Source organism: Alcaligenes faecalis, assembly GCF_002443155.1.
Classification (GTDB): Bacteria; Pseudomonadota; Gammaproteobacteria; order Burkholderiales; family Burkholderiaceae_B; genus Alcaligenes; species Alcaligenes faecalis.
Genome location: NZ_CP023667.1, coordinates 171703 through 228730, shown reverse-complemented (window position 1 = coordinate 228730; position 57028 = coordinate 171703). Strand labels below are relative to the sequence as shown.

Annotated in this window: 51 protein-coding genes, 1 tRNA gene and 1 riboswitch (1 of these 53 cut by a window edge); of the genes, 21 read left to right on the top strand and 31 right to left on the bottom strand. The window is 56.5% G+C overall.

All coding sequences use genetic code 11. From position 1 onward, the window contains the following. Positions 1-1125 carry the 3' portion of a sulfatase-like hydrolase/transferase gene (locus CPY64_RS01060; protein ID WP_042482658.1) on the top strand. 438 nt of this gene lie to the left of the window's left edge, so 1125 of the gene's 1563 nt are visible here — the last part of the coding sequence; its start codon lies beyond the left edge, outside the window; the stop codon is at positions 1123-1125. Between the two features lie 50 nt (positions 1126-1175). Here the strand turns inward: CPY64_RS01060 and CPY64_RS01055 are convergent, their stop codons facing one another. From CPY64_RS01055 to CPY64_RS01040, 4 genes are all read right to left on the bottom strand, one after another. Beyond that, positions 1176-1460, bottom strand: coding sequence for a hypothetical protein (locus tag CPY64_RS01055; protein ID WP_042482655.1), 285 nt, complete (start codon positions 1458-1460; stop codon positions 1176-1178). Between the two features lie 131 nt (positions 1461-1591). Next, positions 1592-2113: a ferritin-like domain-containing protein gene (locus CPY64_RS01050; RefSeq protein ID WP_042482654.1), complete on the bottom strand. Its 522-nt coding sequence runs from the start codon at positions 2111-2113 to the stop codon at positions 1592-1594. Between the two features lie 196 nt (positions 2114-2309). Then, positions 2310-3515, bottom strand: a complete 1206-nt coding sequence (gene chrA / locus CPY64_RS01045) for a chromate efflux transporter (RefSeq protein ID WP_042482652.1) — start codon at positions 3513-3515, stop codon at positions 2310-2312. Between the two features lie 256 nt (positions 3516-3771). Beyond that, positions 3772-4677, bottom strand: coding sequence for a LysR family transcriptional regulator (locus CPY64_RS01040; RefSeq protein ID WP_042482649.1), 906 nt, complete (start codon positions 4675-4677; stop codon positions 3772-3774). Positions 4678-4781: 104 nt separating this feature from the next. Here CPY64_RS01040 and CPY64_RS01035 point away from each other — a divergent pair, with 104 nt between their 5' ends. The 3 genes from CPY64_RS01035 (at position 4782) to CPY64_RS01025 (ending at position 9418) form a co-directional block, all read left to right on the top strand. After that, the gene (locus CPY64_RS01035; protein WP_042482645.1) at positions 4782-5987 is read left to right on the top strand and encodes an MFS transporter; all 1206 of its coding nucleotides are present in this window, start codon (positions 4782-4784) and stop codon (positions 5985-5987) included. A gap of 150 nt (positions 5988-6137) precedes the next feature. Further along, on the top strand, positions 6138-6941 hold the full coding sequence (gene dkgB, locus CPY64_RS01030) for a 2,5-didehydrogluconate reductase DkgB (RefSeq protein ID WP_042482641.1): 804 nt from the start codon (positions 6138-6140) through the stop codon (positions 6939-6941). A gap of 290 nt (positions 6942-7231) precedes the next feature. Continuing rightward, positions 7232-9418 (top strand): DNA/RNA helicase domain-containing protein, encoded by a 2187-nt coding sequence (locus CPY64_RS01025; RefSeq protein WP_042482638.1) that lies wholly within the window; start codon positions 7232-7234, stop codon positions 9416-9418. A gap of 45 nt (positions 9419-9463) precedes the next feature. Here CPY64_RS01025 and CPY64_RS01020 read toward each other — a convergent pair whose 3' ends face one another. The 7 genes from CPY64_RS01020 to CPY64_RS00990 form a co-directional block, all read right to left on the bottom strand. Further along, the gene (locus CPY64_RS01020; RefSeq protein WP_042482637.1) at positions 9464-10825 is read right to left on the bottom strand and encodes an MFS transporter; all 1362 of its coding nucleotides are present in this window, start codon (positions 10823-10825) and stop codon (positions 9464-9466) included. 11 nt (positions 10826-10836) lie between these two features. Next, entirely contained in the window at positions 10837-11973 is a 1137-nt protein-coding gene (locus CPY64_RS01015) for an FAD-dependent monooxygenase (RefSeq protein ID WP_042482635.1), read from the bottom strand. After that, positions 11970-12455 (bottom strand): acyl-CoA thioesterase, encoded by a 486-nt coding sequence (locus tag CPY64_RS01010; protein WP_171902907.1) that lies wholly within the window; start codon positions 12453-12455, stop codon positions 11970-11972. The genes CPY64_RS01015 and CPY64_RS01010 overlap by 4 nt, the downstream gene beginning before the upstream one ends. An 8-nt stretch (positions 12456-12463) precedes the next feature. Further along, positions 12464-14131, bottom strand: a complete 1668-nt coding sequence (locus CPY64_RS01005) for an AMP-binding protein (protein WP_042482629.1) — start codon at positions 14129-14131, stop codon at positions 12464-12466. Between the two features lie 19 nt (positions 14132-14150). Continuing rightward, a complete protein-coding gene (locus CPY64_RS01000; RefSeq protein ID WP_042482626.1) occupies positions 14151-15032 on the bottom strand; it encodes a VOC family protein in 882 nt (293 codons plus the stop codon). Positions 15033-15117: 85 nt separating this feature from the next. After that, entirely contained in the window at positions 15118-16383 is a 1266-nt protein-coding gene (locus tag CPY64_RS00995; protein ID WP_042482624.1) for an alpha/beta fold hydrolase, read from the bottom strand. Positions 16384-16528: 145 nt separating this feature from the next. Continuing rightward, on the bottom strand, positions 16529-17458 hold the full coding sequence (locus CPY64_RS00990) for a TetR/AcrR family transcriptional regulator (protein WP_226791461.1): 930 nt from the start codon (positions 17456-17458) through the stop codon (positions 16529-16531). Between CPY64_RS00990 and CPY64_RS00985 the strand changes: the two genes are divergently transcribed. After that, entirely contained in the window at positions 17457-18455 is a 999-nt protein-coding gene (locus CPY64_RS00985; protein ID WP_042482618.1) for an AraC family transcriptional regulator, read from the top strand. The two genes, CPY64_RS00990 and CPY64_RS00985, sit on opposite strands and share 2 nt — an antisense overlap. A 14-nt stretch (positions 18456-18469) precedes the next feature. On the opposite strand, the gene CPY64_RS00980 is transcribed toward CPY64_RS00985, so the two are convergent. The 4 genes from CPY64_RS00980 to CPY64_RS00965 all read right to left on the bottom strand — a co-directional run bounded on the left by CPY64_RS00980 (position 18470) and on the right by CPY64_RS00965 (position 22947). Further along, positions 18470-19207 (bottom strand): SDR family NAD(P)-dependent oxidoreductase, encoded by a 738-nt coding sequence (locus tag CPY64_RS00980; RefSeq protein ID WP_096917371.1) that lies wholly within the window; start codon positions 19205-19207, stop codon positions 18470-18472. Between the two features lie 44 nt (positions 19208-19251). Further along, positions 19252-20157 (bottom strand): SphA family protein, encoded by a 906-nt coding sequence (locus CPY64_RS00975; protein WP_042482611.1) that lies wholly within the window; start codon positions 20155-20157, stop codon positions 19252-19254. Positions 20158-20179: 22 nt separating this feature from the next. Beyond that, positions 20180-21709 carry an aldehyde dehydrogenase family protein gene (locus tag CPY64_RS00970; RefSeq protein ID WP_042482609.1) on the bottom strand — a complete coding sequence of 510 codons (1530 nt, stop codon included), beginning with the start codon at positions 21707-21709 and terminating at the stop codon, positions 20180-20182. Positions 21710-21900: 191 nt separating this feature from the next. Beyond that, positions 21901-22947, bottom strand: a complete 1047-nt coding sequence (locus CPY64_RS00965) for a porin (RefSeq protein ID WP_042482606.1) — start codon at positions 22945-22947, stop codon at positions 21901-21903. Positions 22948-23361: 414 nt separating this feature from the next. On the opposite strand from CPY64_RS00965, the gene CPY64_RS00960 reads away from it, so the two are divergent. Further along, complete coding sequence (locus CPY64_RS00960; RefSeq protein WP_317905975.1) at positions 23362-24558, top strand: ISL3 family transposase; 1197 nt, start codon at positions 23362-23364, stop codon at positions 24556-24558. Between the two features lie 180 nt (positions 24559-24738). Here CPY64_RS00960 and CPY64_RS00955 read toward each other — a convergent pair. Then, positions 24739-24823: transfer RNA gene (locus CPY64_RS00955), tRNA-Leu, on the bottom strand. 312 nt (positions 24824-25135) lie between these two features. Beyond that, positions 25136-26200 carry an AI-2E family transporter gene (locus CPY64_RS00950; RefSeq protein WP_035275006.1) on the bottom strand — a complete coding sequence of 355 codons (1065 nt, stop codon included), beginning with the start codon at positions 26198-26200 and terminating at the stop codon, positions 25136-25138. A gap of 548 nt (positions 26201-26748) precedes the next feature. Between CPY64_RS00950 and CPY64_RS00945 the strand changes: the two genes are divergently transcribed. The 4 genes from CPY64_RS00945 to CPY64_RS00930 are packed head-to-tail and all read left to right on the top strand — an operon-like array spanning position 26749 to position 30596. Beyond that, entirely contained in the window at positions 26749-27129 is a 381-nt protein-coding gene (locus CPY64_RS00945; protein ID WP_026484142.1) for a cupin domain-containing protein, read from the top strand. Between the two features lie 58 nt (positions 27130-27187). Continuing rightward, positions 27188-28186, top strand: a complete 999-nt coding sequence (locus CPY64_RS00940; RefSeq protein ID WP_042488057.1) for a Bug family tripartite tricarboxylate transporter substrate binding protein — start codon at positions 27188-27190, stop codon at positions 28184-28186. A gap of 17 nt (positions 28187-28203) precedes the next feature. Continuing rightward, the gene (locus tag CPY64_RS00935) at positions 28204-29433 is read left to right on the top strand and encodes a CaiB/BaiF CoA transferase family protein (protein WP_042488060.1); all 1230 of its coding nucleotides are present in this window, start codon (positions 28204-28206) and stop codon (positions 29431-29433) included. Further along, positions 29430-30596 (top strand): acyl-CoA dehydrogenase family protein, encoded by a 1167-nt coding sequence (locus tag CPY64_RS00930; RefSeq protein ID WP_042488062.1) that lies wholly within the window; start codon positions 29430-29432, stop codon positions 30594-30596. Before CPY64_RS00935 ends, CPY64_RS00930 begins: the two co-directional genes overlap by 4 nt. 8 nt (positions 30597-30604) lie before the next feature. Here the strand turns inward: CPY64_RS00930 and CPY64_RS00925 are convergent, their stop codons facing one another. The 3 genes from CPY64_RS00925 to ilvD all read right to left on the bottom strand — a co-directional run bounded on the left by CPY64_RS00925 (position 30605) and on the right by ilvD (position 34351). Then, positions 30605-31360 (bottom strand): IclR family transcriptional regulator, encoded by a 756-nt coding sequence (locus CPY64_RS00925; RefSeq protein WP_042488065.1) that lies wholly within the window; start codon positions 31358-31360, stop codon positions 30605-30607. Between the two features lie 2 nt (positions 31361-31362). Continuing rightward, positions 31363-32190 carry an ammonia-dependent NAD(+) synthetase gene (gene nadE, locus CPY64_RS00920; RefSeq protein WP_042488067.1) on the bottom strand — a complete coding sequence of 276 codons (828 nt, stop codon included), beginning with the start codon at positions 32188-32190 and terminating at the stop codon, positions 31363-31365. Positions 32191-32491: 301 nt separating this feature from the next. Next, positions 32492-34351, bottom strand: coding sequence for a dihydroxy-acid dehydratase (gene ilvD / locus CPY64_RS00915; RefSeq protein ID WP_042488070.1), 1860 nt, complete (start codon positions 34349-34351; stop codon positions 32492-32494). Between the two features lie 163 nt (positions 34352-34514). On the opposite strand from ilvD, the gene ppc reads away from it, so the two are divergent. Together ppc and CPY64_RS00905 are read left to right on the top strand one after the other, a co-directional pair. Then, complete coding sequence (gene ppc, locus CPY64_RS00910; protein WP_042488073.1) at positions 34515-37349, top strand: phosphoenolpyruvate carboxylase; 2835 nt, start codon at positions 34515-34517, stop codon at positions 37347-37349. 138 nt (positions 37350-37487) lie between these two features. Next, positions 37488-38270 carry a sulfite exporter TauE/SafE family protein gene (locus tag CPY64_RS00905; protein WP_042488074.1) on the top strand — a complete coding sequence of 261 codons (783 nt, stop codon included), beginning with the start codon at positions 37488-37490 and terminating at the stop codon, positions 38268-38270. Between the two features lie 85 nt (positions 38271-38355). Here CPY64_RS00905 and CPY64_RS00900 read toward each other — a convergent pair whose 3' ends face one another. Further along, on the bottom strand, positions 38356-38925 hold the full coding sequence (locus CPY64_RS00900) for a class I SAM-dependent methyltransferase (RefSeq protein WP_042488076.1): 570 nt from the start codon (positions 38923-38925) through the stop codon (positions 38356-38358). A 119-nt stretch (positions 38926-39044) separates the two neighbouring features. Here CPY64_RS00900 and CPY64_RS00895 point away from each other — a divergent pair, with 119 nt between their 5' ends. Both CPY64_RS00895 and CPY64_RS00890 read left to right on the top strand, forming a co-directional pair. Next, a complete protein-coding gene (locus tag CPY64_RS00895) occupies positions 39045-39266 on the top strand; it encodes a hypothetical protein (RefSeq protein ID WP_042488077.1) in 222 nt (73 codons plus the stop codon). Between the two features lie 4 nt (positions 39267-39270). Beyond that, the gene (locus tag CPY64_RS00890) at positions 39271-40485 is read left to right on the top strand and encodes a class I SAM-dependent methyltransferase (protein WP_052363018.1); all 1215 of its coding nucleotides are present in this window, start codon (positions 39271-39273) and stop codon (positions 40483-40485) included. A gap of 221 nt (positions 40486-40706) precedes the next feature. On the opposite strand, the gene CPY64_RS00885 is transcribed toward CPY64_RS00890, so the two are convergent. Continuing rightward, on the bottom strand, positions 40707-41849 hold the full coding sequence (locus CPY64_RS00885) for a tRNA nucleotidyltransferase/poly(A) polymerase-related protein (protein WP_226791459.1): 1143 nt from the start codon (positions 41847-41849) through the stop codon (positions 40707-40709). Positions 41850-41860: 11 nt separating this feature from the next. Beyond that, positions 41861-43936, bottom strand: a complete 2076-nt coding sequence (locus CPY64_RS00880; RefSeq protein WP_080723835.1) for a lytic transglycosylase domain-containing protein — start codon at positions 43934-43936, stop codon at positions 41861-41863. A gap of 25 nt (positions 43937-43961) precedes the next feature. Between CPY64_RS00880 and CPY64_RS00875 the strand changes: the two genes are divergently transcribed. Further along, complete coding sequence (locus CPY64_RS00875; protein ID WP_042488080.1) at positions 43962-44591, top strand: 5-formyltetrahydrofolate cyclo-ligase; 630 nt, start codon at positions 43962-43964, stop codon at positions 44589-44591. A gap of 143 nt (positions 44592-44734) precedes the next feature. On the opposite strand, the gene metF is transcribed toward CPY64_RS00875, so the two are convergent. From metF to metK, 4 genes are all read right to left on the bottom strand, one after another. Continuing rightward, positions 44735-45574, bottom strand: a complete 840-nt coding sequence (gene metF, locus CPY64_RS00870; protein ID WP_042488083.1) for a methylenetetrahydrofolate reductase [NAD(P)H] — start codon at positions 45572-45574, stop codon at positions 44735-44737. Continuing rightward, positions 45571-45909 carry a phage holin family protein gene (locus tag CPY64_RS00865; protein ID WP_009462594.1) on the bottom strand — a complete coding sequence of 113 codons (339 nt, stop codon included), beginning with the start codon at positions 45907-45909 and terminating at the stop codon, positions 45571-45573. The genes metF and CPY64_RS00865 overlap by 4 nt, the downstream gene beginning before the upstream one ends. Positions 45910-45951: 42 nt before the next feature. Continuing rightward, positions 45952-47349, bottom strand: a complete 1398-nt coding sequence (ahcY, locus tag CPY64_RS00860) for an adenosylhomocysteinase (protein WP_042488087.1) — start codon at positions 47347-47349, stop codon at positions 45952-45954. Positions 47350-47423: 74 nt separating this feature from the next. Continuing rightward, a riboswitch (S-adenosyl-L-homocysteine riboswitch) is annotated at positions 47424-47515 on the bottom strand. Positions 47516-47710: 195 nt separating this feature from the next. Continuing rightward, positions 47711-48874 carry a methionine adenosyltransferase gene (metK, locus tag CPY64_RS00855; protein ID WP_026484120.1) on the bottom strand — a complete coding sequence of 388 codons (1164 nt, stop codon included), beginning with the start codon at positions 48872-48874 and terminating at the stop codon, positions 47711-47713. A 237-nt stretch (positions 48875-49111) separates the two neighbouring features. On the opposite strand from metK, the gene CPY64_RS00850 reads away from it, so the two are divergent. Genes CPY64_RS00850 through CPY64_RS00830 form a run of 5 tightly spaced genes read left to right on the top strand, consistent with a single transcriptional unit; the run spans position 49112 to position 53492 of the window. Beyond that, positions 49112-49966 (top strand): lysophospholipid acyltransferase family protein, encoded by an 855-nt coding sequence (locus tag CPY64_RS00850; protein ID WP_042488088.1) that lies wholly within the window; start codon positions 49112-49114, stop codon positions 49964-49966. Then, positions 49963-50853: a lysophospholipid acyltransferase family protein gene (locus CPY64_RS00845; RefSeq protein WP_042488091.1), complete on the top strand. Its 891-nt coding sequence runs from the start codon at positions 49963-49965 to the stop codon at positions 50851-50853. The genes CPY64_RS00850 and CPY64_RS00845 overlap by 4 nt, the downstream gene beginning before the upstream one ends. Before the next feature lie 7 nt (positions 50854-50860). Next, on the top strand, positions 50861-51784 hold the full coding sequence (gene dapF / locus CPY64_RS00840; RefSeq protein WP_042488095.1) for a diaminopimelate epimerase: 924 nt from the start codon (positions 50861-50863) through the stop codon (positions 51782-51784). A gap of 2 nt (positions 51785-51786) precedes the next feature. Beyond that, positions 51787-52464, top strand: a complete 678-nt coding sequence (locus CPY64_RS00835; RefSeq protein ID WP_042488098.1) for a DUF484 family protein — start codon at positions 51787-51789, stop codon at positions 52462-52464. Then, positions 52452-53492 (top strand): tyrosine recombinase XerC, encoded by a 1041-nt coding sequence (locus CPY64_RS00830; protein ID WP_096917369.1) that lies wholly within the window; start codon positions 52452-52454, stop codon positions 53490-53492. The genes CPY64_RS00835 and CPY64_RS00830 overlap by 13 nt, the downstream gene beginning before the upstream one ends. Before the next feature lies 1 nt (position 53493). Here the strand turns inward: CPY64_RS00830 and CPY64_RS00825 are convergent, their stop codons facing one another. The 4 genes from CPY64_RS00825 to CPY64_RS19080 are packed head-to-tail and all read right to left on the bottom strand — an operon-like array spanning position 53494 to position 56291. Beyond that, positions 53494-54516, bottom strand: coding sequence for a metal ABC transporter substrate-binding protein (locus CPY64_RS00825; protein ID WP_042488101.1), 1023 nt, complete (start codon positions 54514-54516; stop codon positions 53494-53496). Further along, positions 54516-55415, bottom strand: a complete 900-nt coding sequence (locus CPY64_RS00820; RefSeq protein WP_042488239.1) for a metal ABC transporter permease — start codon at positions 55413-55415, stop codon at positions 54516-54518. The genes CPY64_RS00825 and CPY64_RS00820 overlap by 1 nt, the downstream gene beginning before the upstream one ends. Then, complete coding sequence (locus CPY64_RS00815; protein WP_035273564.1) at positions 55415-56137, bottom strand: metal ABC transporter ATP-binding protein; 723 nt, start codon at positions 56135-56137, stop codon at positions 55415-55417. Before CPY64_RS00815 ends, CPY64_RS00820 begins: the two co-directional genes overlap by 1 nt. Before the next feature lie 4 nt (positions 56138-56141). Next, positions 56142-56291, bottom strand: a complete 150-nt coding sequence (locus CPY64_RS19080; RefSeq protein ID WP_165589481.1) for a hypothetical protein — start codon at positions 56289-56291, stop codon at positions 56142-56144. An 82-nt stretch (positions 56292-56373) separates the two neighbouring features. Here CPY64_RS19080 and CPY64_RS00810 point away from each other — a divergent pair, with 82 nt between their 5' ends. After that, positions 56374-56865, top strand: coding sequence for a Fur family transcriptional regulator (locus CPY64_RS00810; RefSeq protein WP_009462608.1), 492 nt, complete (start codon positions 56374-56376; stop codon positions 56863-56865). The last annotated feature ends 163 nt before the right edge of the window (positions 56866-57028 follow it).

Genomic DNA, 57028 nt, shown 5'->3' with positions numbered 1-57028 from the left:
AGTGGCTACCCGGCGTACCTGCGACGCCACGGCTATCAGTCCGATGACCCGTGGACAGACTTTGTGATCTCCGCACGCGGCCCGGATGGAGAAGCCGTCAGTGGCTGGCATATGCGCAATGCCCGCTATCCCTCTCTGGTGGAAGAAAAGCATTCAGAAACCGCCTACATGACGGATCAGGCCCTGTCCTTCATGGAGCGCATGGGAGATGAGCCTTGGGTGCTGCATCTGAGCTACGTCAAACCACACTGGCCCTACATCGCCCCTGCGCCCTACCACGACATGTACAGCGCAGATCAATGCTTGCCCGTAGTACGCAACGAGGCCGAATTAAGCAACGCGCATCCGGTCGTAGATGCTTACCGCCAGCAGGAAGAATGCGTCAGCTTCTCCAGCGACACCTGCGTGGAGACGGTCCGGCCAGCCTACCAGGGGCTGATCACTCAATTGGACGACCACCTGGGCCGCTTGTTCGATTTCATGTCCCGCAACGGCCTGATGGACAACACCCTGATCATCTTCACCGCCGACCATGGGGATTTTCTGGGCGACCATTGGCTGGGCGAGAAAGAACTGTTCTACGACACCGTGCAGCGCGTGCCTTTCATCGTCTACGACCCGTCACCGGAGGCGAACGCCACGCGTGGAACAGTGGATGACAGAATGGTCGAAGCCGTGGATGTGCTGCCCACCATGCTGTCCTGGCTGGGCCTGCCACTGGCCTCGCACCGTCTTGAGGGGCGAAACCTTCTCCCCCTGCTGCACGGCGCCCAGCCCCCGTGGCGCGACTGCGTGTTTTCCGAACTGGACTACAGCTATCGCCTGGCACGCGTGATACGTGACAAATCATCGTCCAATGCCAGAGCCTGGTCACTGCGCAGCGACCGCTGGCGCTACGTGTATTGGCTGGACGAGCCCGAGCAGCTTTACGATTTGCATGCAGACCCAGAACAGTTCAACGATCTGGGCCGTTCTGCAGACCATGAGCATATACGTGAGGAATGTCGGGAACGCTTGCTGCAATGGTTCACGAGCCTGAAACGCCGCACCACTGTCACAGAAGAAGAGGTTGAACGCGGTACGAATGCGTATAAAAAGGCAGGAGTGTTTTTCGGTCAGTGGTAAGCCCAGGCGCAGAGGCGACAGGAAGGTGGCACCCAACGTTTGCCAGCGTTCTAGTCCGGGTTCTTTGGACCGCGGCGCTTGGGCAAGATGGCGGGCGTATCGTCATGTGGCTTGAACCAATACGGACTCTTGTCGGGCTCCGGATTAGGTGAACCATCAAACTGCGTCGCTTTATGGTCTACCGGCCGCCTTCGCTCCTTGTCCTTGCCGCGTTCATTAACTTCTTTCAGGTCTTCCTGCACCCGCCCGGCAATATCCACTTGAGATTCGCTGCTGGGCTCCGGTGCTTTAACTGGTTTCGGACGTTCGGTGCTGTCTTTGCGTGTGGGACTCATGCTGACTCTCCAAAGATCAGGTTTCGCAGACAGGCTCCAGCAAACAGTGTGCCTGGTAGCCTTCATGGCTGCCCCCAAGCTGAAAACCTGCCAAGCAAGGCCGTCAACCAACAGCCTTGGACGGATGTGGACTACGGCTTGGCCTGACTGTGACCTTCATTGGCGCGTGCCAGAAAGATTCGTATCAATTCGGGTGAATGCTCTTCTAACCAACGGGCCATGGCGCGCTCCTGCTCCAGGATTTGATGGCACACCATTGCCGTCTCCGTATCACCCACAAAGTCAGCGGCTTCCTTGAGCTGGCTATAAGCCGCAATTTCCAGGTTTTCGAAGGCAAAGCTGAACATCGTGCCTTTTACCACCTCATCAGAGGCAAATATCCCCGAAAACCCCTGAAACGCTGCCATGACCTTTCCACCCAGGTCTTTGAGCAAGGAAGTATCTCCACCGCGGCGCTCTATGCATTCGCGCACCAGCCCCTGCTGTGTCTGAGTTTCCTTGATATGTTGCTGAATACGCTGATGCAGCTCCGGGTAGTTCTCGACCCGCGAGAGCATGCTGTTCAGCATCGTCTCAGCCTGTTCTTCCATCGCGTGCGCGTCTCGAAGCCAGTCCATCAAGTGTTTGTCCGCGCGTGATTTATGGGTATCCATGACATTCTCCAGTCGGTTTGCCTTGCCGCAACTGCAACAAGCAACTGATATCCAGCATATGGCGTTCCCAAGGCGCCCGCGCCCTGCGCGCACCTTGAGAAATACTAGGCGGCTACCTGCTCCTTATTGAATCAGCCCCCACGCATTCCGGACTGAAAAAGTGACGCCGGGCAATCTCGCACGGCAAACAAGACACTTAAATAATCGACATTAACAAGGCGCCCAGCCCCGCCAAAAGCACAACCAAAGCCGGTGGCACACGTCCCACGGTCAACAAGCCAAACAAGAGCAAGGCCAAGCCGAAATCCGCCTTGTCATGGATAGCGCTGGTCCATACCGGGTCATACAGCGCGGCCCCCAGGATACCAACCACCCCTGCATTAATCCCTGCCATCGCCGTGCGCACACCCGCCCGATGTCGCAGCCCCTCCCAAAAAGGCAAGACGCCAATCAGAATCAAGAACGCCGGGATAAAAACCAGTGCTAACAGCGCCACGCCCCCCAGCCAGCCTTGCAAAGGCCATTGAGCCATCGCCCCGATATAAGCCGCGAAGGTAAACAGGGGGCCCGGCACCGCTTGCGCCGCTCCGTAACCCGCCATCAACTCCGCATTACTGACCATTCCTGTCGGTACGACAGAGGCCTGCAACAGCGGCAACACGACATGTCCCCCACCAAAGACCAGCGCCCCGGAGCGGTACACCCCTTCCAGTAGCTGAATAATCGTTGAGCCTGTAGCCGCGGCCCACACCGGCAAAGCAAGCAAAAGCCCGGCAAAAGCCAGCAGGGCAGCCATCCCTACTTTGCGAGATACCGGATACGAATGAGCCTGAGCCACCCCTGCTTGAGCAAAGTCCAATTTCCACCAGGCGATCAAACCTGTTACCGCGATGGCCAGAACCTGCCCAAAGGCCGAGGGCAAGGCCAGACTCAACAAAGCAGCCACTATCGCCAATGCAGCACGAGATCGATCAGGACATAGAGACCGGGCCATTCCCAACACCGCCTGGGCCACAATTGCTACCGCCACAATCTTGAGCCCATGTACCCACGCAGACTCTGCAATCCCCTGCTGCCCCGCCAATCCCATGGCAAACAAAATCAATGCAATGGCCGATGGCAAGGTAAAGCCGGTCCAGGCTGCCAGCAAACCCATCCACCCGGCACGCCCCAGCCCCAGCGCCATCCCGACCTGGCTGCTGGCCGGGCCCGGCAAGAACTGACACAAGGCGAGCAGATCGGAGTAGCTGCGATCATCCAACCAGCGGCGGCGCTCTACGAACTCGGTACGAAAATAACCCAGGTGCGCGATAGGGCCGCCAAACGAAGTCAGCCCAAGTTTCAGGAATGCCCAGAAGACCTCCAGCGGGCTACCTGGCCTATCTGCCGCCTGCATCTGCATTTCTGCCTGTGCTGATGCGGGTGTCTGTGTCTGTGTCTGTGTCTGTGTCTGTGTCTGTGTCTGCATAGTTTCGTTCGAATTATTCATTGCTGCCTGCTCTCCCCCTTGATCAACGTCCGCCGCACGTCATCTGCACCACCTGTTTTTACTGCTGATGTGTTTTCTGCTTACCGCCCGCTAGACAAGCTACAGGCTCCTTAGCTTCGCAACATATGAATACTGTGATGTAGAGCGTCAGAACCGTCCTCATCACGCGCTATTTCGTTCCACCCAGCCCTGCCTCCCAGCACTCACTCAAATAGCTTACAAACGTGGAAATCCGCGCTGACAAGGCCGTGTTACGGTAGTACACCGCATTGATAGGCTGACCCATCTCCAGCGTGCGTTTCGGGAACAACTGCACCAAACGTCCTGCATCGCGGTCCCGGTGCGTCATGAAGTCCGACAACGACACAATCCCCACGCCATCCAGCGCCAGTTGCCGCAAAGTTTCCCCACTGGAAGCGGCAATACTTGGCTTGATATGCACCGGCATCCCGTCTTGCGCAGGCAGGGGCCATTCATTCAGGGATAGCGGCTGGGTAAAGCCCAGCAACACATGATTATCCAGGTCGGCCACGTCATGCGGATGACCGTGCTTTTCCAGGTAGGCAGGCGAAGCCATCACACGCAAACGGGTGCTGCCAATAGGTCGCGCATGCAAGGTCGAGTCCTTGAGCCGACCAATCCGAATGGCCACATCCGTGCGATGTTCCAGCAGATCAATCCACCCTTCATTACTGGTCAGCTCCAGGCTGACCTGCGGATAGCGCTCCTTATAGCCGCGCACGATCGGCACCACGCAATGCAGAATAAAAGGCGAGGCAGCATCCACCCGCAAGCGCCCCACTGGCTGCTGCCGGCGTATGGCCAGATCCTCCTCCGCCTCTTCCACATGGGCCACAATGGATCGGGCCCGCTCCAGAAAAACCGCCCCTTCCTCCGTCAGTTCCAAGCGCCGCGTGGTACGCCGTAGCAAGGTGGTGTTGAGCTTCTCTTCCAGCCTGTTCAATGTACGGCTGACCGCCGACACCGTCAGCCCCAGATGCTCGGCCGCCCGCGAAATGGCACCAGCATCCACCACGGCTATAAATGCCTGCATTTCATCCAGAGTTGTTTTCATTATTGACTTTAAATCAAATGTATTTCGACCAATATGGACTTTTTTGACTAAATCATCAAGAACACAATGGCATCTTCTGCAATGCTCCACGCAAGGATGCCATCATGCCTATCGCTCTACTGGCGCTGACCATCAGTGCCTTTGCCATCGGAACGACAGAGTTCGTGATCGTTGGCCTTCTCCCCACCATCGCGGCAGACCTGGCCGTCAGCCTGCCCTCCGCCGGCCTGCTGGTCAGCTTGTACGCCCTGGGCGTTGCCATAGGTGCCCCAGTCCTGACCGCCCTGACCGGCAAGGTCCCCCGCAAAGCCTTGATGCTGGGCTTGATGGCCCTGTTCACCCTCGGCAACCTGGTGGCCTGGCAAGCACCGGGTTATGAATCCCTGATCGTGGCCCGTATTCTGACCGGCCTGGCTCATGGCGTGTTCTTTTCCATTGGCTCCACCATTGCGGCCAGCCTGGTTCCCAAAGAAAAAGCCGCCAGCGCCATTGCCATCATGTTCACCGGCCTGACCGTTGCCCTGGTAACCGGCGTACCGCTGGGCACCTTTATCGGCCAGCAGTTCGGCTGGCGCACCACCTTCCTGGCCGTCTCGGCCCTGGGTGTGATCGCCTTTCTGGGCAGTCTGCTCTTTGTGCCCAAGAATGTAATACACAGCAAACCTGCCACACTGCGTCAACAAATCCGCGTCTTCGCCCAACCGCGACTGTTACTGGTTTACGCAATGACGGCGGTGGGGTACGGCGGCTCTTTCATTGCCTTCACCTTCCTGGCGCCCATGCTGGAGCAGATTACGGGCTTTTCCATTCACGCCGTGGGCGGGGTCCTGCTGGCATACGGGGTGTCGGTTGCTGTCGGTAATCTGTGGGGTGGCAAGCTGGCCGATCAACGCGGCCCCATCCCCGCCCTGAAACAGATTTTCCTGCTGCTGGCTATCGTCCTGCTGGCGCTGACCTTTACCGCCCACAACCCTTGGTTGATGCTGGCAACCGTACTGGCCTGGGGTGGTGTGGCATTTGGCAACGTACCCGGACTGCAGATCTATGTTGTTAACCAGGCCCAACGCTTTGTCCCTGAAGCAGTCGATGTGGCCTCCGGCCTGAACATCGCCGCCTTCAATATCGGAATTGCAATCGGAGCCTGGGGGGGTGGCCTGATCGTCGCCAACATCGGCCTGATTCACACCGCCTGGATCGGTGCCATCGTCGTCCTGCTGGCCCTGGGCCTGACCGTCTGGGCAGGCAAACTGGATCAGCGAGATCAAGAAGATCAACTGGAAGTGAAGGCAAGGCCCTTGGCAGCTTGCTAAGCATCAAGCGTCAACATCGCAACAACCCAACACTACAGCTGAACCAAAGCAACAAAAACGCCCCCGCAATCAGCACTGGACACGCTCCCCAATACCCATCAACGGGTGATCTTGTCACCCGTACAGATTTACTCAAATGGAGTTACCACTATGTCTATCCCACAAATCGGCGCCGGCACCTTCCGCCTGAAAGAGCAAGCGGCCATTGATTCGGTACGCAACGCCCTGGAAGTCGGCTACCGCGCCGTTGATACCGCCCAGATCTACGAAAACGAAGCCGAAGTTGGCCAGGCCATTGCCGAGTCCGGCGTCCCTCGCGACCAACTGTTCGTCACCACCAAAATCTGGATCGACAAGCTGTCTGCCGACCAATTGATCCCCAGCCTGAAAGCCAGCCTGGAGAAACTGCGCACCGACCATGTAGACCTGACCTTGATCCACTGGCCTTCGCCACAAGGCGCTGTGCCTTTAAAAGAATCGCTCCAAGCCTTGCTGCAAGCACGCGAGCAAGGTCTGACCCGTCAGATCGGCGTGTCCAACTTCAACATCGCCCTGCTGGACGAAGCCATCAACGCCATTGGCGCAGAAAACATCGCCACCAACCAGGTAGAAATCAGCCCCTACCTGCAAAATGCCAAGTTAGCAGCCTTCGCTCGGGAGAAAGGCGTGCATCTGACATCCTACATGACCTTGGCTTACGGCAAAGCGGTGCAGGACTCGGTATTGCAGGAGATCGCAGCTAAACATGGAGCGACTGCGGCCCAAGTGGCACTGGCCTGGGCGATACATCAAGGTTTTTCGGTGATACCTTCGTCAACTAAACGAGCGAATCTGGAAAGCAACCTGAAGGCTAACGAGCTGAAGCTGGATGCGGAGGATTTGCAGAAGATTGCAGAGCTGGATCGTGGGGAGCGTTTGGTTGATCCGGAAGGGTTGGCGCCGGTTTGGGATTGAGGTCAACACAAATGGACGGCTAGACCCGCTGAAAAAAGCGGGCCAAGCCTGATTCGAAAAATATCTGCATAGAACGCTAGAAACATGCCCCTTTTTGGGGCATTTTCTTTTCCATCCCTCAGAAAACACACCACATTTCTCGCCAAGCCTTTGCTGTTAGCCCCTGCCTGAGTCAAGACAAACAGATACTAAGGCCTCTTCCACCCAATAGGCTATGATTTACAAACCATGCCAAACGGATAAGAACTGAGCAAAACCTACCAGAGAATAAAGATCATTACTCCAGAGCCATGAGTCAGCCACATCTTGTAGAAATAAACCAATATTCGTTTTCACCAGCGGCTTTGGCGGACATAAGAAATAACGCTTATGCCGTCGGTAACTGGCCTTTGGTTTATATCCTCAGTGACGGAGCCAAACGCCGAGCCTATGTAGGTGAAACAAGCAGTGCGCTGACCCGTCTGAATACGCATCTGCAGCATGAGCATAAGAAAATGCTCACTACCGCCCATTTGATCAGCAGCTCACGCTTTAACAAGTCCGCTACGCTAGATATTGAATCAGCGTTGATCAAATACATGGCAGCAGATGGTTGCTTCGAATTGCTCAATGGCAATTTGGGCCTGTCCGATCACAACTATTACCAAAGAGATGAGGTCTACACTCAGATCTTTCGTGAGACGTGGGACAAACTCCGTGGCCAAGGCATCGCCAGGCATTCGTTAGAGTCGATTGATAACTCCGACGTTTTTAAATATTCCCCATACAAAGCGCTATCTTTCGACCAGCGTCAAAGCCTGGTGGAAATGATGCGCGCTCTGCTCAATGACAATCTGCGCCATCTGGTCGTTCAAGGCGGGGCGGGTACCGGAAAATCAGTTCTCGCTATTTTCCTGTTCAAGCTGATCCATACCGATGAAGCGGAACTGAATCTTCAGGAGTTTTCCGAAGAGGAAAACGAGCTACGTGAACTTCTCAGCCAGCTAAAACAGCGTTTCCCTACCCCCCGGATGGCCTTGGTAGTGCCTATGGCTTCATTCCGAGCCACCTTGAAGCGGGCATTCAAAAATGTAGCTGGTCTGCGTCCTGACATGGTGATCAGTCCGTCAAAACTGGCTCAGGAAACTTACGATATCGTTCTGGTGGACGAGTCCCATCGACTACGCAAACGAGTCAATCTGGGTTCGTACTACGGAATATTCGACAAGGTCTGCACCGATTTGGGTTTGGATAAAGACAGCTGCAGCGAAGTGGATTGGGTGACCCAACAGGCTAAAAAGGCCATTTTTTTCTACGACCCCGATCAGTCCATCAAACCATCGGATGCCAACGCGGCAGACTTTCAAAAGATCAAGCAATCACCTGACTCTAGAGTCATGACACTGACTTCTCAGTTTCGTGTCCAAGCAGGCCAGGACTATGTCGACTTCATCGACAGGCTTCTGAACATCCAGCTTGCAGCCCAAGAGCAATATCATTCAAAAAAATATGACTTTTTGCTCTTTGAAAACATCGCTGATCTTGTTCAAGTCATTGAACAGAAAAACCAAACCTACGGTTTGGCACGCCTGGTTGCCGGATATGCCTGGCCATGGCATTCGAAAAAAGACTCCAAGCTTCACGATATTGAAATAGACAATGTAAAACTGCGTTGGAATCGAACCAATACGGACTGGATTAACACAACCGGGGCAGAAGGTGAGGTTGGTTGTATTCACACCACCCAGGGATACGACCTGAATTACACCGGCATCATTTTCGGAACAGAAATTGGCTACGACGCCGCCACGGATCAGATCACGATCAACGAGAAAAACTATCTGGACCGAAACGGCAAGCAAACCATTAAAAGCACCGAGGAACTGAAGCAATACATCCTCAATATCTACAAAACCATCATGCTTCGGGGCATCAAAGGTACTTACGTCTATGCCTGCGACCCGGCGCTGCGGGCTTATCTAAAGCAACATATCCCCCGCTACCAAGCTCCCCCAACCCAGGAGTTCTTACCAGCACCAACGTTGGTGCCCTGGGTCAATGCCGTTCCCTTCTATGACCTGCAAGCCGCAGCTGGCAGCTTCAGTGAATTGCAACACGTAGAAGACAAGGAATGGATAGGCCTGCCCCAAGGGATGGAGGCGAAGCAGGATATGTTCGCTTGCCGGGTCGTGGGCGAATCCATGAACAAGATCATACCGAGCGACTCGCTCTGCCTTTTCCGTCAGGATCCAGGCGGAAGCCGAAATGGCAAGATTGTTCTGGTGGAGTGCTTGTCAGCTCAAGATAGCAACGATGGCTCAAGATTCACCGTCAAAGAGTATGAAAGCATCAAAACCCAGACGGCAGAGGGCTGGGAGCATAAAAAGATTTTATTGAAACCCCGCTCTACCCAACTTACGTTTGAAGCGATTGAAATCCATGAAGACGCCGACTATCGCTATCGGGTAGTGGGCGAATTTATAAGGGTTTTGAGCTAAACAATGCCTGTGTTTTGCCAAACACAGGCATTGATCCACGCAAGCTCAGGACGCACTAGGTTTCAAGCTGGCCACTGACCTTGCCGTGGCAGGCAGGCTGCCCAGTCGCCAAAATGCCAACACAGCAAACAGTGCGATCACGGCAGGCACTGCAGCGGCAATGAAAAGGTTGGATGTACTCCAGTTGAAACGCATCAGCTCCCCTCCAATCACCGGGCCAAAAATAGAACCGAACCGCCCTATGCCCATCGCCCACCCCATGCCTGTGGAACGTACTGAGGTCGGGTAATACACCGCTGCCAACGCATTCAAAGCGGTCTGCCCACCCAGGACACAAAAACCGGCGGCAGCAATCACCAGCCCTGCCATCGACATGGATGCCGCAACCTGGCCGATCACGGCGATCGTCAATGCAGCGCCGATAAACGTCAGCGTCAACGTGGGACCAAAACCTCGGCGATCTACACACCAGCCCAGCAAGAGATTCCCGACCATCCCCCCCAACCAGAAAAACGTCCCGGCGAGCACGGCTTGTGAGGTGGAATGCCCAGCTTCACTCATGATGACCGGCAGCCAATTTGCCAGGAAGTAGGCAGCCAGCAGATTCATGAAGTTCACGACCCAAAGCAGGATTGTTCCGGTTCCCAGGCCGTCACGAAACAAGTGCATGAAGGGCACACCCGACTGCTTTTTCTCCGGTATGGAAAAGGTACTATCCGCGGGCATGTCCAGCTGCGGATCAATGCGTGCAAGGGTCCGGCGGATTTGCTGTACCCGATTGCGCTGCATGGCCAGAAACTGCAGGGATTCCGGCATGGAAACCAACATCACAATCGCCAGCAGCAAAGGTGCTACCGCACCCGCAATAAATACAAATGACCAGCCATAAACTGGGATGACAGCCGCAGCAATGGCTCCCCCTACTGCCCCTCCCACAATAAAACCCGATGAGGTGATCATCATCAGGGTGACCCGTACCCGAGCTGGGCTGAACTCCCCAGCCAAGGCCACTGCATTGGGAATGATGGTACCCATGCTAAGTCCGGTCAGAAAACGCAGTACCAGCAACTCATTGATTGAGCTGGCATACGCTGTGGCCAACATGCACACGGATAGGCAAAACATGGAGCCGATCAGCACGGGGCGGCGACCGATCCGGTCTGCTACTGGCCCCAGGGTCAAGGCACCAATCGCCATTCCCATCAAACCCGCCCCAAACACCGGACCAAGATCTGCTTTGGCAATCCCCCATTGTTTGATGATCGCCGGTGCGACATAGCCCATTGCCTGAACATCAAAGCCATCAATAATCAAGCTGAGCATACATAGGCCAAGCACGAAATACTGCAGTCTGCCCAAGCGGCTGCGATCAATCGTGTCCACCACGTTGATAATTTTCGTAGTCATGAGAGAAGTCCTTATTGCGTCAAATGCAATGCTTCATAGGCGGCGGTGAACAAGGGGTCGCGCTGCTGCAAGTCCTCGTGGCTAACTTTGCCGGTGCGGCGCATGTAGTCATAGGCAAAAGCGACGGGATCCAGATGCATTTTGTCGGCCACGTTCTCGTACCAATCCAGGCTCAAGCTGGCCGACTGCTGGAAGCTGCTCGATGAGGTGTCCCGCGCAGCACGGAAAGCGGCAAATGCAGCCTGAATATCCCCTGGATGAGCCACCAGGCCTTGGTGCAAGGCAATCGCATCCTGCATGGCCATGCGTGTTCCAGACCCCAGCGAGAAATGCACGGTACGCAGGGCATCACCCAGCAACACCACATTGTCGTGATACCAGTTCTCGTTACTGACAATATTGGCCTCGAACCACAAGGATCGATTGCTCAGCAGCTCATTGCTGCCCAGCTCCGTGCGAAACACCTCGACGCAGAAGCGGCGGCTTTCCTCTTCACTGGCCTCGTGTAAACCTGCACGTTCCCAGGTTTCAGGATCAACCTCGACCAGGAAAGTCGACAATTCCGGGCTGTATTGGTAGCTATGGGCAATGAATACGCCATAAGGAGTGTCACGGAAAATCAGCGTGACAGGATGAAAACGCTGATGCGTGCCATACCAGGCAAACTTGTTACGGCGGCGGGTAAAACTGGGGCGAAAGTGCTCGGCCATTTGCGTGCGCACGGCACTGTTGCCACCATCCGCAGCGATCAGCACATCACACTCGGCAGCGAGCTTGCGAACATCCTCAATACGCTGTTCGTAGTGAATCTGAATGCCCTCCCGCTGACAGGCTTGCTGCAATACACGCAGCATGTCGATACGCGATGTGCGCGAAAAATGATTGCCATGCACTTGCACATGACAAGACTGATGCACGATTTCCATATAGTCGCAGCGCTCATGATGGGCGATGAACTCTTGATAGAAATCCGGGTCAGCCTTTTGCAGAAACGACAGGCCGATGTCAGAGAATACGACTCCCCAACCATAGGTCGCGCCTTCTGGGTTTTGCTCGAATACCTGGATTTCATGCGAGGGCATGTGCTTTTTGGCAAGCAAAGCGAAGTACAGGCCTGCTGGGCCAGCGCCAATAATCGTAATTTTCATGATGCGGCCTTATTCAGTGGGCGAGAGAAGGAGTCATTGCACTCACGCTGATAAGTCAGCAATGCCTCGCGAAAACTCTCTGGAACAGGAATGGATTGACGTTCAGGGCGTTGCACACAGACAGGCGTCAGCTGTGCTGTAAAGACGGGTTCCCCTTGCGTAGTGGTAGCGACGATCTGCAGAACATAGGTTCGGGTTCTGACCTCCAGCACATGAACGGCCATGTCAAACTCTTCATCCGGACGCAGCGAACGCAGGAAGTCGAATGACAAGGCGCGGGTGGGTGTCCCGAACCCCTGCTCGCTCTTGCCCTGTTGTGGCGTGGTGCCGAACAACTCGCCATAAAACAGCTCGGCCGCTGCAATGACATAGTCGGAGAACGTAGCGGTATAGACCACGCCTGCGGGGTCACACTCCCCCCAACGCACCCGGCGGCGCACTACAAGAGGACGTTGGTGAAGCACGTATTCCAATGGAGTCATAGTGGCACTCATGATTCAGGCGCCTCCCGCTCCAGCATCTGGGCAATACGTCGCTTCATGGCCGGTTTATCTACCTTGCCGACACGTGTCAGGGGGAACTCCTCCAAACTCTCTACACGCTCCGGGCACTTGTATTTCGCCAACCCTCGACCAATCAGGAATTGCGCCAACTCCTTGACGTCCGGTGCCTGATGGCCAGGACGAGGAATAATAAATACGCAGGCCTTTTCACCATAAAAAGGATCCGGCATGGCGACCAGTTTTGCATCGGACACGGCGGGATGCTGACTGACATGGGCTTCCACCTCTTCACAGCCAATTTTTTCTCCGCCCCGATTCACGTTATCGTGCAGGCGGCCTTCAAAGGAGTAGTACAAGACACCATCGATACGATGGGCTTTGACCATGTCCCCGGTGCGATAAAAGCCATCACGGGTAAAGGAGCGTTCATTAGCCTCTGGATTCGCGAAGTAGCCCGTAAGGCTGGACGGCCCACGAAAACACAGCTCGCCTACCTCACCCTCCGGTGATAACTCATCCAAAGTCGGCTTGAACAAACGGATCTCATCATCAGCACAGCCTGAACTACCCTGGGTTGCGTGGCGCACAGTATCCGGAGCATCCGCCGGAGAGCCCAGGAGCAGCCCCTCCGTAATGCCGTACAAGTTGGAACAAGGCAGGCCCAGATGCTTTTCCAGGGAGTCAGCGCGACTCATCGTGGAAAACAGCTTCAAGGACGACAGGTCATGGCTGGCGATATCTGGATAAGCCATCAGTTGTGGAGCAATCGGCCCAATCGACAAGGCATGGGTAACACGATGCTCGGCAATCAGATCCAGCATGCGCTTGATATCCACCCTGGGCATCAAGACCACCGTGGTCCCCAGTAAAACGGGCGGGATCAAGGCATAGAGCGAGCCGGCATTGTGAATTAAAGGCAGCGACCAGATAATCCGGCTATCAGCATCAATCTGATAGCGGCGACACCAGCCTGCAGAATGCCCCAAATATTCAGCATGAAAGCGCGGAATAATTTTGGGCACGCCTGTTGTTCCACCCGAGAGCTGGAAACTTAAGACGTCGGACAGCCCCAATTTGACCTGCGCCAGTTTCTGTTTGGCTTCCTCAAAAGAGACACTGGCTATCAGTTGCTGCATGTCAGGCGTGCCGGTACTCTGGCCTCGCACCAGAATCAGATGCTGTAGTGATGCGTGACGCTCCACCATGCTTTTAGCAAAAGACAACAAGTCAAAATTGGGCGAGAAATCAGCCTGCACAAAGTAGCCGCGCGCCTGGGATTGTTCCGCTAACTGACCTATCTCGATTTCCCGATGCTGAGGCAAGGAACACACCGGGACAATGCCTGCCTTGAAACACGCCAACAAGACAATCACCGTCTCTACCGTGGTACCAAGCTGAAAGATGGCACGATCACCCGGATTCAGACCCAGCTTCAGCAAAGCCGCAGCCAGTCGCTCACTGTCCTGATCCAGATCCGCAAAGCTCACGCTGCGCTCATCACTGATGAAGGCCATTCGTTCCGGGTACTGACGGGCCGTATGGCGCAAGGCATCGCCCACCGTGCTGGCAATCCATGAGCCACTGGCCAAGGCGGCCTGTGCACGTTCAGCACTGGGGTAAACAACGCCGTCGATGGGATAATTGATATTGTTCATTTGTCTCCTCCTGCCCTGACTAGCCCTGCAACGGCACCAGGCGCACGATGTCTCGGTCAAAGCGCTCGATACGGCCATGCAAACCGCCGGTGAACATGCCATACCAAAGCGCCGGTTTCAGTCCCAGGGCTTTGCGCTCAAACTCAATCGGGCCGCTGGCCTGGATAATGTCGTAATCCTTGCCCGCCAGGACCTTGCAATCTGGATGCTGCTCAGCAGAACGGATCAAGGAAGAAAACTCGTCGACTCGAGGTACAAACACACGTACCGCTGCGTTTTCTGCTTGCTCATGCTGGCCAACCAGTTGGGCTTTTTGATTCCAGACCACATCAATATCAGTCAGTAACCGCCCCTTGGCGAAGGCCTGATCCTCCAAGGCCATGGCCGCCTCCAGCGTAATCTGCGCATCCAGAGCATCCAACTGCGTCAATGGGCGCAACTTATGCGTGAACTCCACGAAATAACCATTAGGATCGCGCACATAAATCGACTCGATCACTTCATGGCGGGTTTCCACGGAAACGTCCAGGTTCTGCGCTTCCAGACGCTCTTTCCAGGCACGCAGCTCTTGAGGACCGTCCACCAGCCAGGCGGTATGAGTGGCATCTGCCTCATGATCATCGGGCAAAGGACGAGCCGCTGCGCGAGTACGCATTCCTGCTGGCTCTTGAGACCCAAGGTAGTAGAAAAACGCAATAGTGCTGCCATTGCCACTATCAAAGAAAAAATGCAGAAAATCAGGATGAGTCGTTGGCCCCCAGCCACGTGCCGAGATCACATGCACCAATGGCAAACCCAATTTGTCGCGATAGAACTCTACCGTTTCACGCAACCGCCACGTAGGGCGAGCAGTATGGTCCACACCGAGTAAGGTCAGACGGGGAAGATTACGTTCAGGCATAGCTAGCCCTCCTTATGAACAGGATGTATCTGGAATGGGATGAAATAGCGCCTGTGTGCGCTATCAGGTCAGGGCTAGTGAGGCACTAGCGTGGAAAGTGTTCAAGCAACCATTGCGCCAGCAAGCGTCCCGCCTCCAGGCGCCCCGGTTCTTCGGCCTCTGTCAACGCTCTGCCATGGTGATCACCTCGAACCCGTAAATGCTGCTTATCGGACGCCCCTAAGGCCGCCACAATGCCTTGCACATCGCTGGGGAAACAGGCCTGATCCCCGGTGTATTCAATCACCAGAACGGGCGCTGAAATATCGGGAGCCGTCTTGAGCAAAGAAGCGTTGGATGACAAGGCGGACCAGGTAGACAGCCAACTTTCCGGGGTGCACTGGCGAGCAAAGCCAACCGCTCCGTAATTCGACGCATACGGATTCGCTCCCCACAGGGACCCCGGCTTTCGATCCGAACTGTCTTGCGACAAATCGAAGCAGCGTAAGTCGGCGTCCGTGCGCCACACATTGATAATGGGGGTATGCGCGGCCAGACGACGATCCTCCTGACTGGCCTGCGCCCCCGCCTCCTTGACACGCTGACGTGCTTGTTGACGACGCGCGATCAGTTCACGAGCGTGGTGATCAATACGAGCGACACGGTCACGCTGTGCGGCGCGATAGCGTTCAATAAACTGGGCGCTATAACGGGCCTGACCCTTTTCTGCATATCCATTTTCGGGAGACAAGGGGTCCAGCATAGGATCAATAGACAGGGGATCGCTCTCATCCCGCACGCTAGGGTCAATACAGTTAAGCAATAACATCCCTTGACCGGGATGCGGGCCTATCAGCACCACCCCGTCTACCGCAGGCATATCCAGATCTGCCAGGTTCGTGGGCCGCCCGGCTGGCGTGCGCGCAATGCGCTGCTCTGCTGGCAAAGCCGATTGCTGGGCATACAGGGCATACAAGCCCGCGCCGCCCGAATTCCCCAACAAGATGATGCGTTTGAAACCCGCTGAACGCAGATATTGCAGGCCAGCGGCCACATCATGCAAAGCGAACTCGTGCTCCAGCCGCAAATCGTTGCCAACCGAGCGTGGCGATTGCGACCAGGCAGCGTAGCCAGCCCCGACGATATCGGGAATCAGATAGTGACAGGCCATGAATTCACGGGGATGCATGATGCACACCACCGTATCGGCCCCTTGCGCTGGAGCATATAAAGAGCCACCCGTGGCCGCTTGGTCGGCCGTGCGCAACACAACATTTCTCGTGATGGTGCCCGCAGGGACATCACGGGGGTTCCAGTCGGTATTCAAGAAACCGGCGGTAGGCTGAGCGGTAGAGTTGGAATGACGGTTCATAGTGCTATGTGCAGGGCACAACCCATAACATTGATTTAGGTCAATATTATTTTTATTCGACACTAACGTCAATAATTTGACTTAGGTGTTAATACTGAGTTGTGTACGCTGACAGCACTGTCAAAAACCCAAGAGTTAGTGGGACTTAGCGGCGCTCCAGACTATCCGTCAGTTTTTCCATGGCGTCGCGCATCTGTGCCATCGCCAGATCTATTTCCTGATTATTATTGGCAGTCTCCGAGCCGGCATCAGTACGGCTCAACATCCGCAGGCCAAAGGATGCAATCAGTTCAGCAATAGGCTCTGTGGGCTTGCCCGCCCGGCTATCAAACCACCAGGCGCACCAGTTACACATGCCAATTATGGAAAACGCGGCGATATCCGCATCTACTGTCCTGAACATTCCCTCTGCAATACCGCGCTCAATCACCGCCACAAAACCTCTACGCACCGCACGGCGCGAGGCTTGCGCCTCCTTGCGTAGTTCTTCCGGCAAGCTGCTTTCACTGCGCTCTGCCACTCGAAACTGCAAGGGATGCTGAAGCACCAGCCCGGCATGATGCAAAATCAGCTGCCGCAAGGCTTCATCCGGGGAAAGGTCTTCTTGCTGAATGACCTCTGCAATCAAGTCCCCTGCCCGCTTGGTGACGGCTGTCGTCAAACTCTCCAGCATCGCTTCCTTGCTGCGAAAGTAGTAATACAGCGCCGTTCGCGTCATGCCAACTGCATCAGCAATATCATTGAAGTTCGTGCCTCCAAAGCCCTTTTCAATGAACAACAAAGAGGCCGCATCCAAAATGGCCTGGCGCTGAATATCACTGCGTGTCGGGCGAGACTTCGCCATGGTCTTTTTCATCGTTTTTATGCTTAAGGTCAGTACACGATCTGTATTATTACTGGTCGCTGTGCAAGATGGGGACTTGGCAGCACCACAGTAACTCCGGAGATGTCCACAGAACTCAGGGTTCACGTCGCTGCGTGCTGAAGACATCGGGTTTCCATTTATTGACACTATTGTCAATGAATTCATAATTTCGTCAAACCCCGGTGTTCTTCTTAGGGTAGGCTCAAACATGCCCATCTCCCCTTCGCTCCGGCTCAACGAGCGCTTTCTTGAACTCTACGTTCAGGACCTTCCAGCCGCCCAGGCAGCCATTTCACGGCGGTATTGTTCTTATCGAGTTCGCCACGCCACGACCGACACAACGTCCCCCATCGTGCTGCATAGCGCCGTATCGGGTGCCGTCACGCTATCCACCTTGACGTTTGGGCGCGACATCGAGATCGAGCCGGAAGATCTGGACTCTTGCCTCTTGATCACGACAACGATGAAAGGCCACACCGAACTGGCGACACACCACACACGATATGGCGGCGGGCCGGGAACAACCGCTTTAAGTGTTGCGGCCGATCAGCCACGCTTTCACTACACCCCTGCTGGAGAGGTTCTTAAGGTCCAGTTGGATTCTCGGCGTGTGTCTGCAGTGTGCTGGCGTCTGATGCAACGCCAAGGCCAGCAAGCCTTGCGATTCAACACTCAAATGACGGACCCAGAGGCACTACGGCGCTGGTTGATGTTGCTCGACTTTGTGGTGAGCACTTTGAATGACAGCGATATGGCCTTGCGCACATCACTGGCGCCCAGCATAGAGGAAATGCTGACGCTGACATTGCTGGACATACAGGCGCATAACTACTCCGATGCCTTGCGCTCGCCCATCACCAACATCACCCCAAAACAACTACGCCTGGCGATCGACTTCATGGAAGCCCATTTTGAGCAGGCTTTGACCCTGGCCCAAATTGCGGACGAGGCCAATTGCAGTATTCGCTCGCTTTCACGCGCTTTCCAGCAGTTTCGACAAACTACGCCCATGCAGCACCTGAACGAACTACGTCTACAGAAAGTCCACGAAGAGCTGCTCAACACCGCCAGCTCTACCCAATCCATTGCAGCCCTGGCTCTGCAACATGGTTTCAGCCACCTGAGCTCTTTTAATCAACAATACCGGCGCCGTTACGCAGAAAGCCCATCGCAAACCCGCGCACGGGCTCACGATGGGACTGTGTAGTACAAGAGACGGATTTAAGAAATCTTGTACATCCCGCCATCGACGGCCAGAGCCTGCCCCGTCACAAAAGCACCATCATCGCTAGTCAAGAAGAGAATAGGGCCGACGATATCTTCAGGTGTCGCAAAACGCTTGATCGCCTGTTGCTGCCACACGCTGCGGGCCATTTCTTCTGGCAGACCTCGGGTGCCAGGAGTTTGTGTCAACGCCGGCAAAATCGCGTTAACGGTAATACCGTCTTCCGCCAATTCATTCGACAAGCCTCGTACAAAACCGATCACTCCCATCTTGGCCGCCATGTAGTGGCTTAGACCCGCCAGCGGAGTACCAATCGAGTTCGAGGAAAAATTCACAAACCGCCCCCACTGGTTCTTGCGCATCAAAGGCACAAACGCCTTGGCCGAATGAAAATGCGAATCCAGGTTCACACGCAAGGTACGTGACCAGAGCTCAAAATCCAGCTCATCAAAGGTCGCAAAGGGATAGATACCGGCATTGTTCACCACAATGTCCGCCCGGCCGTATCGTTGTTCGACAGCTTGCGCAAAACCCGCCCAAGCCTTGGGATCACTGACGTCCCCCGTCAAAACCAGTGGATCACCACCAATCATGGCTTGAGTTTCCGTTGGAGTTTCAAGATCGATCAAAACCAATTGCGCACCACGCTCAGCCAAGCGGACACCAACTTCACGTCCAATACCTCGCCCAGCGCCCGTTACTACTGCTACCCGTCCTTCATGGGTGTTATTCATGATGTCTCCTTTCATTTAAATAATGGAAATACAGCCTGGATCACTTAGAGCGGGAACGCTGCCCGAATCCAGAAAGCATGACCCTGCGGCCCATTGCGAACCGCCATTTCCTGTTGCCACTTTGCCGTCACAAACCAGCCCTTGCTGCTGGCGTACTTGATGCTAGGCCCCACAGCAAACGCCCGATGACGGCTGCCACTGATCGTCTGCCCGCCCTGCTTGTCATCTGTTGTCTGAACGGTGGCATAGCCACCGACACCCAGAGCCCATTCAGGCGAAACCGACCATCCCAATGAATAGTCTGCGTACAACTCATTGCCGGACGTATAAGCGGTGCTGCGGTTTTTTTGATTGAACAGGTAGCCAACTTTGACGTCTGCATTCAAGCCTTTAGGATCCACCCAGCTAGCTGCCACGACTGGCCCGTAAGACCAGTAATTACGTCCGATATTGGCGAGATTGCTTTTGCTGTAGCCCCCGGTGGGTGCAAATACATCCAGCGCCCCAATGACATGAAAACGCTCGCTAAAGTGCCAACCAATGCCAGACGACAAAGTAATGTCACCCAGCCCCGTTCTGGTCTGGCTTCTACCCGCAGCGGAAACATGCAGGTTCACCAAAGGAACAATGGCACTGAGCAATACATCACCACCCAGAGCCTTCTGAGGCGTGACCCAGACAAAGCGGCTAACCAGCGCATTGGCCTTCAAGCTGAAATCCGGTGGTGATGCATCTTGCCCATCATTGCCACGCACTTTGTTCGCCGAATACACCTGCCCGTAGAACAGGCTGTAAAAACCGGGCGGCGGCAATACACCCGTCAAAAAGTTCTCGGCTCCAAAGGGATAAACCGAACCGCCACCCTCAGTCGCCCCTGCCAAGGGGCTGTTCAAAGCAAGCAGCAAGGCAGTCACACTGGTCGCTGCAGACCGACCCAGGAATAAAGACATGGGAATCTCCTTTGCGCCACGGCTAGCGCTGCGCCCCAAAAATCCCCAAAGCCCCAGGCTGAAGATCCACAATCACACTCTTGGTCAGCGTGTAATGGTTCAGCACCTCATGCGCAAATTCCCGCCCAAAGCCACTTTGCTTGTAGCCGCCAATCGGCATGCCACCCAGGAAGTTGTAGTAGCGGTTCACCCAAACGGTGCCGGTTTCCAGCTCGCACGCCATGCGGTGCGCCCGTGCCAAATTGGACGTCCAAACACCTCCACCCAGACCATAAATCGAGGCATTGGCCAGGCGCATTACCTCGTCGTCATCTTTCCAGGTCAACACGCTGGTCACGGGCCCAAAGATCTCTTCCTGCGCAATCTTCATGGTGTTCTTCACATCCGTGAATACGGTGGGCTGCACAAACAAGCCCTTCTCAAAACCCGGTACATGGGCACGACCACCCCCACATAAAACCGACGCACCTTCACGTGGGCCTTCCTGTAAATAGCCCATGATCTTGTCCATTTGCATTTGCGACGCCTGCGGACCCAGTTGGGTGTCCGGCGACTGCGGGTCCCCAATACGAATACCGGCAAGAATCCGCTGGAGCTTTTCAAGAAACTCATCGCGAACCTTCTCATGCACGAACAGACGCGAGCCTGCCAGGCACACCTCCCCTTTGTTCAGAATGGTGGACATGGCAGCACCTTCAGCTGCTGCATCCAGGTCTGCATCTTCACAGACAATATTCGCGGACTTGCCACCCAGCTCCATTGTCTGGGGGATGATATTGGTCGAGGCGTACTGCATCAGCTTTCTGGCCGTAGGGCGGGAGCCCGTAAAACCGACCTTGCGCACACGAGGATCCGTCACCAGCGTCTCGCCCAAATCAGGGCCGTAGCCCGTCACAATATTGAGCACACCGGGAGGCAGCAGATCAGCCATCTCTCTGGCAAACTCCAGCACCGACAAACACACGATTTCAGAAGGTTTAAGCACCACCGTGTTGCCAGCCGCCAAGGCAGGAGCGATCTTGGTGGCCAGCATGATCATGGGCACATTCCAGGGAATGATTTGCACCACCACGCCTAAGGGCTCGCGATGGATGATGCCGATAGAGTCTGTACCCAGGGAGGAAGTGTGATGTACCGCTTCCCCGTGCAACTGCCAGGGCGTGCCGGAGAAAATCGCAAACTGCTCGATCGCCATGGGCATGTCGAAGTGCGTGGATTCGCTGATCGGTTTGCCGTTGTTAAGCGTATCCATCAGTGCGAAATGGTGTGCCCGCGCCTTCAAGCGACGGGTGATCTCGTAAAGAATTTCCTGACGTGCCGCAGGCGGTGTACGAGACCAGGATGGGAAAGCACGGGCAGCCGCATCAACCGCCCGCTTGGCATCAGCGGCATTACCTGCAGCAATATGCGCCAGAGTTTCCCCTGTAGCCGGGTTGCCTAACGGTATGGTTTTGCCACTATCACCCGCGACCCAGGTGCCATCAATGAAATGGCCATATTCAGGAAGAAAACCCGCGGTGGTCGAATCGAGGGATGAGTTGGGGTTTGTCATCAAAACGTCTCCTTGTAGTCAATCATTCGCTCGTCTTGTCTGCGAGCCTGACTACAAGTTAGACGCCTACCGGGCAATGGCTCTACCATCCTGCGGCCAGGGGTGGCGGATTTTTGCCAGATTAAGCAAAAAAAAGCAGACGACACGTCTACGGGCATGTCGTCTGCTTGCCTTCTACTACAGTGAACCGTTTAGAAGCGTGTGCGTATACCCACACCAAACGTATCGCCACGCGACAAATCAGTCAGTTTGTCGCTGTAATACGCAGCATAGACATCCGTACGTTTAGAAAGCTCGTAGTCGTAGCCCAAGGCCCAGCTGTTGCGCTTGACCTCACTGGCCCCACTACTACGCGTATGGCCATACGAAGCCAGCACCTTGCCGCCGCCCATGGGGACAGACACGCCAAACTGCCCGCCCTTCATCGTGATATCGCCACTGGTAATCGTATTTTTCACGTACTGAAACTGAGCAAAAACCTTGGCAAAGTCAAAGTCGTAAGCCATACCCAACTGTGTCGCCCGCTGATGACGAAAGCCCGCAACAATGTTGTCCAAGTCGTCAGCCTGATTATCAAACTTGACCTGCTGATACGCTAATGTCGCAGAGAAAGCCCCATTGAAATACAGCGCATTACCACCCCATTTATTGGAGCCGGATTTGTTGGCCTCGTTGCTGAAACCATAGATCAGGTTTGCCGTGAGGCCATTGAAATCAGGCGTGGTGTACTTGACTGCGTTGCTCCAACCCGAATCGCCCAATACACCCTGACCTTGCATCCCTAAATAAGTGTGGAACACTGATGGAGAAAAGGTATAGGAATCACCAAAGGGGTTAAACAGAATGGTGGAGACGAAATAAGGCGTAGTCAGCCGCCCCAACGTCAAGGTACCTGCATCATCACTTTGCAAGCCTACATAGGCACTACGCGAGAACATGGGGTCGCCATTGAACCGACCCGCTTGACCTGTCTCTGGCCGGAAGAACCCTTCCATGGCAAACACGGCGCGCACACCGTTGGACAACTCCTCCTGGCCTTTCAAGCCCCAGTAAGAGGTTGTCATCCCTCCCCCACCTACCGTCCCTTCCCGCTTGTTGCCTCCTACAGGCTTGTGTACTCCCGTCCAGGCATCCACCAGACCGTACAGCTGCACATTGGATTGAGCGTGGGCAGTTGACCCTATTCCCAGCAAAGCGGCCAGCAGCCCGCCTGCCAATATCGGCATCTTTAGAACCATTGTGTCTCCGTTATCGTTTTCAGTATTGTGGTGATCCCCCTTCCCTTTTTCTAAGGGGGAGCCCTGACTGGGTGTCATCCACTTCATCAGTACAAACAGGCAAAGCGAACAACCCCAGTTTTTCTAGGGGCTTTTAATTTTTACTGTCACTTACAAGTGGTTTGGGAAGATGCGGGTGATAAGGGTTATTGCAGTTTGTGCGCTGATTGTCCTTATGGGGGATGGATTTTTCTTCTGTGGCATCGTGTGCTTACACAAGCGGCACGTCTTAGGAGAAGACTTGTACGGAGAGTGGACAGCACTGACTAAGCACAGTTGTAGAGACGACGAATGCGATGAGGCTCTACATCATAAAAGGGGGACGATCGACATTCGCTAGACTTGTTTTTGCGAAGAACCTGTCTAACGGAAGCAATGCCGATGTCCCCAATCGATTCTATCCTAGGGATCCCTGGGCTGGTGGTCCAGGCTGTCAAACGAACAAAGGATATTCATGTATGGGCGCGGCCGCGTAAGCGGCCCGCCTGCTTGCATTGCGCAGGCAACCAAGTGCGCATCAAGGCGACTCATCAACGCACGCTCAAGCACACGCGACAGGGCAATAAGCTGGTCGTGCTGCACCTGCGCGTTCCCAAGTACCACTGCACCGACTGCAACCGGTATTTTCGCCACCGTTTCGCCGGGATTCTGCCCCGGCTACGTTCGACCGAGACGTATCGGTTGGAGGTCTTTGAGGCCCACGAGGGTGGCGTGAGTCAGCGCAAGCTGACCCATACGCACCGCGTCGGTAGTGCGACGGTGGAGCGCTGGTATCAGTCGTTCATCAAGCGACGCGTGTCGGAGCTCTCTGGGCGCAGCTGCCCGCAGGTGCTTGGGATTGATGAACACTTCTTCACTCGCAAACGCGGTTACGCCACCACGCTGGTCGACCTGAAGAATCACAAAGTATTCGATGTCGTGTTGGGCCGCTCAGAGGCGAGTTTGCGCAGCTATTTGAAACGCTTGCCGGGTAAGGAGAATGTGCGGGTGATCGTGATGGATCTGTCCGAGACGTATCGCCGGATCGCTCAGCAGTACTTCCCCAATGCCATCATCGTGGCTGACCGTTTCCATGTCGTGCGCCTGGTGAACCAGCACTTCCTGAAGCTGTGGCAGCAGTATGACCCCCAGGGCCGCAAGAACCGGGGGTTGCTCAGCCTGATGCGCCGTCACCATTGGAAGCTGACCGCCATGCAGAAGGAGAATCTGCATCAGTACTTGGCTCAGGAGCCGGTGCTGCGGGCGCTGTACTTCGCCAAGCAGCAGTTAAATGGATTCTTGGTGATGAAGAGCTTGAAAAGAAAGAGGGCTCAAAAGATGATGCCCCAATTCCTGGCGTTGATTGAGCAGTTTGAGCAGAGCCCGGCCAGGGCGCTGGCCGCCACATTAAAATCATGGCTCGAACCCATCGTCAGGATGTGGCGATTCACCAAGTCCAACGGCATTACTGAAGGCTTCCACACCAAGATGGAAATGCTCTCACGCCGTGCGTATGGGTTCAGGAACTTTGAGAATTACCGCATGAGAGTCTTGGCTCAGTGCGGGTGGAGCGGTGTGATCAACCGTGTCTAGTGAATGCGCATCCCCCGCTTATGGGGTAGAGCCAGTCTTGGCTCAGTGCGGGTGGAGCGGTGTGATCAACCGTGTCTAGTGAATGCGCATCCCCCGCTTATGGGGTAGAGCCGAGGTTCCCGGATGCGGGATTTGTATTGCGGAATCTTCTAGTTACTTAAGCAGGAAGAAGATTGTTGATGGTGCCCGGGGCCGGAATCGAACCGGCACGCCTTGCGGCGGGGGATTTTGAGTCCCCTGCGTCTACCAATTTCACCACCCGGGCTAGGTATGGCAACCTGGGAATCCAGGCTTGGAAGGAAAGATTGTTATTATACGCAGATTCCTGGGGGTTTTGGCAAGTGCCACAGCAATTTTTTTAAATTTAGCCTGGTACTGAAAACATTCCCGCCTAAAGTCCGTCTGAAGCTCAGTTTTCCGCCTGCTTTGTCACAACTGCTTAAGCATTAACGGACGGTTCTCGGCAGGCAGGAACCCACACCACTTTTGGCCATACTCAAACCTGGATTCCAAATAAGACACAGGCCAGGTACACCGTCCTGGCCTGCTCAATCTTTTTGTTCTAAGTATGGGGTCCTTAGTCCCCTGCCACAGCCTGCCCGTTACGAATCCATTCTCTCCAGATCGCAACCAACAAGGCCATCAGGACCGGGCCGATAAACAAGCCCACGATGCCCATTGTTTGCACACCGCCAACCAAACCAAAGAACGTAGGCAGGAACGGCAGTTTCACCGGGCCACCGACCAAACGTGGTCGGAGGGTTTTATCAACGATGAACAGTTCGATAGCGCCCCACAGGAACAAGCTCACGCCAGCCACCAGGTGACCAGAGCCTATTAAATACAAGGACACCATCGTGAATGACAGGGGAGCACCACCAGGGATCAACGCCATAAAGCCGGTGATCACACCCAAGAGCACGGGCGATGGAACTCCTGCAATCCAATAGGCAATACCCAAAACCACGCCCTCACCCAAGGCGATCAAGCCCATCCCGGTAACGGTGGAGTTAACAGTAGCAGGCACAACCCGGGAGAAACGCTGCCAGCGGCCTGGCAAAACTCGCTCGCCAACAATATCCAATTGCACCAACAGCCTGTCGCCATCTTTAAAGATGAAGAACAGCGTGATCAGCATGAACAACACGGTCAGCAGCAGGTGAAAAACGTTGCCGGTAGCGGACAGGACCATGCGATAAATATTACCCAGGTGCTGGCCGCTAACCATCTCGACCAGCTCGCCCAGCGCGTGGGGCTCGCCTAAATAGACTTGCCAATACTCGGTCAAGCGCTCGCCCATCAGGGGCATGGCTTTGATCCATTCCGGAGTAGGAGTGCCGTAGCGGTTGGCGGCCAGCGCCCAGGTAATGAAGCTGCTTGCTTCCTGGATCGCAAAGGACAGAGCCAGGGACAAAGGCACAACCAGGACCACGATGACGACCAGCAAGGCCAATGTGGCCGCCAGTGCGGTGCGGCCATTGCAGCGTACGACCAGCCGTTTATATAAGGGCCAACCGGCCAGGCCTATGATCAGCGCGGCCAGAACAGGGACCAGAAATCCCTTTAAAAAGTAGACGCCTGCGGCCAGCAATAGCAGCAATAGCCAGCGAGCGATTAGAAATGCGGGTAAGACGGGTTGCATAAACGGTGGAGACCCTCTTGTCTATTGGTCTGGGCATGGGTCGGTGCCCGAAAGTTTTTTGACGATAGCATGATCACAGCCCGAGGAATACCCGTTTCTTACAAGAAGCTGAGCGAGGCGTTTGATACGGCAAACCCGCTTTAAGCAAACCCGGTCTTTCTGCTCAAACCAGAATTGACATCGCACTGATCTATTCGGCGTTGGAGCTAAGCCAAGGCCCTAAGGCTCAGCTACATGATCTGCATCGCCCACCAAGTATCCTCCTCGTGCAACTAAAGGCCTAGAAAAAAGTTATCTCCAACGCCTGCCAGCCAAGTTTGTATGTCCACGGCAACTCTCAGGCCTTTCTTGCTGCTCAGCTCAACACGCTAGAGCTCCCCTTTCCCCCTCTCCCAGTCCTTCTACTTTGCGGACCTGACTGCAGTTCAGGCGCGATCTGCTGCTTCTTTTTTTCTTTAAACCCTCCCAATCAATCATCCACAGGTAAACCCCAGTTTTTTTAATTTTTCACATACGTAAAATATTTTTCTCACACAGGAAATTTAGAAATGAAAAAACCATCTTGGATTGTTAGTCCCGAAGACGCCGTTGCGTACTCTCCCGCCAACCACACGGGCACCGTGAATCGTCGCCTGATCAGTCAGGCCAATGTCGGTGCCAAGCATGTGGAGGTGCTTTTGGGTGTGATTGAAAAGAACCAGGGCGCTCTTCCCCATGCGCATCCTGGAATCGAGCAGGTCTGTTATCTGCTCAGCGGCACTGCCGATGTGGAGGTTGATGGCGAACGCGGTCAGATGAAAGCAGGCGAGTGCTGTTATCTCCCCCCTGACAAAAAGCACGTTTTCACCGTCACCAGCGATGAACCCGCTCAGCTGCTGGTGATTTACTCGCCGCCCTACGAAGAACACCCCGATCGGGTTATCCGCTGATCCACGTGCTTGCTGGTTTGGGCTAGCGCGCCCTGCCTTCCACCCTGAGGAGACCGCCATGAATTTCAAAAAAAACAATCTTTTGCTTTCGCTACGTTCACGCTGCAAGGCCGTACTGGCATGTGGCGCTGCCATGCTGCTGATGGGGGGCAATGCCTGGGCTCAGTATCCGGAACGAGCCATTACCTTGATCGTGCCTTTTCCGGCTGGCTCAGGCACCGATGCCGTCGGTCGGATCTTTGCGGAAGAGATGGGCAAGCGGGTAGGCCAGACCATCATTGTTGAAAACCGCCCAGGTGCGAATGCCACGATTGCAGCCAACTACGTAAAACGGGCCGCCCCTGATGGCTACACCCTGTTCATCACCACCAATACGTCGCATTCTGCTGCGCCGTGGTTGATGAAAAATGTGCCCTACGACCCGATCAAGGATTTCACGCCCATTGCCCGTGGTGGCAACCTGCCCTTTATTCTGGTGACGAATCCCGATCGTCCCTACCAAACCGTTGAGCAACTGCTGCAATACGCCAAAGCCAACCCCGGTCAGATTACTTACGCCTCTGGCAACAGCACCGGCATTGTGGCAGGCGGCACTCTGGATCTGCAGGCAGGCATGAAAGCGCTGCATGTTCCGTACAAAGGCACCCCGCAAGCGCTGACCGACCTGACTGCCGGGCAAGTGGACTTCATGTTTACCGATGTCACCTCTGGGCTGGCTTTTATCAATAGTGGTCGCCTGAAAGCCCTGGCCGTGTCCACCGCCAAACGCAGCGCCTTGCTGCCCGATCTGCCCGCCATGGAAGAAGCTGGCCTGTCTGACTTTGACATTACTTCCTGGAATGGATTTTTCGGCCCGGCGGGGATGGACCCGGAGCGCGTGCAGCTGCTCAACCGCACAATCAATGAAATTGTTCAGGACGAAGCCGTGCGCCAGAAGCTGGCCCAGCTAGGTTTTGATGCCTTTAGTGGCCCGCCCGAGGAGTTCGCCCAGTTTGTTCAAGAACAGTACGTGCTGTGGGGAAAACTGATTAATGACGCCAATCTCGGCCCTCAGTAATTGCGTGGACACCAACCATGACTGAACACAAGAAGGACAATGTGGGTCCATTGAGCGGTATCCGTATTCTGGATTTAAGCTCGGTGGTGATGGGGCCCTTTGCCACGCAGATTCTGGCCGATCTGGGGGCTGACGTGATCAAGGTGGAGTCCCCCAGTGGAGACACCATGCGAGCAGTCGGCCCCATGCGCAACGCGGCTATGGGCGCCCTGTTTCTCCATCTGAACCGCAATAAACGATCTGTGGTTCTGGATTTGAAAACCCCGGCCGGTCAAGAGGCCTGCCTGCAGCTGATCCGGGAATCCGATGTGCTGCTCTACAACCTGCGCCCGGCTGCCATGGCACGCCTGGGCCTGGATTACGAGCGCGTCGCCGCTGCTAACCCGGCTATTGTGTATGTCGGCGCCTATGGCTTCGGGGAAGATGGCCCCTACGCCGGACGTCCTGCCTACGATGACCTGATCCAGGGCATGACGGGGCTAGGCCATCTCTACCAGCAGCAATCCGGTGATGTACCTCGCTATACGCCGTTGACCCTATGTGATCGCACAGTAGGTCTGCATGTGGCCGTAGCGGTACTGGCTGGTGTCATTGAGGCACGCCAAAGTGGCCAAGGCCAGGCCATTGAAATCCCCATGTTCGAAGCAATGGCGCATTTTGTGCTGGGCGATCATCTGGGCGGCCACTCTTTTGAGCCTGCACTGGGTCCCACCGGCTATGCCCGCCTGCTGGCTAAAGAGCGCAAGCCCTATCAAACCAGTGACGGTTTTCTGGTGCTGTTGATCTACAACGACAAGCATTGGACCAATTTCTTCTCCCTGATTGGTCAACCCGAACTGCAACAGGACCCACGTTTCAGCTCGCACTCGGCCCGCGCCATTCATATCGGCGAGGTCTATGACTTTGTGGCCTCACAGATCAAGCAAAAAGACACGGCTTATTGGCTCCACGCCTTGCGTCAGGTCGACATCCCGGCCGCCCCCTTGTACTCCATCGAACAACTGATCGATGACGAGCACCTACAAGCGGTAAAGCATCTACAGCATATGGATCACCCGACCGAGGGCCCTATCTGGACCCCCTCTCCCTTGGGCAAGTACTCCCGCACACCTCTAAGCATTCGACGCCATGCACCGAGTCTGGGAGAACACACCGCCCAGGTTCTGGCCGAGCTGGGCTACAGCGAGCAAGACATACAGGCCATGCTGGCCAGCGTTCACCCCTCACCCCGAGAACAGATTGTATGAATATCGAATTAAGCGAAGATCAACGCGCCTTGGTGCAGGCTATTGAGTCAGTTTGCCAACAGTTTGATGACGAGTACTGGCTGGCCCGTGACCAGGATGGAGTCTATCCCCATGACTTTCATAAAGCTTTGGCGGACGGGGGATGGTTAGGCATTGCCATGCCAGAACAATACGGTGGGGCGGGCCTGGGCATGATGGAAGCCGCCTTGATGATGCACACCATCTCCCGTACAGGCGCCGGGTTTTCAGGCGCCTCTGCCGTGCATATGAATATTTTTGGTCTGAATCCGGTCGTGGTGTTTGGCAACGATGAGCAACGCGCCCGCTTTCTGCTACCGTTAATTCAAGGCAAAGACAAAGCCTGCTTCGGTGTCACCGAACCCAACTCCGGACTGGATACCAGCAAGCTGGAAACCCGTGCTGTTTTGCAGGGTGACCATTATCAGGTGCATGGTCGCAAGATCTGGATTTCCACGGCTCAAGTTGCCAACAAAATCCTGATACTGGCTCGCACGACCGCGCTATCAGAAGTCAAAAAGCCAACGGACGGCCTATCTCTGTTCTATACAGACCTGGATCGCAGCACCATCGAAGTGCGTCATATCGACAAGATGGGACGCCATGCGGTGGATTCGAACATGCTATTTATCGACGGGCTGCGTATTCCTGTCGAAGATCGTATTGGCGAAGAAGGCAAAGGCTTTAGCTATCTGTTGCACGGGCTAAATCCCGAGCGAATTCTGATCGCCTCCGAGGCCATTGGGCTAGGCAGAGCCGCCCTGGAGAAAGCCACCATCTACGCCAAGGAACGGCATGTGTTCGGGCGGCCGATCGGACAAAATCAAGGGATACAACACCCGCTGGCTCAGGCCTGGATGCAACTGGAAGCCGCCGACTTGGTCACTTTGAAGGCTGCGGCTTTATACGATGCTGGCAAGCCCTGTGGGGAGTACGCCAACGCCGCTAAATACCTGGCCGCCGAAGCCGGTTTTCAGTCTTGTCAGACCGCCATTCAGACCCTGGGAGGCATGGGTTACGCCAAGGAATACCATGTAGAGCGCTATCTGCGCGAAAGCTTTATTCCGCGTCTGGCTCCTGTCAGCCCGCAATTAATCATGTGCTATATAGCGGAAAAAGTGCTGGGGCTGCCCAAGTCCTATTGAGCCGCCTTCTAGTCCTCTTCAATAAAACGGCAAGCGACACGCAGGCGCTCCGCGTAACTTTGCAGGTTCTGTTCAATACGATAAACAGGACCTGCAATCGAAATGGCGTAACTGCCGCCTGACAGCCGGATCGGCCACGCAATACCGCCCACATCCGACATGGACTCGCCCATATTGCCATACCAACCGCGCTGCGCAGAGGTTTCCAAGTCAGCATTCAAACTGTCCAGGCTGGTCAGAGTCTTGTTCGTAAAGGCTTCCAAAGGCCCATCACCCAAAAGCTGGGCGCGCTCTTCCAGCGTCATCTGGGACAACAACGCTTTACCGATAGAGTTGGCATGAACGTGGCGCTGAGTTCCTGCCACCGCCACATAGCGGATGGGATGTGGGGAAGAAATCACCTCTACATAGACCACTTTCTTATCCAGATCCAGCTTGCCAAACACAACGGTTTCCTGCGTAGTGTTACGCAGCTCTTCCAGGCTGGGGCGTACTTTTTCCAGAATCGGGTCTGCTTGAGAAATACGCTGGGCCATCGCCAGTAAACGACCTGTCGGGTAATAACCTTGCCGACGCCCCGTCTCGTAGATATAACCCTGCCGAGACAACGTGCGCAGCAAAGCCAGGCAGCTGGATACAGGCGCATCCAGCAATCGAGCCATTTCAGAAAGCGCTAAAGGGCGTGTCTCTCGAGCAAACAGTTCGATGATCTCGATAACACGCAGAGCAGTTTTGACATTGCTCTCGGCTGGTTTGGTGCTCATGCTCAGGGTGCCACCGGCAATGCACGCTTATGCGCCGAAGCATGGAAAGTCTTGATGATGATCTGCGTGGCTTCATCATCAATGGCCTTGCCTTCCAGAAAATCATCAATCTGGTCGTAGCTGATGCCAAAGGCATCTTCATCCGGCTTCAAGGGGCTGAGGCTTTCCAGATCGGCGGTGGGAACTTTGAACACCAAGGCGTCAGCGGCACCCATCGCACTAGCCATGGCACGCACACGGCGTTTGTTCAAGCCCGCCAAGGGGGTGATGTCGGCAGCGCCGTCACCAAATTTAGTGAAGAAACCCATCAAGGCTTCGGCAGCGTGGTCTGTACCGACCACCAAACCACCATTCGCACCAGCAATCGCGTACTGAGCCACCATGCGCTGACGGGCTTTGATATTGCCCATCAGAAAATCCTGTTGTGCCGCGTCGCGGAATTTCAGGCCAGAGGCCAGCAATTGCTCCAGCATGGCATCCGATGCAGGTTTCACGTTCACGACCAAGGTCTGATCGGGATTGATGACCTTCAGGCCACCTTGGGCATCTTTCTCGTCAGCCTGCTCACCGTAAGGCAAACGCACGGCGATAAATTGCGCTTGATGGCCTTGCTCACGTGCCTGCTCTACAGCACGCTGAGAGAGACACCCTGCCGCCAGGGAGTCCACGCCCCCGCTGATCCCCAGGACCAGGCTACGGCAGCTGGTGCGCAGCAGATAGTCACTTAGAAAGCGGACGCGGCGTTCGATCTCCTGCTGAACATCGAAATGATCCGTGATCCCCAATTCCGCACGGATACTGGCTTGCAAAGCGCGTTGATCATCAGTCATGGCGCAGGCTCTCTAACAAAGTGAACAATAGTTCGATTGTAAAGGACTGGAGGAACTGTGCCAGACGGTATAGGCATCTCCAGTTATTTAATGCGCCAACAAAATGGCCTGAGCCTGAAAACTCAACACAACAGCAAGGTATGGACTATTGTTCCTCTAGAGCCGCCCAAGCCCCTGGCCCCAGGGGCTTGGGCGGCGGTTCTACGAAGATCAGTACTACTCAGCCCCTACACTCGAAACCCATAAAAAAACCCCACCTGCCAAAACAGATGGGGTTTCATCAGCTAAAAGCTAAATCAGCTTAGCGATCCAGTTGCGACACATCACGCACAGCGCCACGGTCGGCCGACGTCGCCAAAGCGGCATAGGCTTTCAGGGCTTGCGACACAACGCGCTCGCGGTTCACTGGCTTCCAGGCCTTGGAGCCACGCGATTCCATTTCGGCACGGCGTGCGGCCAGTTCTTCATCGCTGATGGCCAAGTGGATACGACGGTTAGGGATGTCGATCTCGATGGTGTCACCATCTTGCACCAGGGCGATATTGCCACCCTCAGCCGCTTCAGGCGAAGCGTGACCGATCACCAGACCGGACGAGCCACCGGAGAAACGACCATCGGTGAACAAGGCCGAGCTTTTGCCCAGACCCATGGATTTCAGGTAGGAGGTGGGGTACAGCATTTCCTGCATACCAGGGCCGCCTTTGGGGCCTTCGTAGCGAATGATAACCACATCACCTGCCTTGACCACGCCGTCCAGAATGGCAGCAACGGAATCGTCCTGGCTTTCGTAAACACGAGCCGTTCCGGTAAAGGTCAGAATGCTTTCATCCACGCCAGCGGTTTTCACGATACAACCGTTGATGGCCAGGTTACCGTACAACACGGCCAAGCCGCCGTCTTGCGAATAAGCATTAGCCTTGTCACGGATACAGCCTTTAGTGCGATCTGTGTCCAGTTCCTGGTAGTAACGGTCCTGGCTGAAGGCCACTTGGGTCGGAATGCCGCCGGGAGAGGCACGGAAGAAATCGCTAATGGCTTTGACGTTGTCGCCCTTGACGTCCCAACGCTTGATGGCTTCACGCAAGGTGCCACTATGTACGTTGCCCACATCCAGATTCAACAAGTCGGCACGGGCCAGTTCAGCCAGAATGGCCATGATGCCGCCCGCACGGTGCACGTCTTCCATGTGGAATTCGGGGGTGGCGGGAGCCACTTTACACAGGCAAGGGACCCGGCGCGAAATCTTGTCGATATCGGCCATCGTAAATTCCACACCGGCTTCCTGGGCAGCAGCCAGCAAGTGCAGCACGGTGTTGGTAGAGCCGCCCATTGCCACGTCCAGAGTCATGGCGTTTTCAAAGGCCTGATAGGTAGCGATGTTACGTGGCAAAACGGATTCGTCGTCTTGCTCGTAGTAGCGTTTGGCCAGATCCACGATCAGGCTGCCAGCGCGCTCAAACAAGCCTTGGCGGCGAGCGTGGGTGGCAACAATGGTGCCGTTGCCAGGCAGGGACAGGCCCAGCGCCTCGGTCAGGCAGTTCATGGAGTTGGCGGTAAACATGCCCGAACAGGAGCCACAGGTAGGACAAGCGCTGCGCTCAACGGCTTCAGCCTGTTCATCAGTCACGTTAGGGTCAGCGGCTTGAATCATGGCGTCCACCAGATCCAGCTTCTGCACCACCGTCTTGCCGTCTGGCGAGTAGACCTTGCCCGCTTCCATCGGTCCACCCGACACAAACACCACAGGGATGTTCAGGCGCATGGCGGCCATCAGCATACCGGGGGTGATCTTGTCGCAGTTGGAGATACACACCATGGCGTCGGCACAGTGGGCGTTGACCATGTATTCCACCGAGTCGGCGATCAGTTCGCGCGAAGGCAGGGAATACAGCATGCCGCCGTGACCCATCGCAATACCGTCGTCCACCGCAATGGTGTTGAACTCTTTCGCCACACCGCCGACCGCTTCAATTTGACGGGCAACCAGCTGGCCCATGTCTTTCAGGTGTACGTGACCCGGTACGAATTGCGTAAAGGAGTTCACCACCGCAATGATCGGTTTGGAGAAATCCTCGTCTTTCATACCGGTGGCGCGCCACAGGGCACGCGCGCCGGCCATATTCCGACCGTGGGTCGAGGTACGGGAGCGATATTGGGGCATGACTACTCTCTGAACAGGAAAATTATGTAAAGATACCTATCATAAACGTCCCAAGGCGCTTTGTGCGCGTCAAGGTCGGGCTGGCGTCTTATAGTAGGGCGGCTACCGATCTGGCACCCAGAATCCTTTGCAGCAAAACCCCTTATTTAACAGGAGATCTATTATGCCGCAGGCCGTGCCTGACCTTTCCAACCTGCTTAGACAGGACATCCGCTTTCTGGGCAAGGCCCTGGGAGAGGTGATTCGTGACAGCGAAGGAAAGGCGACCTTCACGCTGATTGAAGCCCTGCGCCGGGCGGCTGTCAGTTTCAGACGTGAACACGATCCGCAGCAAGCTCGGATTCTGGAAAAAGACATTCCCAAGCTGAACGATGCGCAGGCCCGTTCCGTGGCCCGTGCCTTTGCCTACTTTCTACACCTGTCCAATATTGCCGAGGACCGCGACCAGAACCGTCGCCGCGAAGAGCAAGATCCCGAAAAGCTGCTGGGCAGCCTGCAACATGCCATTCAAACCTTGATGGACCAGGGCCTGAGCGCCAAGAAAATTCGTCGTTATCTGCAAGAAGCTTGTGTGATGCCGGTGCTGACGGCTCACCCTACCGAGGTTCAGCGCCAAAGTACGCTGGCTGTGCATATGGCCATTGCCGATGAGCTGAATGGCCTGGATCACAAAGCCAGCGCCACGCAATCAGCCCGCACCCAGGAAAAACTGACCGGTCTGGTGTCCCTGCTGTGGCAAACCCGCATGCTGCGTGATCACAAGCTGACCGTCATGGACGAGATCGACAACGCCCTGGCCTATTACGGTTCCACCTTCCTGCCCACGATTCCGCAGCTGTACCACGACCTGGACCGTTTGCTGGAACCGGGCAAAAAAAGCCTGCTGGATCAGAAAACCCGCTCCCTGCCCGCCTTTTTGCGCATGGGTAGCTGGATTGGCGGCGATCGCGACGGCAACCCCAATGTGGGCCCTGAAACGGTTGAACAAGCGGTGCTGCGCCAGTCGACACGCGCGCTGCAACACTATCTGGAGCAGATTCGTCTGCTGGGTACGGAAATCTCCGTGTCCGACGCACTGAACCGCGTCAGCAAAGACCTGGCGGCCTTGTCGGCCAGCAGCCAAGACCCGTCGCCACACCGTGTAGACGAACCTTATCGCCGCAGCTTTATTCATCTGTACGCCCGTATGGCGGCCACAGCGCAGAACCTGCTGGGCCGCGATCTGGCCGATCGCCCCACTTACGCCGCCCCACCCTACGCAAACCCGCAAGAATTCAAGGCTGATCTGCAAATCATTGCCGACTCTCTGGCTGAAAACAAAGGCGGCGCCATTGCCGGCCTGCGTTTGAACGAATTGATTCAAGCCGTGGAGGTTTTTGGCTTCCATCTGGCCACTTTAGACCTGCGCCAAAGCTCGGACGTGCATGAGCGCGTGCTGGACGAGCTGTTCCGCGTGGCAGGCACGCTTTACAAGGACGAGCCCGTCAATTACCGCCAGTTGTCCGAAGAAGACCGCATCACCTTGCTGCGCTCGGAGCTGCGTCACCATCGCCCCCTGGTTTCACCCTGGTATCGCTACTCGGAAGAAACCGAGAAAGAGCTGTCCATTCTGCGCAAAGCCGCCGAATGCCGTCGCCGCTTTGGTGCGCGTGCGCTGGAACAAACCATTGTGTCGCACACCGAAACCCTCAGCGACTTGCTGGAAGTGCTGGTGCTGCAACAGGAAACCGGTCTGATCGTGCCCAACTCAAACGAGCCGGAGCATCAAGGTCTGATGGTTGTGCCATTGTTCGAGACCATTCCTGACTTGGAACGTGGCCCGCAAATCATGCAGGAATGGCTGGACATGCCTGAAATCCGCCAGCGTGTGCGTCACGCTCAGGACAGCGTACAGGAAGTGATGCTGGGCTATTCGGACAGTAACAAGGACGGTGGCTATCTGACCTCCAACTGGACGCTGTACCGTGCCGAGCGTGAATTTGCGCAGGTGTTCTCACGCCGCAAAGTACGTCTGCGTCTGTTCCACGGGCGTGGCGGTTCGGTAGGCCGAGGCGGTGGCTCCAGTTTCGACGCGATTCTGGCGCAACCTCCAGGCACCGTGAACGGCCAGATTCGTCTGACCGAGCAAGGCGAGATGATTCAAGGCCGCTACAAGGATGCGGACGTGGGTCGTTGGCATCTGGAGCTGTTTGTGGCTGCCACACTGGAAGCCAGCCTGGGTTCACGCAAAGGCTCGTCCAATGACGACGAGCACCTGGCCGCGTACGGCGACGCCATGGCCTGGATGTCCGAGCAGGCCCATCAAAGCTATCGCCAGTTGGTCTACGGTACGCCGAACTTTGATCAGTACTTCTTCCAGTCCACGCCTATCAAGGAAATTGCTGGCCTGAATATCGGCTCGCGCCCATCGTCGCGCAAGGCCACGCAAAGCATTGAAGACCTGCGCGCCATCCCCTGGAGTTTCTCCTGGGCGCAATGCCGCCTGCCTATTCCGGGCTGGTACGGCATGGGCACGGCCTTGAATCGCTACCTGGAGTCGGGACTGCCCAATGATGGCCTGAACCGCAGCAAGCGCTTGGCTCAACTGCAAACCATGGCGCGTGACTGGGCCTTCTTCCGCACCCTGCTGTCCAATATGGAACAGGTGCTGGCCAAGACTGACCTGGATATCGGCCTGAAATACGCCGGTTTGGTCGAGGACGCGGAGCTGCGCGAAAGCATCTTCACGCAAATTCGTGACGAGTTCGAACTGACACACCAGTTGTTCCGTGAAATCACCGGCCACGAGCTGCTGGCGCACGATCAGGCATTGCAAGATGCTCTGGCCGAACGTTTTGCCTATATCGACCCGCTGAATCACTTGCAGGTGGAACTGCTGCGCCGCCATCGCCGTCAGGGTGAAAAGGCCAACAAGCCCACACGCAGCGGTGTAAACAAGCAGCACGTGATTCACCTGACGATCAACGGTATTGCAGCCGGCCTGCGTAACTCGGGCTAAAGCGAAACCATGGAAACTGGCCCTATTAATTACTTTTATAAATAAGCTAATTTCCAAAAGAAGTTAAGGCGTACAATAAGCCATTACTACGCTTTCTGAAAAAGGCGTGATCCCCGCCGGGGTCACGCCATCTGGCTTATGGCGCTTGCAATCATCCTGGGAATTCTGACTGGCCTGTCGCTGGGTTTGACTGGCGCGGGTGGCGGTATTTTGGCCGTACCCGCACTGGTGCTGGGCATGGGCTACAGCATGACGGCGGCCACGCCAGTCGCCTTGCTGGCTGTAGGTGCCGCGGCCCTGGTCGGTGCACTGGATGGTTTGTACAAACATATCGTGCGCTATAGAGCTGCCATGTTCATGGCGGTAACGGGTGCCTTGGTGACGTCACTGGGCGTGCGCATCAGCCACGCTTTGCCAGAAAAAGTGCTGGTGACTCTGTTTGTCGCCATCATGTTGTGGATTGCCACCAAGATGCTGCGCCGTCCGGCGGCAACGGCACATGCTCATACGCCCTGTTGTCTGAATCCGGAAACCGGCCGCCTGCGCTGGACGCCAGTAGGCACCGCCACCCTGGCTTCAATTGGTGCCGTAGCAGGTTTGTTTTCAGGCATGTTGGGCGTGGGCGGCGGCTTTCTGATCGTGCCTGCCTTGAAACGTTTCAGCGACCTGTCCATGCACAGCATTGTGGCCACCTCCTTGATGCTGATCGCTCTGATTTCCCTGAGCGCGTCGGCCATGAGTCTGGCACACGGGGCGGAGATCCCCCTTAGCGGCTGGGTATTTGTGGCCTCGGCCATGGGCGGAATGGTGATAGGCCGACAACTGGCCCCTCATATTCCGCCTGTGCGCTTGCAACAGGGTTTCAGCATTCTGACCGCTATTGTGGCCCTGTCCATGCTGGCGCGTACCTATCTGTTTTAAGCCGCGATTCGATACGCGCGCTCAAGCAACAACGGATACATGGCTTTGAGCCAAGCGCTGCACTTGGCTCAAAACTGCACATACTTTACTCGCAGATACTGCCACCACCGTCTTGTGGATTCAGGCGGTAATCGCTGAAAGTGCCGCCCTCACGCGGGCGCACTGCGACAATGCGCTGAACAATATGGTCCGGGTCAGCCCGGAAACCATGCTCATAGGCAACGATATCGAAGTCTGCGCACCAGCGCAGCAGCTCACCCGGCTGCAACAGGAAGTCCGGATTACGCGGCGTGTTGTATTGCTCGTTGCCCACCCCAAAGGTTTCGTACACCAGCACCCCGCCTGGCTCCAGGCTCTCCAGCAAGGTCGGCATCAAGGGACGCCACAGATACTTGGTCACCACCAGGGCATTGAACTGGCGCCCGGCAAAAGGCCAGGGCCCGTTTTCAATATCAGCCTGGATGATTTCCCCGTAAGGCGAGGTCGCTGCCACGGCTTCCGGATCCCGATCTACACCGATCACAGTATTGCCGCGCTCGGCCAACCAGCGGGCATTGCGCCCCCGACCACAGGCCACATCCAGGACCGTGCCCGGACTAGGAATCAAATGGGCCCATGCCTGTAACCAGGCGCTGGCCTGTCCCCTGTCGTTCATCCCTACCCCTTTGCTAAGCAGACAAAACGCCCATGGTAACGCAGCATCAGCCAAGCTCAAGCACGGCACTGGCCTGGGCTACAATTGGCCCCGGTTCCACGCTATTTTTTTGAGGGTGTATGAAAATTCTGCTGCAAAAACCCATATTGCTGATGGCCGTTCTGTGCCTGCCTTTATGGTTTGTCTACGGCAACTTCATCCTGGCCGCTGTCACCTCCATCCTGATCGGGATGCTGGTAGGCATGATCCGCACCCTGCACCAAGTGACCCAGGCCAAGAAAGCCAGCGCCAAGAGCGCCGCCCCGGCTTCTTCCGAGACACCTAACGACAAGCCCAACTGACGCCATGAACGTATTGTCCGCCCCTGCCCTGCCACACGGTTTGCCTCCCCTGTCCCAGGAGCTGAAAAAACACGTAGGGCAAGTTAACGATTACTTGTTGGACCGCATTGAAGATGAAGGTGGGTTCCTGCCTTTCGACCAATGGATGCACCATGCGTTGTACGCCCCCCATCTGGGCTACTACACGGGCGGCAGCACCAAGTTTGGCAGCAATCAGCCCACGGGCGACTTTACGACCGCACCCGAACTCTCTCCCCTGTTTGCTCAGACCCTGAGCCGTCAGGTCATGGAGGTGCTGGAAGGCAGTCAATCCCTGTCCATTCTGGAGTTTGGTGCAGGTAGCGGCGCTTTGGCCGAAGCGCTGATTACAGAGTTGCGCAAGCAAGGTATCGAGCCGCAGTACTCGATTCTGGAAGTGTCACCTGACCTGCGTGCACGTCAGCAGGAGCGTCTGGCCCCCCTGGAGGCCCAAGTGCAGTGGCTGGACAGCGCACCACACAGCTTCAAGGGTTGCGTGGTGGCCAATGAGGTGCTGGATGCCATGCCTGCCAGCCTGTTCACCTTTGATGTGGAAGGCAAGGTGCTGGAGGTGGGTGTCATTGCAGCAGACGACAGTACCGCACAGGGCCTGCCAGCGCCTTTCTACCTGGCTACCCGTCCCGCTCCGGAGCATCTGGCTACGCTAGTGGCCGAACGCGTTCAAGCCCAGCCTTTTTACCTGTCGGAAATCAATCTGCAAGCCGAAGCCTGGGTACGCAGCATGGGCACTTGGTTGAAGCAAGGCGCAGCCATTCTGATCGACTACGGTTTTCCGCAGCGTGAGTACTACCATCCGCAACGCGACAAAGGCACCTTGATGTGCCACTTCCGTCACTTTGCTCACGCCGAGCCGCTGGTACTGGCTGGCTTGCAGGACATCACCGCTCACGTGGACTTCACTGCCATGGCGGATGCCGCTCTGGAGGCCGGTTTGGATGTGCTGGGCTATACCAGTCAAGCACGCTTCCTGATGAATTGCGGCATTACCAATTTCCTGGCTTCGCCGCCTGAAGATCCATCGCCTGCGGTACAACAGCAATGGGCGCAGACCATGAGTGCTGCCAACAAGCTGCTGTCTGAAGCCGAAATGGGGGAACTGTTCAAAGTGCTGATTATTGGGCGCAATATTGCTGCCCCTGTACTGGGCACGATGAGCGGAGATCGACGGGAGCGTCTGTAAAGCGGCCTTGGGGAACTTCCTGAGGGCATTTCCTTCAAGAGTCTAAGCAGAGATAAGCAAACGGCAGGGTATAAACCTTGCCGTTTTCGCGTGAAGCAGCCGCGCCAGAACACTCCCCCGAGACATCGCCCCCTAGACGAACACACACTCAGCGGAAAAAAATAAGCGGCCTATTAGCCGCTTATTTTCTGAGTATGCACTCCAGGCTGCTCACACATAAACTAAACAGACTGCTCCAAAGCAGCCAACCTGGCCGCGCGCACCGCTCCACGAATCTTGCTTGGCTCGGCCTTGTACTGCGCGGCAACGGCTCCGGCATCCACACTGGCCATCACCTTGCGCAGAAAGTCCCATTCCAGCTCCGGTACCCCCTGCAGGCAGGCTGCTGCACTGATCAGCTGAATAAAGCGCTCTGGCTTGCGCAAGACATCCAAAGACTCCATGACCTGCAAGGCAGACTCCACATCGGCACGAGGCTGCAGCAAGGCAGGGCTGGCCAACAACACCGGCAAAAGACGGGCCTGGTCGCGCCATTCAGAGGGTGCACGAATCTGTTCGGCCACCTGTCCTGGGGTGTCCGAAATATGGCACAGAACGGCAAAGCAGCTTGCCAGATCCAGACGCCTGTCTTTGGCGATCTGCACCTGCTGACCCACCTGATCGTTGTAGTTCAAGCCGGGCATAACACGCTCTAACGCGCCGACCTCCCGCAGTACCTCGAACATGCGAGCGGGCTGCTGGGCAGATAAACCTTTCGCTATTTCCAGATAGATGCGTTCGGGCACCAGCTCGTCCACTTCGCCCTGCTCGACCAGCTCACGCGCCAAGGCCCAGGTATCGTCGGCCACGGTGAATTCGGTAAAGCGGGCAGCAAACCGTGCCAGCCGCAGCAAACGCACAGGGTCTTCGCTAAACGCAGTACCCACGTGACGAAACAGGCGAGCCTGTAAATCCGCCAGGCCATTCAAGGGATCGTGCAGATTCCCCGCCGCATCCACGGCCATGGCATTAATGGTCAGATCACGGCGACGCAAATCGTCCGCCAGGCTCACGTCTGTGCCGGTATAAAAGGTAAAGCCCTTGTAGCCACGGCCAGACTTGCGCTCGGTCCGAGCCAGCGCAAACTCTTCTTTGCTATGAGGATTCAGAAAGACGGGAAAGTCACCGCCCACAGGTACAAAACCTCGGGCGGCCAAATCTTCGGGCCGGGCACCCACCACCACCCAGTCCTTGTCGCCCGCCGGCATACCCAGCAGGGCGTCACGCACCGCACCGCCCACCACATAGACCTGCAAGCCTTCCAGAACAGGATCTGGCGGCCCCATCAGGGCCGCCAAGGCTGCTCGCTGTCTGTCATCAAGCATGGACTGACTCATCAAGGCGAAATCGTACCCAAACGCCCTTTCAGGGACTGCGGCTGGCCGCTGAACATCATGGCGTAATAGGTGGCATTGGAGAGCACGTTTTTCACGTACAAGCGTGTTTCGGTAAAGGGGATGGTCTCGGCAAAAATGGCCCCTTCCACCGAGGTATTCAAGCGCGCACGCCACTGACGAGGACGGCCTGGCCCTGCGTTATAGCCTGCCGACGCCAGCACCTGCGAGCCATCCAGCTGACCCAGAACCATGTTCAGGTAGTTGGTGCCCAGCACTGTGTTCACCTCGAACTCGTTGACTCGCGAAGGCGAGAAATCGCGCATATCGATCTTGTTGGCTACCCACTTGGCGGTGGCAGGCATCAGCTGCATCAAGCCTGACGCCCCGACGCCCGAACGCGCATCGGTAATAAAGCGCGATTCCTGACGGATCAGGCCATAGACCCAGGCCGGGTCAAGATTGATGGACTTGGCCTGCTCGGTCACGCGACCTTCAAAAGGAGCGATAAAGCGCTGGCTGAAGTCGATTTCATTCTTGGTCAGCAAGGACGTATTCACGACTCGGTCGTAAATGTGCTGCTCGCGCGCGAACTCGGCCGCTGCACGCAGCTGTCTGTCGTTCATGCCACGCAAAGCATAATTCCACTCGGGTACGGCTTCCGGACGCCAGCCCAGCTTGAACAGCTCCACCGCGCGCAGCAGGCCCGCGTTGGTACGAGCATCCTGCATGTCCAACGGCGTCAAAGGTTGTGGTTGAGGAGGCAAAGAAGGCGTCAGGCCCAATTCTTCCGTGGCCAGCTGACCGTAGAAGTTCAGATCACCCACAATAGACTGGAACTTGGCTCGCGCCTGATCTTTATGACCTAAGGCATCGTGTGCACGTCCCGACCAGTAGACCCAAACCGGCTCGGCCTTTTGTGCATCGTTCATCTTGTCGATGGCGGCAGAGACATGCTTCCAGTCAATGGTAGCTTGCCGCAACTCAGCGCGCACTTGCCAGGCATTGTTGTAATCCGTCATGGGGGTACGACCAGAGCGGCGATACCATTTAGCCGCGTCGTCTTCCACCCGCAAGGCACTGATCAAACCAAATTGCCCCCAAACCCAATTCAGGTTTTCCTGGGGGATCTTGCCAGCCCAGGTACGGTCTATATAGGCCGCTGCGGCATCACGCTGACCACGGCCCAGACGGGACAAGGCCAAGGACACCAACTCCGGATTGACCGAGCTGTTGTTCACGTTCCGATCCAGCCACTTCTGTGGCGAGGCCATCAAAGCGGTGTAGTCCTTCATTTGTGGCGCAGTAAAGATAATCGCAGCCAGACGGCGAGCCTGGGATGTACGGTTATTTTCCAGAGCGTCACGCATCAGGTCACGGACCTGGTTCTTGCTGACCACTTTACGGGCGTACAACTGGTCCAATGCCGACCAGCAAGCCTGACTGGGCGAGAAGGACGCCAGCAGGTCCTGCACATCCACAGGCTGTCCGGCCACATTCTGGGCCGACGCCACCGCGCACTTCACGGCCGACGTGGGGGCATTGACCGGGGACAGCTCGCGCACCAGGGCGTAGTTGCCGGTACGAGCAGCCGCCACAATCCAGTCGGACTTCAGGCGATTTTCCAGGTATTCGTCTTGATTGCCGCTCAGGAACAAACGAACTTGTTCATCAGGCACAGGCGTGGTCGTATCCTGCAAAATCCGGCGCAAGCGCCAGTATTCGGCGTAAGAACCCAGAACAGGATCATTGGCGGCAACCGGAGCCAAGGCATCGAGCGCCGTCCAACGCTTGGCCTGCATGGCATCACGGGCGTCAATCAAAGCCTGACGGGCCGTTGGCGGCACAGGCGGGACTCGATCCCACCGACGCACGGCCTCTTTGGCAGGCTGCAACACAACAGCTTGCTTGGCAACGACAGGATCCGGGGAATGGGTCTGGGCTTGCGGCGACTGCGACCCCGCACAGCCGACCAAACCCAGTGCAAACACCATCAAAGCGCTCAAGGACGGGCGAGGAAGCGCGGACGCCATGCCCCAAGCTGGTGTTTTCTGGTACTTTAGCTGGTTGATACCCATAGTGACGGCCTTTAGAAAATCACCCATGATTCAGAACGTAGAGCATAACGCAGCCGCGCTGCGCACGCGACTAAAAGACCTGCGTGCAGGACAGCCCTCCATCGACATCAACCGGGGCGCCTTGCTGATCCGGGGCCGTCTGTTCACCTGGCTGGCCACCAACCGCAGCCGCCTGCGTGAGCAAGGCCGTACCGAACCCACCACCATTGCCGCTTTCTGGCCTATGGCCCAGGAACCGGACCTGCGTCCATTGCTGGTTCAATGGGTGGAAGAAGAAGGCATCAATGTCTGTCTGCCCGTTGCCAAAGAGGCCGATGCCCCGTTGAGTTTTGTCGAGTGGACACCCGACACCGACATGGAAAAGGGACGCTACGGCATCGAAATCCCGGTTTCCACCAAAACCATGCAACCGGACATTGTCCTGGTCCCCACCCTGGGCTACACCAGGCAGGGTGATCGCCTGGGGTATGGCAAGGGTTACTACGACCGGACCTTGGCGGCGCTGAAAGAACAAAACCACGCGTTTACCAGCATTGGTATTGCCTGGGCTGTGGGCGACTTGTCGGGCCAATCCTACCAGCCTGCCCCGCACGATCAACGTCTGGACAGTATTCTGACTGATAAAGGCTGGGCTGTGCCCGCCCCGGAACTATAAGTAACCCGCTACCACAAACTGTTTAATCGAGAACTCTGTTTACAAAGCAGTCGAACAAACCGGAAAAGGTAAAGGCCATATAGCCGCCCCATAAAAAAACCCGCCAAGACCTCTGGCGGGTTTTTTATTGAACCTCTGAGAGCCTAGCGCCAGGTCAGATTCGGCAAAATAGCCATGCTCGCGTCTGCCCCGTTCAGGGTGTACATATGGATGCCGGGAGCACCACCATCCAACAGGTCCTGACACAAGCGCGCCACCACATCGATACCAAAAGCGCGAATCGATGCGCGATCATCACCGAAGTCGGCCAGACGCAAACGAATCCAGCGCGGCACTTCTGCCCCACACATGGTCGAGAAACGCAGCAACTGGGATGAGTTGGTAATAGGCATGATGCCTGGCGTGATCGGAATTGTGACTCCTTGCGCCTGGGCCCGTTCAACAAAGCTGAAGTAGGAGTCCGGGTTGAAGAAGTACTGCGTGATCGCGCCATGCGCCCCTGCGTTGACCTTGTTCACAAAGTGACCCAGGTCGTCCCCAAAACCCGTCGCCTGGGGGTGCATTTCTGGGTAGGCGGCCACTTCGATATGAAATTGCTCACCGTAGTTTTCACGAATGAAAGCCACCAGATCGCTGGCATAGCGCAGCTCGCCCGCATCGCCGCCCATACCCGAGGGCAAGTCACCGCGCAGGGCCACGATACGTCGTATGCCCTGGTCGCGGTAATTGTCCAGCATCTCTTTAAGCTGCGCGGGTGCCGTACCAATGCACGACAAGTGCGGTGCGACATCAAAGCCCAGTTTTTGCAGCAGTGCCACCGCATCGACCGTGCCCGCACGGGTGGAGCCACCGGCTCCGAACGTCATGCTGACATAGGCGGGGTTCAAGCCCATCAGGGTCTTGGCGGTGCGCACCAGTTTTTCCTGCGCCGCGATGTCTCGCGGCGGGAAAAACTCCAGGCTCAAGGTTTGCTTGTTGCTCATTTCATTAACAGTCCCGACAGCAGCCCGGAAACCAGACTGTAGACGATCGCCCCGATCACGGCCCACCAGAAGCCTTCAACCTGGAAGCCTTTGAGGATGGAGCCCGCAAACCAGAACACCAAGGCGTTAAGTACCAGAAGGAACAAGCCCAGGGTCACAATGGTGATGGGCAAGGTCAGCACAATCAGCAAAGGTTTGACCAGGGTATTGAGCAAGCCCAGTACCAGCGCAGCTATCAGGGCCGAGCCAAACGACGCCACGGTAATACCGGGCAGAATGTAGGCAACAACCAGCAGGGCAACAGCATTCAGGATCCAGACAAGTAGCAAAGTCATGATAGGGCTCCAAGAATAGGCGTCCGAAGACGCCGGTGCGTTTTAGTAGCGGTAGTGCTCGGCCTTGAAAGGACCTTGCACAGGTACGTTGATGTAATCCGCCTGTGCCTGAGACAAGGTCGACAAGTTCACACCCAATTTCTTCAAGTGCAAGCGAGCGACTTTTTCGTCCAAATGCTTGGGCAGTACATATACTTTACCCGTTTCGTAGTTCTCGCCACGAGTGAACAGTTCAATTTGTGCAATGGTCTGGTTTGTGAACGAAGCCGACATCACAAAAGAGGGGTGGCCAGTCGCACAACCCAGGTTCACCAGTCGTCCCTTGGCCAACAGGATGATGCGCTTGCCATCAGGGAAAATGATGTGATCAACCTGAGGCTTGATCTCTTCCCACTCCAGATCTTCCACCGAGGCCACATCGATTTCATTGTCGAAGTGACCAATATTGCACACGATGGCCTGATCTTTCATGCGTTCCATGTGCGAGCGGTCGATCACGTGGTAGTTACCAGTGGCGGTCACGAAGATGTCAGCCTTGTCAGCAGCTTCTTCCATGGTCACAACGCGGTAGCCTTCCATCGAGGCTTGCAGGGCGCAGATGGGGTCAATTTCGGTAACCCAAACCTGGGCGCGCAACGCGGCCAGCGCTTGTGCGCAACCTTTACCCACGTCACCGAAACCGCAAACCACGGCAATCTTGCCGGCAACCATCACGTCGGTCGCGCGCTTGATACCGTCCACCAGGGACTCGCGGCAGCCGTACAGGTTGTCGAACTTGGACTTGGTCACCGAGTCGTTCACGTTGATGGCGGGGAAAGCCAGCTCGCCTTTCTTGGCCATCTGGTACAGGCGGTGCACGCCGGTGGTGGTCTCTTCGGTCACACCCTTGATCTGGGCCAGACGGGTGGAGTACCAGGTCTTGTCGTTTTGCAGACGGGCGCGGATCGAAGCGAACATGACACGCTCTTCTTCGCTGCCGGGATTGTCCAGAACGGACAGGTCTTTTTCAGCACGGGCACCCAAATGCAGCAACAGGGTTGCGTCGCCACCGTCGTCCAGAATCATGTTGGCCTGTTCGCCGGGCCAATCGAAAATGTCGTGGGCGTATTGCCAGTACTCTTCCAGGGTTTCGCCCTTGACGGCGAACACAGGTACGCCAGAGGCAGCAATAGCAGCGGCAGCGTGGTCTTGAGTGGAGAAGATGTTGCACGATGCCCAGCGCACTTCAGCGCCCAGGGCCGTCAGGGTTTCAACCAGAACCCCGGTTTGAATCGTCATGTGCAAACTGCCGGCAATGCGCGCGCCCTTCAGGGGCTGGGAGGCAGCAAATTCCTCGCGGGTGGCCATCAGGCCAGGCATTTCGGTCTCGGCAATGGTCAGCTCGCGGCGGCCCCATTCAGCCAAGGAAATATCGGCAATTTTGTAATCGGTAAAAGTCACAGTCGGGCTCCGTTATACGGCACGCAGACTGCAGGGAGAGTAAATGAATTCTCACCAGCAGCCCGCCATGCAGGTCGTGGTGAGCGTCGTTCTCCAAGGTGGATACCACCTATCCATGCCCCGAGCCTGGCAAGACTAGCGTCTTGTCGCAACGCCCCTCGAGGATGGCAAATTAATGTGGGTGATTGTACCCGTTTGGATCGTCTTGGGAAGACGGCTCCAGGGGTAAAAATCATAATTTCTTCTTGCGAGTCGGGCCGGGGCCTGCCTCTTGCAGCGTTGCGGGCAACCCGATTCTCCGGTCCCGGCAACGCTGTATCACTGCGGCAAAGCGCCGCCCGCAAGCGGCCTTTCACACTGCTTAGATAGCCTGACGCAAAGCCTGGGCCTTGTCCGTGGCTTCCCAGCTGAACTCGGGCTCGCTGCGGCCAAAGTGACCGTAGGCAGCGGTCTTGGTGTAGATGGGACGCTGCAGATCCAGCATTTCGATGATGCCGCGTGGGCGCAGATCGAAATGTTGGCGCACCAGCTTGGCGATCTCGGTATCCGGAATCACGCCGGTGCCTTCGGTGTAGATGGTGATGTTGATAGGCTCGGCCACACCAATGGCGTAGCTCAACTGCACCTGACACTGACGGGCCAGTCCGGCAGCCACAATGTTCTTGGCCACATAACGCGCCGCGTAGGCAGCGGAACGGTCCACTTTGGAGGGGTCCTTGCCGGAGAAAGCACCACCGCCGTGAGGGCATGCGCCACCGTAGGTATCCACAATGATCTTGCGGCCAGTCAGACCGCAATCACCTTGAGGACCACCAATCACGAACTTGCCGGTGGGGTTCACCAGGAAGCGGGTTTTTTCGGTCAGCAGATCCGAAGGGAAGCATGGACGAATGATGTGTTCGATCACGGCTTCGTGAATGTCTTTCTGGGACATTTCAGGAGCGTGCTGAGTGGACAGCACCACGGTGTCCACTTCGGTAGGACGGCCATCCACGTAGCGGAAGGTCACCTGGGATTTGGCGTCAGGGCGCAACCAGGGCAGACGGCCATCTTTGCGCAGTTCGCTCTGGCGCTGCACCAGACGGTGGGCGTACCAGATAGGAGCCGGCATCAGATCAGGGGTTTCGTCGCACGCGTAGCCAAACATCAGGCCCTGGTCGCCAGCACCCTGGTTCAGCAGCTCTTCAGGGCTGCGGTCCACGCCTTGGGCGATATCGGGCGATTGCTTGTCGTAGGCCACCAGAACGGCGCAAGACTTGTAATCGATGCCGTAGTCGCCATTGTCATAGCCAATGCGCTTGATGGTGTCACGGGCAACCTGGATGTAATCCACGTTGGCGTGCGTGGTGATCTCGCCAGCCAGCACAACCAGACCGGTATTGCACAAGGTCTCGGCAGCAACACGCGCCTGAGGGTCTTGCTCGAAAATAGCGTCCAGGATGGCGTCGGAGATCTGGTCGGCAACCTTGTCGGGGTGGCCTTCAGAGACGGATTCGGAGGTAAAGAGAAAGTCGTTGTTGTTCACAGCGTAGCTTCCTTTAATAAGGGCTGATAATCAGCACGAGGTTGAACAAACTGCGTTGCACCTCGAAGCCAGCGATGTGGATACGATAGACGGGGCGCGACGCTTTAGCGGTTTATAGTGGGCAGCTTGCCGCCCGATCGCTCCGCAAGTTGTCGTTTAACTCAGCGATACAATCCATTTTAAGCGAAAATACGTATTTATTTCAGCAAAACTTCACATTAAAGGATTGCCTGGCCCATGCTAGTGGCTCTTTTGCGCTTGATGGCTCGCCTGCCTTTACCCGTCCTGCATGGTCTGGGTAGAACAATAGGCCGACTGATTTACGCCTTTCCCGGACGCTATCGCCGCCGTCTGCAAAACCACTGTCGCCAGGCAGGCTACGATTCTCCTGCTTTCTTTCGGCAAGCCGCCGGAGAAACAGGCGCCATGATTGTGGAAACCCCGCGCGTCTGGCTGCATCCACAAGCCTGCCTGGACCGCTGCACGATCGACAATCTGCCTATGGTTCAGGAAACACTGGCCGAAGGTCGCGGCATACTTTATCTGACTCCGCATCTAGGCTGTTTTGAAATGATTGCGCGCTATTTTTCCGGCGTGGATCCAATGACCGTCCTGTTCCGTCCGCCCCGTCAGGCATTTCTGGAACCCTTGATGGTGGAGTCACGCGATTTACCGGGCCTGCATGCCGTACCGGCCAATATTAAAGGTGTCCGTGAACTGGTGCGCGCGTTTCGCCGTGGTGAATCAGCAGGCATGTTGCCCGATCAGGTCCCCAGTGGTGGTGATGGCGTATGGGCACCGTTTTTTGGCCGCCCTGCGCTGACCATGACGCTGGCTGGCAAGCTGGCTCGTCAATCTAATGTGCCTGTGATTGTGACGGCTGCCGAGCGCCTGCCCAAGGGGCGCGGATGGCACATTCACACTTCGCGCCTGCCCGAGCCCTTGCCCCAAGACCCGACAGAGCTGGCCACCCTGATCAACGAGTCCATGGAAAACTTGATACGCCGTTTCCCCACCCAATACCTGTGGGGCTACAACCGCTACAAGGTCCCCCACGACGCGCCCCCTTTGCCTGGCGATACCACCCCATGAGTTTTAATTCTTACCCGCTGCTCAAATCTGTTTTCACCTACTTTGGCCGTGCCTCCGTACGCACGCGTCAGCGTTGGGGGACCGCGCTGGGCGGGCTGGTGCATCGCTTCGCCTCCCGCCGCCGTCACATTGTGCGTACCAATCTGGGCCTGTGCTTCCCTGACACGCCAGAAAGTACGCGCCGTGAATGGGAAAAACAGCACTTTCGCCTGCTGGCCCAATCCTATCTGGATCGGGGCCTGCTCTGGTTTGGCCTGCCCAGCACCATTCTGAACACGCTGCACCTGACGGGCGAAGAACACATTACCCAGGCCCTGGAACAGGGCCGCAAGGTCATGCTGCTGGTGCCTCACTTTCTGGGTATGGATGCGGCGGGCACCCGCCTGTCCATGTCCATCTCGCCCTTGGTGGCTTTTTACACTCCGCAACGCGACCCCCATGTAGATCGCCTGATGTACGAAGGCCGTAGCCGCTTTTCCTCGGTCCCGCTGATTTCCCGCAAGGATGGTATCCGTGGTCTGATGCGCGCGCTGCAAAAAGGCCAGCCGATTTATTACCTGCCTGATATGGACTTCGGCACCAAGGGCTCGGCCTTTGTGCCCTTTTTCAATGTTCCGGCCGCCACCCTGCTGTCCACTGCCCAGATTGCCCGCAATCAGGATGCACTGGTCATTCCCGTGATTTCCCGCTTGGATGCCCAGACCGGCCACTACCATATTCAGGTGCTGGAACCCATGTCCGACTTCCCCGGCGAAGGTACTCTGGAAGAGGCCACCGAGCGTATGAATGCCCTGATCGAAAAATATGTGCGCGAGGACCCGCCGCAGTATTATTGGGTACATCGACGCTTCAAAACCCGACCTGAAGGTCAACCCGGCATCTACTAGACCCATCATGCACAGTCCCACCGCCCCCCAGCCCGTTTCCTCCCTTTGGCGTTTCAGCAAAATGCACGGAGCGGGCAATGACTTTGTCATGCTGGATGGTGTGACGCAGCACATCGAACTGACACCTGAACGAGCCCGCGCCCTGGCCGATCGCCACTTCGGGATTGGCGCTGACCAGATCTTGCTGGTCGAGGCCGCCACCGAAGCAGGGGCCGATTTCCGCTATCGCATCTTCAATGCGGACGGCAGTGAGGTGGAACATTGCGGCAACGGCGCACGTTGTTTTGTGCGCTTCGTGCATGAGCAAGGCCTGTCCTCGGCCAACCCTTTGCGGGCGCAAATCCGCACCGGCATCATCAGCCTGAATGACGACCCGCAACGCGGCGTGGATGTCATGATGGGCACCACCCGCTTTGCGCCTGCCGATGTGGGTTTTGACAATAAGGGCCTGGAAACGCGCGCCCAAGGCGAAGACACGCTGTGGCTCTTGCCAGTGCCCGATCAAGCCGCCCCCGTCGCCCTGTCACTGGTCTCGATTTCCAATCCCCATGCCGTGCAGGTCGTGGACGATGTGAAACAGGCCCCGGTTGCCACGGTAGGCCCCTTCATCGAATCCCACCCCCGTTTTGCCCACAAAGTGAACGCGGGTTTCATGCAAGTTATTGATCCCCACCACATCAAGCTGCGCGTCTACGAGCGCGGAGCCGGTGAAACCCTGGCCTGCGGTACAGGCGCGTGTGCGGCTGTGGTGGCGGGAATACGCCGGGGATTGCTCCAAAGCCCGGTTGTCGTTGATACTCGTGGAGGCAGTCTGCGCATTGAATGGGACGGACAGGCGCTACGCATGAGCGGCCCGGCCCAAACTGTCTTTACCGGACAAGTCGATATCGATGCACTGTGTGCATCCTTAGCCAGAAAGGAAACCTTCTAGACATGGATACCCCCAACAGCCTTAGCGCCGTGGAAGTGGCCCAGTTTTTGAAAGCCAACCCTGATTTCTTCGACGCGCACGCCGACGTTTTTTCCAAACTGATGGTGCCGCACCCGCACCAAAGTCGCGCCATTTCCCTGGGCGAGCGCCAGATCATGCTGCTGCGCGAGCGCGGCAAGAAAACCGAGCGCCAACTAGCCACACTGGTCGCTAATGCTCGTGGCAATGAAAAGATCTCGCGCCAACTACATCAATGGAACTGCCAGATGCTGGCCGAGTCCGATCCCGGCGCCCTCCCCGCTCTTATCTGCAGCAGCCTGGAACGCATTTTTGAAATGCCCGTTGTCCGCCTGCACTGCTGGAATCCGGACGAAGTGCTGGCTGACGACGCCCTGGTCAGCTGGGCCTACACCTTGATCAATCCCTATTGCGGCGTCCGACGCGAACAGGAGTTCCTGGCCGATTTGCAGCAAGACGCGCAATCGGTGGCCATTGTGCCCTTGATGTTCCCCGAGTCGAACACCCTGTTTGGCTTGCTGGTTCTGGGCTCGCCCGAAGCCACACGCTTTACCGCCGATATGGGTACGGACTTTCTGGAAGGCATTGGTGAGTTGTGCAGCGCCGCCCTGCAGCGCTTGCACAAGCCCAGCAGCGTTGATCAAAGCGAATGTCCGGCCTGAAGAAACCAGACCGCCCCCCTTCCGGGGACAGGCCCCACAAGCAGCCAGCCGCCCCCCAGGCCCTGAGCCCGGCCATGCAAAGCTGGCTGCATCAACTAAGCCATGAAAAACGCTATTCGGAACACACGCTCAGTGCGTACCGCAATGATCTGCGCCATTTGCTGGCGCAGTACCCAGGCACAGACCCCGACACACTGACTCAGAGCCAGTTACGACAAGCCGCCGTCCGTTTGCATGCACAGGGCCTGGCACCGCGCAGCCTGGCCCGTATTCTGGCGGCCTGGCGTGGCTACTATCAATCGCGCACCAAAGCACTGGGCTGGCCCTTGAACCCGGCTGCCAGCCTGAAGGCACCCAAGATAGGCCGTCCCCTGCCCAAGGCCTTGTCCGTAGACCAGACCCAGCAATTACTGGACCGCCCAACCGCCCCTATTCAGGACGACCCGGTCAGCTGGCGCAATCAGGCCATGTTTGAGTTGTTTTATTCCAGCGGGCTGCGTTTGGCCGAGCTGGTTAGCCTGGACACGCACTATCACCAGGACACGCAATACCAGTCCAAAAGCTGGTTACTGCTGGATGATCGTGAGCTGGTGGTCAGTGGCAAAGGCGGCAAGACACGCCGCCTGCCTGTAGGTGAAAAAGCCCTGCATGCCTTGCAGCAATGGCTGGAAAAACGCCCCGCTTTGGCATCGCTGACGACTAGCGCCGATGCCAGTGCAGCACTGTTTCTGGGAGCCCGTGGGGCTCGCATTCATCCGCGAATGGTGCAGCAAGAGCTGGAAAACTACGCCCGTGCCAGCGGCCTGCCGGTGCATGTGCACCCGCACAGCTTGCGCCACAGCTTTGCCAGCCATTTGCTGCAGTCGGCTCAAGATTTACGGGCGGTGCAGGAACTACTGGGCCACACCAATATTTCCACGACCCAGATTTATACCCGTCTGGACTTCCAGCATCTGGCCCAGGCTTACGATCAGGCCCATCCTCGGGCACAACGCAAGAACCGGGCCAGTGACAAGCCGGATGAATGAATCAGGGCTGCAAAGCCTTGATCAATTGATCGGTATTCGAGCGCATCATGCCCAAATAGGTATCCACGCCTGACCCAGGCACACCCAAGGCATCGGAATACAGAGTGCCGCCTACCTTCGCGCCAGTTTCCCGAGCCACTTGCTCAACCAGCTTCGCGCTGACCGTGTTTTCTACAAAAATGGCCTGAATCTGCTCGCTGCGTGCTTGCTGAATAATCGTTGCAATATCGCGTGCCGAAGGCTCCGCCTGGCTGGAGACACCGACCAAGGGGATGAAACGGATGTCGTAAGCCTTGCCCATATAAGAGAAAGCATCGTGCGAGGTAATGACCTTGCGCTTTTCTACCGGCACGGCTTGCAGGCGGGTTTTGATGGAATCGTCCAGTTCCTGAAGGCGCTGCGCATAATCCTTGGCGCGGCGCTGGTAGTACTCGGCATTGGCCGGGTCAACCTGCTCCAGACCTTTACTGATATTACGAACATAGATCTGCGCCAGGCCCAGGCTTTGCCATGCATGCGGATCCTGACTGCCATGCTGATGGCTGTGGGCGTGGCCACTGTGATCTTTCTCATCCACGTGTTGATGATCATGCGCAGGCTCATGGTCGTGATCGTGATCGTGATCGTGATCGTGATCGTGATCGTGGCCAGCATGGTCGTGCTGCCCGCCCTCAAAAGCCAAGGGCGTAATGCCTTCTGTCGCTACAATCTGCGGTCCCTTGTAGCCTGCTGCCTGCTGCAAGCGCGGCAGCCAGGACTCAAATTCCAGACCGTTAATCACCAGCAACTGCGCGCTGGCCAAGGTCTTCGCATCGCTGGGACGCGGCTCAAACGAATGGGCATCCCCATTGGCAGGCACGATCGTGCTGGCCATGACCTTGTCGCCACCAATCTCCTTGACCATATCGTTCAGGATCGAGAAGCTGCTGACCACGCGCAGGGGCTCGGCCTGTACCGACAAACTGGCTGCCAGCAAGCCCAAGGCCAATACAGTGCGGCCTGAATAAATGTCTCGCATTTTCATCAATCGTGCTCCAGGAGAGAGGCCATGCGCCGACGCCGTGCACGCCATTGGGAATAGGCACGCAGCAAACCGCCTTGGGGGCCAAGGGTGATAGAAAGAAAATAAAACGCGCCGGCCGCCAGAATGATCGCGGGCGAAGCAGGCACGTTGTAGTAATACGAGAACAGCAGCCCCAGATAGGCGCTGATCATGCCCAGCAAGGCCGCCACCAGCATTTGCCGGCCTACGGAATACACCCAGAACCGGGCCGAGGCGGCGGGCAGCATCATGATCCCCACCACCATCAAGGTCCCCAGAACCTGGAAGCCAGCCACCAGCGTAATGACCAGCATGAACAAGAACAGCATGTGAACCACGGAGCCACGCCCCCCTTGGGTGCGCAGAAAGATCGGGTCCATGCACTCCAGCACCAGTGGCCGAAACACCAGGGCCAGAATAATCAGCGTGACCGTCGTGCTGCTGGTCACCAGCAGCAAGGAGGCATCATCCAGCCCCAGCACGGTGCCAAACAGCACATGGATCAAATCCATATTCGAGCCACGCAGCGACACCAGCAGCACCCCCAGCCCCAGGGACACCAGATAGAAGGCCGCAAAACTGGCGTCCTCCCGTTGCGGTGTCAGGCGAGCCACCAGACCGGCCAGCAAGGCTACGACCAGGCCGGTAATCATACCGCCTATGGCCATCGCGCTTAAAGACAGGCCCGCCGTCAGGAAACCCACCGCCACACCGGGCAAAATGGCATGCGCCATCGCATCGCCCATCAGGCTCATGCGGCGCAGTACCAGAAACACACCCAAAGGCCCGGCCGCTGCGGCCAGGGCAAACGAACCGGCCAGCGCGCGCTTCATGAAACCAAAGTCCATGAAAGGGCCAAACAGCACATCGACCAGGGAAATCATAGATAGTCCCCCGCGCACAAATGGCGAGCCAGATGCAGGTTCTCCGGCGTCAGCACCGCCTCGGTCTCACCCCAGCCCACCACCTGCCCGGCAAGCAGCACGGTTTGCGGAAAACAGCTACGCACCATATCCAGATCATGCAACACGGCCATCACGGTACGGCCCTGTTTGTGCCAGTCCAGAATCAGGTTCATCAATTCATCCGAGGTTGCGCGGTCTACCGCGGCAAAAGGCTCGTCCAGCAAAAGGATCTGGGCATCTTGCATGATCATGCGGGCGAACAAGGCGCGCTGTAACTGACCGCCCGACAAGGTGCCAATGGAACGACGCGCAAAGTCGGCCAAACCCACCTGCTCCAGCGCATGACCAATGCGTTCGTGCTCGGCTTTGGGGAAACCACCCCAGGCACCCACACGCTTCCAGGCTCCCATGGCCACCAGATCATGCACCGTCACCGGAAAACTTTTGTCCAGATCGCCCATCTGCGGCAACAAGGCCAGCTGATTCAGAAAACCGCTGTCGACAGCAATGCGCCCTTTCAGGGGGTTGATCTGCCCGGTCAGCCCTTTGAGCAAGGTGGATTTACCAGCACCGTTAGGCCCGACGATAGCCGTCAAGGAGCCTCGGTTAAAACAGCCGCTAATATCACGCAGAGCGATTTTGTCTTTCCAGCCCAGCGCGACATGCTCGAGTTCGATCAAGGTTTGATGTGAACTCATGCCCTTACCACGCGCCCAATGCCCAGGCGGTCAGTAGCCACAGGGCTCCTGCCACGCACAAAGCGCCCAGTACGCGCTGTCCGGCCGAGGCCAGCAAGAGCGAACGACGAGGTGCCGGACTACGGAAAGTCGAGGGAAATTGAGGACAGGACATGAAACAGGGATAATGCGGCTAGATTGGGAATAATTTAATTTTCCAAAGATGTTATAACATAACAAACAACCCATCAAGCGCCATGCCTGTACATATTCTTACGCCCAACGCCATTGAAGATCAGCTTGCTACCGCTGAACAGCTTTGTCTGGAACGCGGTAAACGGCTGACTTCAATTCGCCGCCAGGTGCTGGAAATCCTGATTCAGGCCCAGCGCAGTTTGCGCGCCTACGAACTGCTGGATCTGGTTCGCGAGTTCCAGCCCGGCGCCAAGCCCCCTACCGTTTACCGTGCTCTGGACTTTCTGACTGAAGAAGGTCTGATTCACCGCCTGGATGCCGTCAATGCCTGGACGGCCTGTGTGGATGCCGGTGGCCACCCCCACGACTTGCTGATTGTCTGCACCCAGTGCGGTACCGTGGTGGAGCTGTGCGCTCCGGACCTGAGCCAGCGGCTGGCTGACTGTGTGCGCGGAGCCGGCTTTGCCCTGTCCGGTCACGAGACCGAGTTGCGTGGCCTGTGCCAGCGTTGCGTTGCCGCTAAAAACGAGCGAAAACCCTTATCTGCCCCCTAAAACGTGGCATTTTGCCTCCAATCGGTATATATTCCCCGATCTATTGGCAAACCTCTGTGAATTTTTACAGATCACCGTTTGCCCAACAGGCAAGGCTGTGATGTAATCGCACGTTGTTTTCGTGCGGAGCAGATGGGTGCAGGAAGCCGCGGTTGGTGCCGTG

What these genes read in the sequence shown, in the direction of transcription:
- CPY64_RS01015 (WP_042482635.1), bottom strand. Translation starts at nt 11,973, where the DNA reads ATGAAAATTACGATTATTGGCGCTGGCCCAGCAGGCCTGTACTTCGCT.
- CPY64_RS00890 (WP_052363018.1), top strand. Translation starts at nt 39,271, where the DNA reads ATGAACGTATTGTCCGCCCCTGCCCTGCCACACGGTTTGCCTCCCCTG.
- CPY64_RS00845 (WP_042488091.1), top strand. Translation starts at nt 49,963, where the DNA reads ATGAGTTTTAATTCTTACCCGCTGCTCAAATCTGTTTTCACCTACTTT.
- ppc (WP_042488073.1), top strand. Translation starts at nt 34,515, where the DNA reads ATGCCGCAGGCCGTGCCTGACCTTTCCAACCTGCTTAGACAGGACATC.
- dapF (WP_042488095.1), top strand. Translation starts at nt 50,861, where the DNA reads ATGCACAGTCCCACCGCCCCCCAGCCCGTTTCCTCCCTTTGGCGTTTC.
- CPY64_RS00885 (WP_226791459.1), bottom strand. Translation starts at nt 41,849, where the DNA reads ATGCTTGATGACAGACAGCGAGCAGCCTTGGCGGCCCTGATGGGGCCG.
- CPY64_RS00960 (WP_317905975.1), top strand. Translation starts at nt 23,362, where the DNA reads ATGCCGATGTCCCCAATCGATTCTATCCTAGGGATCCCTGGGCTGGTG.
- CPY64_RS00965 (WP_042482606.1), bottom strand. Translation starts at nt 22,947, where the DNA reads ATGGTTCTAAAGATGCCGATATTGGCAGGCGGGCTGCTGGCCGCTTTG.
- CPY64_RS00865 (WP_009462594.1), bottom strand. Translation starts at nt 45,909, where the DNA reads ATGACTTTGCTACTTGTCTGGATCCTGAATGCTGTTGCCCTGCTGGTT.
- CPY64_RS01040 (WP_042482649.1), bottom strand. Translation starts at nt 4,677, where the DNA reads ATGAAAACAACTCTGGATGAAATGCAGGCATTTATAGCCGTGGTGGAT.
- CPY64_RS00990 (WP_226791461.1), bottom strand. Translation starts at nt 17,458, where the DNA reads ATGTTTGAGCCTACCCTAAGAAGAACACCGGGGTTTGACGAAATTATG.
- CPY64_RS00970 (WP_042482609.1), bottom strand. Translation starts at nt 21,709, where the DNA reads ATGACAAACCCCAACTCATCCCTCGATTCGACCACCGCGGGTTTTCTT.
- CPY64_RS00830 (WP_096917369.1), top strand. Translation starts at nt 52,452, where the DNA reads ATGTCCGGCCTGAAGAAACCAGACCGCCCCCCTTCCGGGGACAGGCCC.
- CPY64_RS01050 (WP_042482654.1), bottom strand. Translation starts at nt 2,113, where the DNA reads ATGGATACCCATAAATCACGCGCGGACAAACACTTGATGGACTGGCTT.
- CPY64_RS00980 (WP_096917371.1), bottom strand. Translation starts at nt 19,207, where the DNA reads ATGAATAACACCCATGAAGGACGGGTAGCAGTAGTAACGGGCGCTGGG.
- CPY64_RS00880 (WP_080723835.1), bottom strand. Translation starts at nt 43,936, where the DNA reads ATGGGTATCAACCAGCTAAAGTACCAGAAAACACCAGCTTGGGGCATG.
- CPY64_RS01035 (WP_042482645.1), top strand. Translation starts at nt 4,782, where the DNA reads ATGCCTATCGCTCTACTGGCGCTGACCATCAGTGCCTTTGCCATCGGA.
- CPY64_RS00900 (WP_042488076.1), bottom strand. Translation starts at nt 38,925, where the DNA reads ATGAACGACAGGGGACAGGCCAGCGCCTGGTTACAGGCATGGGCCCAT.
- CPY64_RS00975 (WP_042482611.1), bottom strand. Translation starts at nt 20,157, where the DNA reads ATGTCTTTATTCCTGGGTCGGTCTGCAGCGACCAGTGTGACTGCCTTG.
- CPY64_RS00950 (WP_035275006.1), bottom strand. Translation starts at nt 26,200, where the DNA reads ATGCAACCCGTCTTACCCGCATTTCTAATCGCTCGCTGGCTATTGCTG.
- CPY64_RS00985 (WP_042482618.1), top strand. Translation starts at nt 17,457, where the DNA reads ATGCCCATCTCCCCTTCGCTCCGGCTCAACGAGCGCTTTCTTGAACTC.
- CPY64_RS01020 (WP_042482637.1), bottom strand. Translation starts at nt 10,825, where the DNA reads ATGACTACGAAAATTATCAACGTGGTGGACACGATTGATCGCAGCCGC.
- ilvD (WP_042488070.1), bottom strand. Translation starts at nt 34,351, where the DNA reads ATGCCCCAATATCGCTCCCGTACCTCGACCCACGGTCGGAATATGGCC.
- CPY64_RS00940 (WP_042488057.1), top strand. Translation starts at nt 27,188, where the DNA reads ATGAATTTCAAAAAAAACAATCTTTTGCTTTCGCTACGTTCACGCTGC.
- metF (WP_042488083.1), bottom strand. Translation starts at nt 45,574, where the DNA reads ATGAGCAACAAGCAAACCTTGAGCCTGGAGTTTTTCCCGCCGCGAGAC.
- CPY64_RS19080 (WP_165589481.1), bottom strand. Translation starts at nt 56,291, where the DNA reads ATGTCCTGTCCTCAATTTCCCTCGACTTTCCGTAGTCCGGCACCTCGT.
- chrA (WP_042482652.1), bottom strand. Translation starts at nt 3,515, where the DNA reads ATGCAGATGCAGGCGGCAGATAGGCCAGGTAGCCCGCTGGAGGTCTTC.
- CPY64_RS01005 (WP_042482629.1), bottom strand. Translation starts at nt 14,131, where the DNA reads ATGAACAATATCAATTATCCCATCGACGGCGTTGTTTACCCCAGTGCT.
- CPY64_RS01010 (WP_171902907.1), bottom strand. Translation starts at nt 12,455, where the DNA reads ATGACTCCATTGGAATACGTGCTTCACCAACGTCCTCTTGTAGTGCGC.
- CPY64_RS00895 (WP_042488077.1), top strand. Translation starts at nt 39,045, where the DNA reads ATGAAAATTCTGCTGCAAAAACCCATATTGCTGATGGCCGTTCTGTGC.
- CPY64_RS01000 (WP_042482626.1), bottom strand. Translation starts at nt 15,032, where the DNA reads ATGCCTGAACGTAATCTTCCCCGTCTGACCTTACTCGGTGTGGACCAT.
- CPY64_RS00835 (WP_042488098.1), top strand. Translation starts at nt 51,787, where the DNA reads ATGGATACCCCCAACAGCCTTAGCGCCGTGGAAGTGGCCCAGTTTTTG.
- CPY64_RS00935 (WP_042488060.1), top strand. Translation starts at nt 28,204, where the DNA reads ATGACTGAACACAAGAAGGACAATGTGGGTCCATTGAGCGGTATCCGT.
- CPY64_RS00995 (WP_042482624.1), bottom strand. Translation starts at nt 16,383, where the DNA reads ATGAACCGTCATTCCAACTCTACCGCTCAGCCTACCGCCGGTTTCTTG.
- nadE (WP_042488067.1), bottom strand. Translation starts at nt 32,190, where the DNA reads ATGACTGATGATCAACGCGCTTTGCAAGCCAGTATCCGTGCGGAATTG.
- CPY64_RS00905 (WP_042488074.1), top strand. Translation starts at nt 37,488, where the DNA reads ATGGCGCTTGCAATCATCCTGGGAATTCTGACTGGCCTGTCGCTGGGT.
- CPY64_RS00815 (WP_035273564.1), bottom strand. Translation starts at nt 56,137, where the DNA reads ATGAGTTCACATCAAACCTTGATCGAACTCGAGCATGTCGCGCTGGGC.
- CPY64_RS00925 (WP_042488065.1), bottom strand. Translation starts at nt 31,360, where the DNA reads ATGAGCACCAAACCAGCCGAGAGCAATGTCAAAACTGCTCTGCGTGTT.
- CPY64_RS00945 (WP_026484142.1), top strand. Translation starts at nt 26,749, where the DNA reads ATGAAAAAACCATCTTGGATTGTTAGTCCCGAAGACGCCGTTGCGTAC.
- CPY64_RS00810 (WP_009462608.1), top strand. Translation starts at nt 56,374, where the DNA reads ATGCCTGTACATATTCTTACGCCCAACGCCATTGAAGATCAGCTTGCT.
- CPY64_RS01055 (WP_042482655.1), bottom strand. Translation starts at nt 1,460, where the DNA reads ATGAGTCCCACACGCAAAGACAGCACCGAACGTCCGAAACCAGTTAAA.
- CPY64_RS00825 (WP_042488101.1), bottom strand. Translation starts at nt 54,516, where the DNA reads ATGAAAATGCGAGACATTTATTCAGGCCGCACTGTATTGGCCTTGGGC.
- dkgB (WP_042482641.1), top strand. Translation starts at nt 6,138, where the DNA reads ATGTCTATCCCACAAATCGGCGCCGGCACCTTCCGCCTGAAAGAGCAA.
- CPY64_RS00850 (WP_042488088.1), top strand. Translation starts at nt 49,112, where the DNA reads ATGCTAGTGGCTCTTTTGCGCTTGATGGCTCGCCTGCCTTTACCCGTC.
- CPY64_RS00930 (WP_042488062.1), top strand. Translation starts at nt 29,430, where the DNA reads ATGAATATCGAATTAAGCGAAGATCAACGCGCCTTGGTGCAGGCTATT.
- CPY64_RS00875 (WP_042488080.1), top strand. Translation starts at nt 43,962, where the DNA reads ATGATTCAGAACGTAGAGCATAACGCAGCCGCGCTGCGCACGCGACTA.
- CPY64_RS01025 (WP_042482638.1), top strand. Translation starts at nt 7,232, where the DNA reads ATGAGTCAGCCACATCTTGTAGAAATAAACCAATATTCGTTTTCACCA.